The sequence below is a fragment of the Rhodococcus sp. 06-221-2 genome, from assembly GCF_002258365.1.
In the GTDB taxonomy this organism is placed as follows: Bacteria; Actinomycetota; Actinomycetes; order Mycobacteriales; family Mycobacteriaceae; genus Rhodococcoides; species Rhodococcoides fascians.
In genome coordinates, this window is the sequence record NZ_NOYJ01000008.1 from 1 (window position 1) to 56,756 (window position 56,756).

A 56,756-nucleotide genomic window follows, 5' to 3' on the forward strand; every position below is an offset into this window, starting at 1 on the left:
GTCTTCGTTCTCGTCGAAGTCGCCGTCGGGGTCGAGGATCGAGTCCAGGTGCGCCACCAGTGGCGCGAAGTCGTCGGGCCGCCTCGTCGAGGCGAGACCGACCAACTGCTGTTCGGCGCGATCGCGGGTCTGCGGATCCACAGTCGCCGGTAGGTGTCGGAAGAATTCGCGGATCATCTGCACGTGCTGGGCATCGAGCAACCCTGCCCGTACCGCTGCAGCGGTGCGCGGTAACAAGGGAGGCAGCATTTCGCCGGACAGTGCGGTGCGGTCACCCAACTCTGCGGCCAGACGTACTCGCGCACCGGCTGTTCGTGGGGTGATTCGCAGCATCCATGCCACCGAGCACGGCACCGAACCCGGATAGACGTCGAGGCCGTGTTGTGCGATCAGTTCGTTGAGCCAGGTGTGCGAGTACGCCGTCACAGACCGCGACACGGTTTCCATGCGTTGGATCACCGCACGCCGGTCGGCATTCGACCACGATACCGACGCCTGCCCCGCCAACTCCGCGACCGCCGACTCCACCGCCTCGACCAACCCCGCCAAGACAGGGTCGGACACGTCAGGGGCAGGCGGCACCGTTTCGATGCCGTCCACCCCTGATCCGCCGTCCCCCGAAAGCATGAACAGAATCTACCGCGACCCACCGACAAGTATTCGAACGTACGTTCCCGCATCATTGGGCTGTCGCTGCGGCCCAGCTGGAGTCGGAGCACGGCACTATGCGGCCAATTACATATGGACCAAAAGTGTGACGTTGTCGGTTTTGTGCAACCACGAGTCGCGAAGATGCTGGTGGCGGCGTTCAATATCCCCCAAGGCGGACGTAACGACCACAGCAGCGTTGCTCGCATCGGTGACGAAAGCCACTGCTCGACGGTATCTCCGAACGCGACTGTCGAGCCGGTGTCCAATGTTGTGTGTTGACCCAGTGGGGATGATCGACATGAACGACTCGTGTGGCTCCGCGCTTTCGTGCAGTTCACCCAAGGACATGATCACCCGTCTCCAGTTCGGCACCGCCGACCTGTGGCCAGAGGGCGCGGCGCTTCCTGCCCGCTGGCGCTACATGGCCGATCTGGTCGACTCCGATCGCGGCATTCTCGCTGAGCTCCACGGTTCGGTGTCGACTCCGGTGGCGGATGCTCTCGCTGCGGCTGCGGAACTGTGCAGACAATCGGCCGATGAGCCTGTGACCACCGGAGACTGGGCGCTACTCGGACGAGCACTGGCGTGGCTCGGCCCCGGCGGTTCCGATATCGATCGCGCGTTGCTTGCTGTGGGAGAAGAATTGACACTGATCGGTCTCGACGGTGCGGAACAGGACTTCTCGGTCGCGACCTGGCTCTGCATGGACGTCCTCGTCCGATTCGCTCATGCGGGCGAAGCGATCGACTACTGGGTGCACCGCGTAAATGCGCCAGAGTTGAACAAAGTTGCGTCGCATGATGATTCGAGATCTTGCGCGAGTGGGAGCGCTGGACTGGCGCTGGCCGTCTGAACGGTAGGCGTCGGTCCGACCGCGCTTCTCGCGTCTACTATCGGCGGGTTTTCCTACCCCGGTTGGCAACCGGGGCGATGCTCTCGTAGTATCGGAAACTGTAGGACCATCCAGAGCGACCGAGAGACCTGGCTCTATGACGTCGCAGCAACCCCCCGCTCGTCGGGTGAGGGTGCTACCGCCGGGACCGATGGAGGATTGCACGTGAACACCCGAGTTGCCGCAGGCTTCGTCAACGGTTGCCGCCGTCTCCATGTCGATCTGTGCCGCCTCAACGGTTCGACCTGTCGCAGCTGACATTTCGTCACAACTCGTACTTCACACCTCACCTCATCATCTGCGCGCACTCCTTCCTGGGCACACCCAGCTCGGATGCGGGATCGTGCGCGCGATCGACCAGATATCGGAGACGCCTACGTGTCCACTCGTCCTGCATTCCTGGTGGCCGGCCTGATCGCCACTGCGGCCACAGTCCTCGCCGGATGCGCCGGTGGTGCCGCCACCACGGCCGCCGACGCCGGTCCGGCCCAGCCCGGCGGAACTCTGCGTTACGGCTTGTCCGGGGCCCCGACCTGCTCGGATCCCGCCCAGTCCGGCACCAACCAGACCATCTACGTCACCCGTCAGGTCGTCGATTCACTCACCGATCAGAACCCCGAAACCGGTGAGATCGAACCGTGGCTGGCCGAGCGGTGGGACGTGGGTGCCGATGCGAAATCCTTCACATTCACGCTGAAGGACGGCGTCACCTTCAGTGACGGCACGGTGCTCGACGCGGCGGCGGTGAAGGCGAATTTCGACGCGATCATCGGCCTCGGCGCAGCGAAGGCACCGTTGGCGGCGAGCTATCTGACCGGTTATCAGAGCGCCACGGTGGTCGACCCCTCGACGGTGCGCATCGACTTCGCAGCACCGAATGCGCAGTTCCTGCAGGCGAGTTCGACACCTCAGCTCGGAGTTCAATCCATCGCGACCTCGGCGCAGTCGGCCGAGTCGCGGTGCTTGGGTACCAATATCGGATCGGGACCGTTCACCTACGCGGATTACCAGCAGGACCGGTCAGTCATTCTGGCCAAGCGAAGCGGATACAACTGGGGTTCAGCGGTATTCGGTCACACCGGCGAGGCCTATCTCGATCGCATCGAATTCACCATCGTGCCCGAGTCGGGCGTTCGCACAGGAAGCTTGTCCTCCGATCAGCTCGACGCCGTCAGCGACGCGTTGCCGCAGGACGCTCCGCAGATCGAAGCGACCGGCGGCCGAATTCTGACCACCTCGAACCCGGGAGTCCCGTTCGGCATTCAGCCCAACGTAACTCGCGGTGCGCTACAAGACCCCGCCGTCCGGACGGCCCTGGTACCGGCGATCAACCGTCAGGAACTCGTCGATACCGTGCTCGGGCCCGACTTCCGCACGGCGACAAGCACGTTGGCCAGCGCCACCCCAGGTTACGTCGAACTCGCCGATGTCACCTACGATCCCGAGAAGTCGAAATCGCTGCTCGACGACGCCGGCTGGGTTCCCGGTGCCGACGGAATCCGTGAAAAGGACGGGCAGAGGCTGAGTTTCGAGGTCATGTACTCCGCAGTGTTCGCTGGCAACCAGGCGATCCTGGAGTTGACGCAGCAGCAGCTACGTGCGGTGGGCGTCGACCTGCAGCTCGAGTTGGTCTCGACGTCCGAGGCGACAGCACGTCAGGGCACCAAGGACTACGACTCCACGTACTACAACAGCACCCGCGCCGACGGCGACATTCTGCGCACCACGTTCGCCGCCGACGGACGTAACCTGAACGCGCGCAACCCAATTCCCGATCTGGATGCTTCGCTGACCGATCAGCTCTCGACCACCGATGCAACGGCGCGCAACGACATCCTCGCCACCGCTCAGCAGCAGGTGCTCGACAACGGACTGTGGATCCCCACCATCGAGCTGTCGCAGGCCGTCGGCGCGGCGTCGAAAGTGCAGGACCTGAAGTTCGAGGCCTCCGCTCGACTGCAGTTCTTCGATACCTGGCTGAGCGCATGATCCGGTACCTCGGGCAGCGCGTACTGCAGGCAGTGGCAGTGCTGTGGGCCGCGTTCACCATCTCGTTCGGCGTGCTGTTCCTGCTGCCCTCGGACCCGGTCAGTCTCGCTGTCGACTCTGCCGGTTCGGGCACACCGGTCGACGCGGCGGCCGTCGCAGAATTGCAGGCCCGCTACGGTTTGGACCAGCCGGTGTGGGTGCAGTACTGGCATTCGCTGTCTGGGGCTGTGCAGGGCGATTTCGGATTGTCCATCGCCACCGGACAGCCGGTGACGACGGCGATCCTCGATGCCGTGCCGAGCACGCTCGGCCTCGCAGGCACCGCACTGGTATTGGCGGTCGTGTTCGGGTCGGCACTGGCGTACGCCGCGACGTACACCCGAACGCCGTGGCTGAAAAATCTGTTGTTCGCACTCCCGCCGCTCGGGGTGGCTGTACCGACCTTCTGGGTGGGACTGCTGTTACTGCAACTGTTCTCGTTCCAGTTGAGGTGGTTCCCGGCCTTCGGTGACGCCGGAGCGGCTGCACTGGTGTTGCCTGCGGTCACATTGGCATTGCCGACCGGTGCGGTCATCGCTCAGGTGTTGGCCACCAGCATGTCGACTACCTGGAAGCAGCCGTTCGTCGATGTTGCTCGCGCCAAGGGCGTCTCGCGGCTACGGGTGCAAACGCGGCATATAGCGCGGCTGTCGTCCATCCCGGCTTTCACGATCGCGGGTGTGTTGGTGGGGACGCTGCTCGCCGGATCGGTCGTCGTCGAGACGGTCTTCTCGCGGGCCGGAGTGGGACGGCTGACCCAGACCTCGGTGTTGGCCCAGGACATTCCGGTGGTACAGGGCATCGTGGTGCTGACCTCGCTGGTGTTCGTCGTGGTGAACCTGGCCGTGGACCTGCTGTATCCGCTGATAGACCCGCGCATCGTGCGCGAGTACAAGCCTGCGCGCGAAGTCGCGGAACCGGAGAAAGCTCATGTCTGACATTCTGATTCGTGACCGCGAGGTTCGGGCAGAGGCGTTGCTCGAGGCAGAGCCGGTGCCGTCGACAGCTCGGCGTCGCCGGGTTGTGACGGACGCCCGGAAGCACGTGTGGCTTGCCTTGTCTGCGCTCGTGCTGCTGCTCGCGCTGGGATTCGCACTCTTCCCCTCCGTGTTCGCGAGCGGAGACCCGTTGGTGGGCGTGCCCGCCGACAAGCTCCAGGCCCCCAGTACCGCACATTGGTTCGGCACCGACAACATCGGCCGTGACGTCTTCACCCGCGTGGTGCACGGCTCCGGTCTGTCGTTGACCGCGACACTGCTCGCCGTCGGGATCGCACTGGTCGTCGGATCGCTCGTCGGCCTGATCTCCGGGGCAGTCGGGGGCCTCGTCGACGCCGTGCTGATGCGCATCGTCGATGTGCTGCTCTCGATTCCGACGCTGTTGCTGTCGCTGGCCCTGGTCACAGCGCTCGGCTTCGGAACCGTCAACGTCGCCATCGCCGTGGGGGTCACCCTCATCGCCAACTTCGCCCGGGTCATGCGGTCGGAGGTGTTGCGTGTGCGTCGATCGCTGTATGTCGAGGCGGCGTACGCCTCGGGTGTGCGATGGTTCGACGTCTTTCGCCGACACATCCTCCGCAACTCGTACGGTCCCGTGATTGCCCTCGCAGCAGTCGAATTCGGTATGGCGGTCCTGGCGGTCTCGGCGTTGAGCTTCCTGGGATTCGGCGCTGTTCCGCCTACACCGGAGTGGGGATCGCTGATCTCCGAGGGTCGGAACTTCCTCGCCACCGCTTGGTGGATGACCACCTTACCGGGCCTGGTGATCGTGGCAGTCGTGCTGTCCGCGCACCGTCTCGGGCACGCACTCGAGAGGCGATCCGAATGAGCCCCATCCTCGAAGTCGACAACCTCTCGGTCGGCTACGGCACGACGACGGCCGTGCGCGGAATTTCGTTCACCGTCGAACGCGGCGAGGTACTGGCCGTCGTAGGCGAATCCGGTTCGGGAAAATCCACCACGGCCCACGCGGTCATCGGCTTGCTGGCCGGCAACGGTCGGATCCGAAGTGGCTCGGTGACCTTCGACGGCCGGCGCCTGGACACCGCGTCGGACAAGACACTGAATCGCTTGCGCGGTCGGCATATCGGGCTCGTCCCGCAGGATCCGACCACCTCACTGAACCCCGTCGTACGCGTCGGAGACCAGGTGGCCGAGGTGCTGCGTGTGCACGGGTTGGCAGATCGGCGTACCGCGAAGCTCGAGGCGATCCGCATTCTCACCGACGCGGGCCTCGACAACCCCGAGGTGCGGGCACGCCAGTACCCGCAGGACCTGTCCGGTGGGCAGCGGCAGCGGGTACTGATCGGTACCGCTCTCGCGTGCCGCCCCGAACTGGTGATCGCAGACGAACCGACCAGCGCCCTTGACGTCACCGTGCAACGACGCATCCTCGACCATCTGGACGCCCGAATTGCCGAGACGGGTGCCGCAGTTCTGTTGATCACGCACGATCTGGGCGTTGCGGCCGATCGCGCCGACCGGCTGGTCGTCATGAGTGGTGGTGAGATCGTCGAAACCGGTCCGACTGCAGAGGTGTTGGCGAACCCCACCCATCCCTACACACAGAAGCTGCTCGCGGCCGCGCCGTCTCTGAACTCGACGCTCCGTGCGGCCAGGACGGGTGCGGGCGATCCAATTCTGTCCGTCTCGTCGGTGTCGAAGCGTTTCGCCATCGGACGAGGCGTTCACCTGGATGCGGTGCGAGACGCCACGATCACGGTCGAGCGGGGTCGAACCGTCTCTGTCGTCGGCGAATCCGGTTCGGGGAAGTCCACCCTGGCGCGTATCGCGATCGGCCTGGAAACACCCTCCGCGGGCACGGTCACGTTCGACGGAATCGAGCTGACCGGCCTTCGTGGCACGGCGAGGCGGGAGCTGCGGCGTCGAGTCCAGATCGTCTATCAGAACCCGTACGCATCACTGAACCCGAAGTTGCGCGTCGGCGAGATCGTGCGAGAACCGCTGGACGCGTTCAAGATCGGGACGTCGCGAGACCGCTCGGCGCGTGCCGCGGAACTGCTCGACCAAGTGGCTCTGAGCAGTGACCACCTGGCGCGTCGCCCGGCCGAGTTGTCGGGTGGTCAGCGTCAACGCGTCGCAATCGCTCGGGCACTGGCGTTGGCACCGGAGGTGGTGGTGCTCGACGAGCCCGTGTCGGCCTTGGACGTGTCGGTGCAGGCACAAATTCTTTCGCTGCTCGGCGATCTGCAATCCGAGTTCGGTCTGAGCTATCTGTTCATCTCGCACGACCTGGCCGTGGTTCGCCAGATCAGCGACACCGTGGCTGTGATGCAGTCGGGCGTGATCGTCGAATATGGCAGCACCGCTTCGATATTCGACAACCCCCAGCAGGAATACACCCGCGAGTTGCTCGCGGCCATCCCAGGAACAGCGACACAGAGAGTGGGTACCGGTGTCTGACAAGCTTTTCGTCACGGCAATCGAACCGAGGGGAACCGGCGCACATCCACAGGCGTGGCGGCGACAGGATTCTCGCGCCGAGGAAGTGTTCACCGCGGCATTCTGGATCGAACAACTCCGCGCGGCAGACCAGGCCGGGATCGATCTGGTCTTCCTCGCAGACTCCTTCGCTTCCCGGACCCTCGAGGCGGTTGCCGTGGCAGCCCGGGCTGCTGCGCTCACCGAACGCATCGGTTTGATCCCGACGGTCACCGTCACCCACACCGAGCCGTTCCACATCTCGAAGCAGATCGCGAGTCTGGACTTCGCCTCACACGGTCGCGCAGGTTGGCAGGTCGAGGTGTCCGGCGGCGCGGAGCAGGCAGCACTGTTCGGGCGTAAGGGCGAGCAGGACGAAGAGAGCCTGTGGCAGGAGGCCGACGAGGCCATCGAGGTCGTCACTCGGCTGTGGGACAGCTGGGAGGACGACGTCGAGATTCGAGACGCTGCGACGGGTCGGTTCGTCGACCGAGACAAGTTGCACTACATCGACTTTCTGGGTGAGCACTTCTCGGTGAAAGGGCCGTCCATCACGCCGAGGTCACCTCAAGGACAGCCACTGGTAGCAGTGCGCGCCCACTCCGCCGAATCGACCGCGGTAGCGGCCGCCAGAGCGGACATCGTGCGGATTGCTGCAGACTCGATCGAGGGCGCAGCTGGCCTCGCGGCGCGTGTTCGACGGGCCGTCGTGGCCGAGGGACGCGACCCGGTGGACGTGTTCGTGCTACTCGACGTCGAGACCTTGGTGTCGGAGACCGCGGCCGAAGAATTGGCGCAGCTCGACAACTGGGCAGGTCGGGTACGTACGCCGCAATCGCTGCAGTACGTGGGCGACGTCGCCGGGCTCAACTTGCTTCTCGGAGCGGCCGAATCCGCGGGACTGGACGGGGTCACTCTCGTGCCGCTCGCGCTTCCGTCGGGAGTGAAGACACTCCCGGCCACGGACAGCAGAACCGGAGCGACGGTGCGTGAGCGCCTCGGCCTGGCTCGTCCGACAAATCGTTTTGCAGCACCCGAAAGGAACAGTCGGTGACGATCTCGAAGCGGACCAAGAAGCAGATCCACCTCGGCGCGCATTTCCCTGGCGTCAACAACACCACCGTCTGGACCGACCCGGCGTCGAAGAGCCAGATCGAATTCGATTCGTTCGTCCACCTGGCCGAGTCCGCAGAGCGTGGGCTGTTCGACTTCTTCTTCCTCGCCGAAGGTCTGCGATTACGCGAGCATCGCAACAAGATTCACGATCTCGACGTCGTCGGCCGCCCGGACACGCTCACGGTGTTGAACGCGTTGGCATCGGTGACGACGAAGCTCGGACTCGCCGGGACGATCAACACCACGTTCAACGAGCCCTTCGAGCTCGCCAAGCAGTTCTCTTCGCTGGACCACCTGTCCGACGGGCGCGCGGCGTGGAACATGGTGACCTCGTCCGACGCGTTCACCGGAGAGAACTTCCGACGCGGTGGCTACCTCGACCGGGCCGACCGCTACGTGCGAGCGAACGAGATCATCGACGTCGCCCGAGAGTTCTGGGATTCGTGGCAGTCCGATGCGTTCGTCGTCGATCGGGATCGAGGTGTCTTCGGCCGAGAATCCGAGATCCGCACGGTCTCGCATTCGGGTCGTCAATTCGATGTGACGGGCCGCTTCACGTTGCCGCGCAGTCCGCAGGGACACCCGGTGTTGTTGCAGGCCGGCGATTCCGACGAAGGTCGTGAGTTCGGTGCGGCCAAGGCGGATGCGATCTTCACCATCCACGGGACGCTGGAGGACGGGCAGAAGTTCTACACCGACGTCAAGGGAAGGTTGGCCAAATACGGCCGCGAGCACGCCGACCTGAAGGTGCTACCCGCCGCCACGTTCGTCCTCGGGGACTCGGCCCAGGATGCAGCCGAGAAGGCCGACCACATACGGCACCAACAGGTCAGCGGCAAGACGGCAATCTCGTTTCTGGAGCAGGTGTGGGGACGAGACCTGTCCGACTACGACCCGGACGGACCGTTGCCCGACGTCGAGCCGAGTGGTGACGTGAGCATCACCCGTGGTCGCGCTCGCCACGGTGACCCGAGAACCCTTGCGCAGCAGTACCGTGAGCGTGCCGAGGCCGAGAACCTGAGCATCCGGGAGCTCATCATCGCGGTGACGACCCGGCAGCAGTTCGTCGGAACGCCGGCACAGGTAGCAGAGGACATCGACAGCTACGTCCAGAACGATGCGTGCGACGGGTTCATCCTCGTCCCGCACATCACACCGGCCGGGCTCGACGAGTTCGTCGACAAAGTCGTCCCACAACTGCAGGATCGCGGTAGTTTCCGTACCGAGTACACCGGGAACACGCTGCGTGATCACCTCGGTCTGCGTCACCCGTACCAACAGCGTGAAGGAGTGCGAGCATCGTGAGTGAATTCGAGCAGGACTGGAAGCAGTGGCACGCGGACCGGGAAGCGTCCTACGGCGATCCATTGGGGTGGTTGTCGCTGACCGGATTGTATTGGCTCACCGACGAGTTCGAGATCGTTGCCGATCTGCCCGGCCGATGGCGGGCCGACTCGGACTCGGTGACCGTCGAGGGAGTGGACGGGGTGACGACTCTGAATCCGGTGGAGGGTGCGCCCGGGATCCTCGTCGACGACGGTGAACGCCGTATCGAGGTCATCCGCCGCACCGGCGCGGTGGCGCTACGGGTCCACGATCCTAAAGCCTCGACCCTGCAGTCCTACAACGGAATACCGGCCTTCGAGCCCAGTGAGGAGTTCGTGGCCCGTGCCACGTTCACGCCCTACGACGCCCCGGTCACCGTGACGACAGGTGCCGTGGTCGAGGGTCTCGAACACCACCACACTGCGGTGGGCACCCTCGATTTCGAGCTGGCCGGTACAGCCCAGCAGTTGGTTGCGTTCGGCGGCAACGACACTGGTCTGAAGGTTCTGTTCACCGATGCCACGAGCGGGGTCACCACGTACCCGGCAGCGCGGATCCTTGCTGTGGCGGAACCCCAGGATGGCTCCGTGACACTCGATTTCAACCGAGCAGCGAACCTGCCGTGCGCGTTCACCGACTACGCGACGTGCCCGGTCGCGCCGGCGGAGAACCGGCTGACGGTGGCTGTCGAAGCAGGGGAGAAGACGCCCGGATGACGCGCGTGCCGCTGTCCGTTCTCGACCTGGCACCGATCAGCGCTGGGTCGAGCACTGCTCAGGCGCTCCGGAATTCGCTCGATCTGGCACGACAGGCCGAAGAGTGGGGCTACGAGCGCTACTGGGTTGCCGAGCATCACTTCGTCGCTGCGGCCAGTTCTGCGCCTGCCGTACTGGTGGGTTTGATTGCGGCTGCCACCAACCGCATTCGTGTCGGATCGGCTGCGGTCCAGCTCGGTTTCACGACAGCTGCTGCCGTTGTGGAGTCCTTCGGAACGGTGGACGCGCTGTATCCGGGTCGTATCGATCTTGGTGTGGGTCGATCCGGGCAGCGCAGAGCAGCAGCCCTGACCGGTGCACAGCAGGCTGCGCCCGAGCACGCGGTGTCATCGGAACCCGGTGGACTGTTCCCAGTGGCGCCCGCTGCGGCGACCCCGCGAACGACCCCGCTGCTGGCTGCGTCTCTGGCTGCGCTGCAGCAGCCGCACGCTGAGGTCCCGGAATTCGTCGATCAACTCGACGACCTTGTTGCGCTGCTTGCCGGTAGCTACGAGCGCGACGGGGTGCCGTTGACGGCACGCCCGGGTGTCGGGGCCGATGTGGCGCTGTGGCTGTTCGGCAGCAGCGCTGGGCCGACTGCCCGTGAGGCCGGTGCCCGCGGTCTGCCGTTCGCGGCGAGTTATCACTTCAGCCCGGGGACGACTCTCGAGGCGATCGACGAGTATCGCCGTGCTTTCGTGCCGTCGGCCGGGTTGTCCTCGCCGTACGTGGCGGTGTCGGCCGATGTGGTTGTTGCAGAAACGGATTCGCAGGCCCGTGAGCTGGCAGCGTCTTTCCCGCAATGGGTGCACAGCATTCGCAGCGGTCGAGGTGCGATCGAGTACCCGGATCCGAAGAACGTGGCACCGCTGACCGGCGAGCAATACGAGCTCGTCGCTGATCGAGTGGACACTCAGATCGTCGGATCTGCGGCGACGGTCGCGGTGAAGCTCGACGCCCTGCAGGAAGCGACCGATGCGGACGAACTCGTGCTCACCTCGGTCACATACGACCATGAGGACCGGCTGCGCTCGTACGAATTGCTCGGTAGGGAATGGGGACTGCCGCGCCTGCGGATCTGAGCGGAACATTTGCGTCGTGGTGACCGTTGTACCGCGCATGACACGAGTTGCAGTTGCAGCGTCCTACGGTGGACCGGACGTCATCGAGATCGTCGAACGAGAGCTGCCTGAACCGTCCGAGGGCCAGGTTCTGGTCGAGGTCAAGGCGATCGGCGTCAACCCCTTCGACTACAAGAGCTACAGCGGCGCCTTCGGTACCGACGGGTCGAAGCTTCCGATTGCGTTGGGCAGCGAGGCGTCGGGCATCGTGGTGGCGGTCGGAGGAACCGTCGAGGGCCCGGTCGGTCCTGTCGCCGTCGGCGACGCGGTGGTTGTCTCCGGCCAGAACGGTACGTACGCCGAGAGGATTCTGGTTCCTGCGCGGTTCGTGTTCCAGAAGCCGGAAGCGTTGGACTGGAACGTTGCTGCGGGAGTACTCGCCGTGGCTGGAACGGCCTACGACGCACTCGAATCCGTCGATGTCACGAGCGGAGACACTGTTCTCGTGCATGGAGCGGCAGGCGGCGTCGGGTCCGTGGTGGCTCAGCTCGCTCTGGAGCGCGGGGCCACCGTCATCGGGACTGCGCGCCAACAGAACCACGACGCGCTCCGGTCCTACGGTGTCGAGCCCGTCGAATACGGCGACGGACTGATCGACCGGGTACGAGCAGCCGCACCGAATGGGGTGGATGCGGCAATCGACACGGTGGGCACCGAGGAGGCCGTCGACGTCTCTCTCGAATTACTACCGGACAGAGCGAGATTGGTCAGCACGGCCGCCTTCGGGCGAGCTTCGGCAGACGGGTTCCTCACCGTCGGTGGGCCGGTGAGTATGGAGCGTCGACGCCTCGCATCCCCGGTGCTGTTGGAGCAGGCGGGTGCAGGCGTATTCGAGGTCACGGTTGCCAAGACGTTTCCCCTCGCCGATGCGGCGAGAGCACACGCCGAGCTGCAGTCGACGCACCCGCGCGGCAAGTTCATCCTGATTCCTTGACGAGTACCGGGGGCTCAGAACGCTTCACGAGCTCGTACTCGGACCGATGAACTCCTCGGTCACTCTCTGCGCGATGCCGTCGGGATAGGGGCCGGGGAGGATGAGAACGACATGATCGAATCCGGCGGCCACCGCGTCGCCGATGTCGTTTCTCAACCTCTCGGGTTCTTCGAACGACACCCCGAGAGCGATCGATCGGGTGATCGCCCCTGGATCGCGCCCGATCTCGGCGCAGTACCGGTCGAGTAGTCTGCCTCTGTCCAGTGCGTCGGCCAGGTCCCCACCGGGAATGTTCCATACGTCGGCGTGTTCGGCGACGAGGCGCAGCACTCCTGCCGCCCGGCCGCCGATCACGATCGGCGGGCCCGGTCGCTGAATCGGTTTCGGATTCTGGAACGCCCCGACGAGGTCGACGTGGTTGCGGTGAAAGTCGAAGGGCTCACTCTCGGTCCAGAGCCTACGAATCACCGTGAGCGATTCACTCAGTCGCGCAACAGCATTCGCAGCGTCGCTGTAGGGCAGCCCGCTCCCGTCGTACTCCCGTCTCGCCATCGGCACGCTCGGCCGTGATCCGGCACCGATGCCGAAGTCCAGCCGCCCGTCCGAGACCGTGTCGACCGTGACGGCGATCTTCGCGAGAATCGCGGGTGGACGGATCCGATTGCTGGTGACCATGATTCCCAATCGCAACCGCTCGGTGCGAGCGGCCAATGCGGACAGCATGGTCCAGCCTTCGAAGATCGGGCCGTCGAGGTCACCGCCGATGGGCATGAGGTGATCGAACAGCCACGCGTGCTCGATTTCCGGAATGCCGTCTGCCTCGCGCCACACCCGGAGCAGGTCGGCGTAGGAGACGTTCTGGGGAGGGGTCATGATCCCGTAGCTGACCATGTCAGCGTCTCCGCAGGGAGGCGTCGAGCAGTGCCGGCGGGGTGTCGAACTTGTCGTCCGGCGCGAGATCGACTCCCGGAGCCACGATCTCGTCGATCCTGTCGAGGACATCGGCCGGGAGGACGGTGTCGGCGGCAGCGAGCTGCGAGTGTAGGTGCTCGACGGTACGCGGCCCGACTATCGCGCTGGTGACTCCCGGATGAGCCGTCACGAAACCGAGTGCGAGTTGGATCAGTGTCAGTCCGGCTTCGTCGGCAACGCCGACCAGTTTCTCGACGGCGTCGAGTTTGGCCCGTCCCGTGGGAGTGTCCGTGCCGAATCGCTCGGGCATCATCGCCGCGCGGTTGGTGGTGGCCTCTCGCCCGGCCCGGATGGCTCCGGAGAGGAAGCCGCCCGCCAGGGGACTCCACGCGAGAACGCCCATTCCGTACTCCTGCGCGACCGGGAGGACGTGGGATTCGATGCCGCGCTGCAGGATCGAGTACGGCGGCTGCTCGGTGACGAACCGCCCGAGACGGTGCTCCCGTGCGGTCCACTGCGCCTGCACGATTCGGTAAGCCGGATAGGTGGAGGAGCCGAAGTATCGAATCTTCCCGGCACGCTGCAGATCTGTCAGCGCCGAGAGGGTTTCCTCGTCGCTCGTTGTGGGGTCCCAGCGGTGTATCTGGTAGAGGTCGACGTGATCGGTACCGAGTCGGCGCAGACTGTTCTCCAGTTCGGTGACGATCCAGCGGCGGGAGCTGCCCTGATGATTGCGTTCGTCGCCCATGGGGTTGAACACTTTGGTGGCCAGCACGATGTTCTCGCGCCGACCTTCGATCGCCTTGCCGACCATTTCCTCGGATTGTCCCTGGCTGTACATGTCCGCGGTGTCGATGAGGTTGATACCGCCCTCGAGTGCGGCGTCGACGATCGCGGTTGCCTCGTCTTGCGTGGTGCGTCCGATGGCACCGAAGTTCATCGCGCCGAGCGAGAGAGTGCTGACCTGGACGCCGGTGCGTCCCAGTGTGCGGTACTGCATGGGGATCTCCTTGTGGCCTCTGGAGGGGTTACTCTGCGAGTAAGCGGAACAACGTTCCGTAAACAAACATACGGAACGTTGTTCCGTTTGTCGATGGCTGGAGGAACAGTGACCGAGGCCGAAGCCGAGCAGCCCAGAAAGCGGGCGGATGCGAGGCGCAACGAAGCGACCCTGCTCGACGCAGCGGCGGCTGCGTTCGTCGAGTCGGGAGTAGAAGTCCCGGTGCGCGATATCGCCAGGCGGGCCGGCGTCGGCGTGGGAACCATCTACCGGCACTTCCCGACGCGGGGCGACCTCGTCGTCGCCGTCTTCCGACATCAGGTGGAGGCCTGCGCCGTCGCCGGTCAGGAGCTTCTCGCCGGCCGCGAATCACCGCACGCGGCGTTGGTGCTCTGGATCGATCGGTTCGTCGACTTCCTGGTCACCAAACACGGTCTGGCCGAGGCCATGCAGTCGGACAGCGCCGGATTCGAGACCTTGCACAGCTACTTCCTGAACCGGCTGGTTCCGGTGTGCGAGTCATTGCTCGACGCCGCTGCGGACTCGGGGGAGATCGCCCCGGGGCAGACCGCATTGGAGTTGATGCGGGCGGTCGGCAACCTGTGCATCGGTCCCACGGACAGCCGCTACGATCCCCGCAAGATGGCGCGGGTGCTGATCGCCGGACTGCGCATCGCGCCGTGATCCGGTCCGTTGTTCGGCCGACCGACGGTTCAGCGGCTGTGCCGCAGTAGTTCTGCCGCGAGCTGGTCGTTGTGTCGGAAGAAGCCGGCGTTGGTCCTCGGCCGCGGAAAGGCGCTCGACCACGTGTGTCCGGCGACCCACGGACCCACCGCGTAGCGGTTCTCGGCAACCTCTCCCGACGCGGTGATCAATCGAGAGCGCCCGTCGACTGCTACTTTCGCTGCGCTGTGCTCGGTGGCGCGGATGTCGGTGATGTCGCCGCGCGCATGGAGGGTGCGGAGCAATTCGTCACCGGCGGCGGCGATCGATGCGACGGGTAAGCGCGCGTCGATCAGAGTGTCGGCGTGCACCACCACATCGTGTGCAGAGCTACGGGCGACGAACGACCCGTTCTCCGGGGAGAAGGTGACATCGGGGCCGAGGAAGTGAACGATGTTCGCCCGGCTGAGGGCCAGGAGTTGTTCGAGCCGTTCCGGTGGCGGACCGCTCGCGACGAAACTGAAGAACGAGTGCAGCCACCCTTCCACATCGCCTGCGACCGACTGCGCCGGAATGCGCCCGCGTCGCAACAACTCTCCGATGGTCATGTACACCGAGAGCAGCGCCGAGAAGACGGCGGCATCCGAGCTGTAGTAGGGATCTGCTCGACGACGAAGGTCCGTCTCGATGTAGGTCTGCAGCTCGGTACGTACCTCGTCGAGTCCATCGAAACGCCGTCCGGCAAAGGGTTTGTCGAGCCGTGCCAGATCGATGCGGTCCTCGTCCTTCGGAACGAATTGCTCCACGAAGGCGGTGAGTTCCTGCGATCCCCAGGTGATCTCGCTCAATCCGATCTCGAACTCCGGCCAGGAGCCGACTGTTCGCTCGGGGTGGGCCGTGAACAACTCGTAGTAATGAGCCCAGGCCAGTTCTTTGGATGCGAGCGGCCAGATTTCGTCGCGGAAGTGCAGGGGGCCGTGGCCGGGGAAGGCGTCGGCGGTGAAGAACTTCGGGAGTGGCGGGCGCGCCGCGGCGATGTCGTAGGAGATCTTCGCGTGGTACGGAACTCCGCGCCGCGAACCTGCATAGAGAATCGGTTCGCGGCCGGAGGCGGTGTACTCGAGCACGCCGTCCGCGTTGCGGGCGAACGATCCACCGCGAGTTTCCGCGAGCAACACCATCCAGTCGATGAATGCCAATCCGAGCCCGGCAATCAGCAACGGTTCTCCCGCAGGCGCTCGGCTGGGATCGAGATCTGCGGTGTATCCGGGGCCGATGTACGTCAGCCCATGGGTTCGGGAGAACTCATCGAGCTGTGATTCACGATGCGATGCAAGCGCATCCGGATGTCCCTGGGCCAAGAGCACGGCATCGGTGCGGATGGTCGACCCGTCGTCGAGTAGCAGTACCTGGTCGGCGGTCAGGTCCGTCACCCGTGCTCGATGAACGTGAACGTGCGTGTCGGTGTCGGCAACGGCGTGCTCGAACACCCAGCTGAGGTAGCGACTCTGTAAAGTCCGCGACGCGAAGGAATGCGGACCGAAATCGCGCAGTTCGTCCCGCAATTCGAGGTCCTGGCGCAGGGTGTCGGCATGTTCCAGAACCCACTGCGCCAGCGTCGGACCGGGGCGGATCGGACCGTCGACGACGGTGGTGTCGTCGGTGAACATGGTGACGTCGGCGGCCACCGAATTCATCCACAGCAGCGGTGGTTGACTGCTACGCCAGATGCGACCGGCCCCCGGAGGGAACGGATCGACGACGTGGATGTGCAGCTCCGCATCGGACCGGCGCGCCAGCAGTCGTTCGAGTACACCTGTGCCGCGCGGACCCGCACCCACAATGGCGATAGTGAACGATTTCACCGGCGGCCCTCCATCTGACACTGTCCCACTACGAGAAGTATGCACACGCCGAAAGTCGTTGCTGCAGGGGCAAAAAATCACGATGAGCGAATGTCTTGCGTCCTGGCGGTCGGCTACCCTTGCTTCATGAACTCGTCCGCGGACCACTTGGTCGAGCAGTACCTCGATGCACTTCGACGGGCCGACGTCGATGCGGTCCTGACTCTGTTCGCACCCGGTGCGGTTGTGCACTCGCCGCTGTACGGACCGACGCCCGCATCCGACTTCTATCGCGCGCTTTTCGCGGACACCTCGGGTGCGACGCTGACCTCGAAGGGCGTCGCCGAAGGTCGTACGTCCGAGGGCGCTCGACTCGTCACGTTCTGGTTCCATTTCGACTGGAGACTGCCCTCGGGTGTGGCGGCCCCGTTCGACGTGGTCGACGTCGCCGAACTCGACGAGAACGGACGCATTTCTGCACTGTCCATCGTCTACGACACCGTGGATGTGCGGCCGGTCTTCGAGCGCGAAACCGGGTCCTCGTGGAGGTCGACGTAGGTCGCACGACCTGATCGGTGGCAGCACAGGCATGGGGTCCGGGCCCGCGAAGTGGTGACCTCGTGCTGACACTGCGCGTCTACGTACCGGCGTCTACGTCGTTCGAATCAGCGTGATCGCAACGGGTGTGCTCTACAGCGGATGAACCTAGGGTCCACGTATGACCTGGCTGAAAGCACTGGCGGCGGCGTTGATCGATCGACTCGGAGCTCAGCCTGCCTGCACCGCCGCGGCGCTGGACTTCGGAACTCGTGGTTGAGCCGTCCGGTGAAGATCGTCGGTACAGAGGACGCAGGAACACGACGAGTGCGAAGGGCTGAACCGAGGATGACCGAGACGTTGTACTTCGCCGTCGAACTCGACGGGTTCGACGAGACACCTGCGCTCCTGAAGGAGAACGCGGCCGCCGCCGAACGCGCCGGCTTCACCCTCGTCACCTTCGGTGATTCGCTGGTCTCCTCACGCGAGCGCCTCGATGCAGGTACTCGTGCGGCATTCGTCGCCTCCACCACGTCCACCCTCGGCCTGGCTCCCACGGTCCACACTCTGACGACCGAACCGTTCTTTCTCGCAACACAACTCGCGAGTGTGGACCACGCCTCGCACGGCCGCGGGGCCTGGGTGGTCGGTGTCGACAACAGCGCGGACACTCACGCGGCTGTCGGATCCGAGGTCCGCTCCGAGACCACCGCCGAAGTGCGGGACGTCATCGACGTGGCGGGGCGGCTGTGGGATTCGTGGGAAGACGACGCCGTCGTTCGAGACGCGGAGTCCGGCCGGTATCTCGATCCCGCTCGCGTGCATCACGTGCGCTTCGAGGGCGAATTCTTCGACGTCGTAGGGCCACTGATCACTCCTCGTCCGCCGCAGGGGCAGGTCGTCGTCATCGGCGACGCCGACCTGGGAGTCACCGATCTGCTCGATGTCGCACTCGTACGCGGGGACGGGATCAGCGAGCAGGCCGACACCGCTCGCCGCGACGGAGCCGCGCTGGTGTTCGCCGATATCGACCACCTGTCGAAGGCCGAGGCCCTCGCCGGTGTCGTCGACGGCGTCCGGCTGCACCTCGGTGGTGCGGCGTTGAAAGAGCTTGCGGTACCGGCACATCTGATTCGTCGACCGACGCCGGGACTGTCGCTGCGGGAGAACCTGGGGTTGCCGCGTCCGGTCAGCCGCTACGCCGCGGCTGCGCACGAGTAGAGAAGAGCTGTCATGGGCATCATCGACCATCACCCGGACACCGGCGCACCGTTCGACCCGAACGCGCAGATTCACCTGGGCGTGTTCTATCCAGGGATCGGCGCGCAGACGGTCTGGGAGGATTCGCACGCCCCCGATCAAGTGGCCACCGACACGTTCGTCGAGGTCGCCGTCACACTCGAACGCGGTTTGTTCGACGCGTTCTTTCTCGGGGACGGTCAACGTATCCGAGAAAACCGTGGCGACATTCTCTCCACCGACATCGCCGGCAGGCCCGACGCCATCACGCAACTGGCGGCTCTGGCGTCGGTGACCGAGCGCATCGGACTTGTCGCGACCCAGAACACCACGTACAGCATCCCGGTGGAGTTGGCTCGTCGTTTGGCCAGCCTGGACGCACTGTCGGACGGGCGCGCCGGATGGAACATCGTCACCACCGACAACGCCTGGACGGGTGAAAACTTGAGGCGCGGAGGGTGGTTGGAGCACGAACGCCGTTACGAGCGCGCCACCCAGGTGGTCGAACTGGCGAAGCAGTATTGGGCAGGTTCTCCTGTGGAGTTCCACACCGATCTGCTCGAAGCGGTTGCGGCACCCAACGTTCGGTCCAGTGTGCAAGGTGGGCCGGTGCTGTTCCAGGCCGGCGATTCGCCGGGAGGACGGGACCTCGCAGCCCGGCACGCCGACGTCGTCTTCTCGGCCAACAACGCCTACGACGCAGCGGTGGCCTACGCCAAAGATCTACGTGGCCGGACGGTCGCCTACGGCCGACCCGCCGATGCCGTGAAGATCTTGCCCGGGGTGACCGTCGTACTCGGTGATACCGAAGCCGAGGCCGAAGAGAAGGTGCGGTGGCTTCGATCCAACGCGCACAACGGTGTTCGAGCCATCGCCTTTCTCGAGCACTACTGGGGCAAGGACCTCTCGGCGTACGACCCGGAGGGCCCACTACCCGACATCGATCCGGTGGACGCCGAGCTGGATCCGTCACGCGGCACGCTGTCCATCGACGCTCGGACCGGCAAACTGACTCAGATCGCGCAATGGCGAGCCCTCTCGGAAGAGAAAGGGCTGTCCATCCGAGAGTTGGTGCTCGAAGTGTCGCCGGCGTCGCGCTTCCACTCGGGAACCCCTGCGGCAGTGGCAGACCACTGGGCAGACCTCGTGCGTCACCGTGTGGTCGACGGCTTCAACATCAACCCGTACCACTTGCGCGACGCCATCGGCGATCTGGTCGACAAATTGGTCCCGGCATTGCAGGAGCGAGGGGTGTTCCGTACCGAATACACCTCGACGACGTTGCGGGGACACCTGGGCCTCGACGGTGACGATGCTTCGGAGCGTGCACGGGCGTCGTAGCGGGCTGGGCACATCCCCATCTAACGATCAGGTCTCGGGTCGGGTCCGATGGGAACGTGAACGCTCTACCATGGGCCTATGACTGCTGACCCGACCACGCCTGCACCGTCGACCAGCTCGGCGAATTGGAAGCGGCGCGGCATCCTGCTTGGTGCCGGCGTCGTTCTTCTGTTGATCGCCTACTTCGTTCTGGCGGCGTTCCTGCCACGGTGGTGGAGCCTGCGCGTCGAGAGCCTGGCTGATCGCACGTTCACCAAAGGAATTCTGTGGGGCCTGCTGTTCGGAATCGTCTGCACGTTCGCGCCACTGATGTTCTTCTGGAGTGCGTGGTCGGTCCGAAAGGGTAGGGCGGGAAAGCAGTTGGCGATCGGATCGGTAATTCTCGCAGTCGTCACCGCCATCCCGAACCTGCTGACTCTGACCATCGTTCTGGGTACCAGCAATGCCGCCCACGCCGGCGAACGCACCCTCGATACCAGCGCACCCGGCTTCCGCGGCGCGACGGCACTGGGCGCGATCATCGCGGTGGTTCTGGTCGCGTTGCTCGTGTTCGTGGTGGTACGTCGGAACCGTCGACGTCGAACAGCAGCACTGACGCGGTAGTCGTGTAACTGATCTCAGGCGCTGCGCAGCACCGACGGCTCGGTGATGACGCGGATTCCGGGCTCGGGGTCGAATCGGTAGCCGGTGCCGCGGACCGTCGTGATCAGTCGGCCGTACTGCCCGAGTTTGGTTCGCACCCTGGAGAGATGGACGTCGACACTGCGGCCGCCGTTCGAGTCACTCAGCTCGGATCTGTTCACCACGACACGAGGATGCTGGGCGAGATAGGCGAAGATCTCGAACTCGGTGTGGCTGAACCGAACGCTCTTGCCGGCGAGAACCACATCGCGCGCGGGTAGGTCGATGACAAGGGGAGCGTTGAGTTCGTTCACCCGGACGTCGAAACGCGTCAGGATCTTGGCATGTGGTGCATAGCTTTTGGCGGCGACGCGGAGAGCATCGGCGAGGGCGTGCAACTGCGGTCGAGTCAATCCCTGCAAGGATGACGTCCCGGAATCGGAGATACGAAGAACGACGGTCGCTTCGGTGCTCATGGCTGTGGCTCCTGTGACAAGTGTCGACTGTGACAAGTGCTGTCGACGGTGGGGAGGTCGGATGGTCAGCGTGGGCAGCGACAGTTCGTGTTCACGCTGTCACAGTGCACGACGACGACTGATCGCACCAGCAATAAACTCACCGTGATTGCAGCGGTTGACGGCGGCCCGTAGCGCGTGGTCCGATCGAGCGTGACCGATGTAGCGCAGTCCCGAACAGACCTCGTCACCCGCGCCGTCGACTGGAACCATCCCGACGCCGAATCGCTCCGTGCCGCAATGGCATCGGAGGTGGGTCCCCGATACGCGGACCGAGCGGCCTTGATGGCGAAGACGCAGGCCAATGCCGTGGACGAAGGCGACGTGCATCGCACGTTCGTCGTCTATCGGTGCGATGCGCAGAACGTCGAGCAGGCCGTCGGACATGCCGCTCTGCGGTGGAACGGCCCCGACCTCGAACTGAAGCGAATGTTCGTTCATCCTGATCACCGTGGGTCGGGAGTCTCCACCGCGCTGCTGCAGGCGGCCGAGAATGCGGCCCGCGACCAGGGATTGCGACGCTTGATTTTGCAGACCGGTGATCGTCAGCCCGACGCGGTGCGGCTGTACGAGAAGAGCGGCTACACCCGCATCCCGGTGTTTCCGCCGTACGAACTGCTGCCGTTCTCCAACACCTTCGAGAAGCGTTTGTGACTCCTACCGACGCACAATCACGAACGTAGGGTCATGATTTCGGCCCCGCTGTCGGTGATGACGACGGTGTGTTCGCTGTGCGCGGTGCGGCAACCGGTGGTGCTGCGCAACGTCCACCCGTCGGGGTCGGTGACCAGCTCGTCGGTATCCGCCATCACCCAGGGCTCGAGCGCCAACATCAGGCCGGGGCGAAGGCCGTAGCCGCGGCCGGGCCTGCCGGTATTGGATACGTGCGGATCCTGATGCATCGTCGACCCGATTCCATGACCACCGAACTGAACGTTGATGGGATAACCGGCTTCGCGAAGAACCGTCCCGATGGAGTGGGAGATATCGCCGATCTTGTTGCCCGGACGTGCCGCGGCGATACCCGCGGCCAACGCTCGTTCGGTGGCATCGATCATCGCCAGGCTCTCTGCCGGCTTGTTCTCGCCGACGACGAAACTGATGGCCGAGTCCGATGCCACGCCGCCGAGGATCACGGCAAGATCGAGCGTCAGCAGATCGCCGTCGGCCAGGTTGTAGTCGTGCGGTAAACCGTGCAGCACAGCGTCGTTGACCGACGTGCAGATGTAGTGGCCGAACGGTCCGCGCCCGAAGGACGGCGCGTAATCGACGTAGCACGACGTCGCCCCCGCCCCGAGGATGATGTCCTTGGTCCATTCGTCGATCTCGAGCAGGTTGGTGCCGACGGTCGCGCGTTCGCGGACGGTCTCGAGAATTTCGGCGACGAGTGCACCGGTTTCACGGGCAAGGGGAATCTTGCTCGGGGGCAGGATTTCGATCACGGAATGCCTTTCGGTTCGATGCGAATAACTATACCGGTATAAGTATTGGTGACGGAGTGGGTCGTGAGCAACTGACCGAGCCCGACATGGGACGCTGACCGACGTGTCTGTTCACCCTCTCGACGATCCCATTCGTACCTCCCTCGGTGGTCCGCTGTCGCGGTTTGCGATCACGCGCGGCCGAGTGATTCGCGCTGATCCCCAGGTCTCGCCCTTTCTGGCGCATCCCGACGTTCTGCAGCCACGGGATTGGGACGACATCGCAGTGCTGTTCGGGCCGCGGAGCATCGTGGGATTGCGGGGGCCGGTGCTGGATGTGCCCGAGGGGTGGTCCGTGGTCGACAGCTTCGGGATCGTTCAACTCGTGGGCACCGAACTCGAGACTCGGCCGTTGGCCGAGGCGGTAGAACTGACAGCCGACGACGTGCCCGAGATGCTCGATCTCGTGCGACGCACCGAGCCGGGCCCGTTCCTTCCTCGCACCCGCGAACTCGGCACGTATCTCGGTATCCGACGAGGCGGCGCTCTGATCGCGATGGCAGGGGAGCGCATGCGTCCGCCGGGGTGGACCGAGATCAGCGCAGTGTGTACCGACCCGGCTCATCGCGGACAGGGCTTGGCCACCGAGCTGGTCCGCGCGGTCGGTCACGGCATCAGGGCCCGAGGCGACGAGCCTTTCCTGCATGCCGCCGCGACGAACATCCGCGCTATCGAGCTGTACCTCTCCATCGGATTCTCTCTGCGCCAGACCTCGCAGCTGACGCTGGTGAGAACGCCGGAACGAGCGGCCGACGTCTGAGGTCAGAATGGCGGCTCCTCGTCTTCTTCGTTGGTCGGTTCTGGCTCGGGGGTCGGGTTGTCGGGGTAGGCGATGACGCCTGATCGTCTGGGTTTGGTGGGGATGTACGGCCGGAGGTCGTTGCCGATGATGGGTACGGCTGTTCCGTTGGCTGGCAGGGTGATTCGGGTGGTCTTCGAGGTGGAGGTCCACAGGATGGCGCCGCCGGGGAGCATGACGGCGGTCCAGTAGCCTGCGGTTTTGACGCTGTGGTGGTATTCGCAGAGGCATTGGAGGTTGTTGACGGTGGTCCAGCCGCCGCCGAGGGGATTGGCGTGGTCGAACGGGTTGACGTGGTCGAGTTGGCAGCGTGTGGCGGGTCGGTGGCAGCCGGGGAAGCGGCAGTGGCGATCGCGTAGTCGTACGGCGGCGGTGGTGAGGGCGTCGGGTCTGTAGATCAGGGCTCGGTCGGTGAGTGGGTCGCGCGGGGGGAGGTCGATGTCACCGGCCTCGAATGCGGCTTTCAGCAGAGGAAGCCGGGTGTGCAGCGCCACGCCGACGGACACGTACGCTTCGGCGACGGTGGCGGAGCAGCTCAACGCGAGTGCCATTTCGGTGCGTCCGTACCGGCTGTACTGCCGATGCTTCGCATCCTGCGCGATGCAGGTGAGGTGGAAGTCGTAGCAGGCAGCGATCTTTCGGGCCGCATGCCGATTCTCTTCCCGCGCGGCACTGGTGCAGCCATTTTTCACCCCCCGGTGACCCCCAGTTCAGAACGTGCGTTCGAACCGAAGAAAGAGTATCTCGACCCACCGACAGGTTTCGAGATCACGGTTGCGAGAGCGTCCCGAGCAGGCCTACCGTTAACTATGCGAACAACACCCACGGTCCACTACGACGACGGTCTCGTGCGCGTGGACGACAGCGGGGTCACGTTGCGGCACTACTACTTTCCGTTCGCGATCGAGAAGTTCGTCCCCTACGGCGACATTCGCGCCGTCGACACCGCCGTGCTGGGCAACTGGAACGGACGTTGGCGACTGTGGGGCGCGTCGACAACCGACCAGTGGCTCCCGCTGGACGTCATGCGTCCGAAGAAGGACACTGCAGTGGTGCTCACCATCCGCCGCATCTCGCCGGTCTTCACCCCCGACGATCCTGAACTCGTTGCCCGACTCATCCGCGAACGCATCACCGCTCCAGCGTGACGCGCCCCGACGAGCGGTTCACCCTCGCCAGTGAACGCACCTTTCTTGCCTGGCTCAGAACATCGCTCGGGTTGCTCGCCGGCGGGATCGCAATCGTTCACCTGGTTCCCGGATTCAGCACCGGCTGGGTTCGCACTGCACTAGGTCTGATTCTCATCGGCCTCGCGGCCGCCGCACCCGTCATCGGACTACGGCGATGGATGCGTGTACGTGCCGCCCTCGAGAGCGGAGCGCCCATGCCCGAGTCCCGGGACCTGTGGATCTTCGCGGTCGGCATTGGCGCAGTAGCAGTATTGGCTGCGGTGGTCACTGTTCTGGGGATCCAGTAGCACACCGCCAATCGCCACAGGTGCACAATCGAAGTACTAGACGACCAACGACAGGAGTTCGGCGTGGCGCAGGGTCTCAAGCTCGGGTACAAGGCATCGGCGGAGCAGTTCGGGCCGCGGGAGCTCGTCGAACTCGGTGTTCTCGCCGAGCAACACGGTATGGACTCCGCGACTGTCAGTGACCACTTTCAACCGTGGCGTCACGAGGGCGGTCACGCCCCGTTCTCGCTGGCCTGGATGACGGCCGTCGGCGAGCGCACGAAGACGATCCAGCTCGGTACCTCGGTGCTCACGCCGACGTTCCGTTACAACCCGTCGGTCATCGCGCAGGCGTTCGCCACGATGGGCTGCCTCTACCCCGGACGCATCATGCTCGGAGTGGGAACCGGTGAGGCGCTCAACGAGATCGCCACCGGGTTCACCGGCGAGTGGCCGGAGTTCAAGGAGCGTTTCGCACGACTGCGTGAGTCGGTTCGCTTGATGCGCGAGCTGTGGCTCGGCGATCGCGTCGACTTCGAGGGCGAGTACTACACGACCAAGGGCGCGTCGATCTACGACGTCCCCGAGGGCGGCATCCCCGTCTACATCGCGGCCGGCGGACCCGTCGTCGCGCGGTATGCAGGACGCGCGGGTGACGGCTTCATCTGTACGTCGGGCAAGGGCATGGAGCTCTACACCGAAAAGCTCCTCCCGGCCGTCGAAGAGGGTGCAGGCAAGGCAGAGCGTGACGCCGGCGAGATCGACAAGATGATCGAGATCAAGATCAGCTACGACACCGATCCCGAACTGGCACTGGAGAATTGTCGCTTCTGGGCTCCGCTGTCTCTGACGCCGGAGCAGAAGCATTCCATCGACGACCCGATGGAGATGGAGAAGGCTGCCGACGAGCTGCCGATCGAGCAGGTCGCCAAGCGTTGGATCGTGGCGTCGGACCCGGACGAGGCCGTCGAGAAGGTCAAGCAGTACACCGACGCGGGCCTGAACCACCTCGTGTTCCACGCGCCCGGACACGACCAGAAGCGCTTCCTCGAGCTGTTCGAGAAGGATCTGGCACCGCGCCTGCGCAAGCTCGGCTAGTTACGTCGAAGTGCGGGGATCGGCCGAGAGTGCGAACAATCGCATGTCTCGGTCGGTCCTGGTTTCGTACTCGCCGTAAACCTCGACCATCGCGTCGAACTGTCGGTAGATACGCGCCTTCTCGTCGCCGGTGATTCGGGTGGCCGTCACCGGTATTTTCCTGCCGCCGATGGCCACCACGGCCTTCGGATCGGCGAGCAGGTTGGACGTCCATGCCGGGTGATGTTGCTGACCGAAATTGGAGCCGACGACATAGATCTTGTCGGCCTCCCGGTAGTACAGCAGCGGGCTCGTCCTCGGCTTACCGGATTTGCGTCCGGTGGTGGTCAACAACACCACCGGAGCAGCGATCGGTCCGAGGACGGTGAATCGGCCGTTCGACTTGGTCAACAACCAGCGGTCGACGCCTGCGAGGTTCCTGATCACCCACGAACCGGGCTTGGTCGACGCGAACTTGACGGCGGGCTTGCGGATGAACGATGTCTCGCTGCCCCAGCGAACATCCGGAAACGGTGATTCGGCCATGGCTCATGGGACAACCCGACTGTGCTCGGTGTCAACACCCCAACCATTAAGCTGGCGGGCATGGCTGAGTCCACCGGCGCCGAGACGGCTGACATGTATCCCTCGAGTATTTATGTCGCGTCACCGGAAGGCGACTCCGGCAAGTCCACGATTGCGTTGGGTGTGCTGCAGATGCTCGCCGCGACGACGGCCCGGGTCGGTGTGTTTCGGCCTATCGCTCGTTCGACGGAGGAGCCGGATTACATTCTCGAATTGCTCGTCGAGCACACGACCGCCGATCTGAGTTACGAGCAGTCTCTCGGGGTCACTTACGAGCAGGTGCATTCCGATCAGGATGCGGCGCTGAGCGAGATCGTCAGTCGGTATCACGAGGTGGCTGCGCAGTGCGACGCCGTGGTGATCGTGGGTAGCGATTACACCGACGTCGGCAGCCCGAGTGAACTCGGCTTCAATGCGCGCATCGCGGTCAATCTCGGTGCCCCCGTGCTCCTCGCGCTGCGTGGCTCCGACCGAACCCCCGACGAGATCGCTCAGTTGGCGGCGCTGTGCCAGGCCGAACTGCGGCAGCATCACGCCCATCTCGCCGCGATCGTGGCGAACCGCTGCGATCCGGATCAGTTGGACGCCGTCACCGACGCGTTGGCGTCGGTGGATGTTCCGGCGTGGAGCCTGCCCGAGATCCCGTTGCTCGTCGCTCCGACAATGGCGGAGTTGCTCGACGCGGTGGACGGCACGCTCTACAGCGGCGACTCGTCGTTGCTGCAGCGAGAAGCGATGCGGGTGATGGTCGGCGGTATGACGGCCGAGCACATTCTGGAGCGGCTCACCGAGGGTGTCGTCGTCATCGCGCCGGCAGACCGGTCCGACGTACTGCTCGCACTCGTCAATGCTCATGAGGCGGAGGGTTTTCCGTCCCTCGCCGGCATCATCATGAACGGCGGCATCGAACCGCACCCGGCAATCGCACGACTGGTCGCCGGTCTCGGTCCGAGACTGCCGATTCTGACCACCGAGCTCGGAACCTTCGACACCGCATCGGCTGCGGCGCAGACCCGCGGCCGTGTTGCCGTCGGATCTCAGCGCAAGGTCGACACCGCGCTGGGCCTGATGGAGCAGCGGGTGGACGCCAAAACCCTTCTGGGACGGCTCGATATCGCCATCCCGACCATCACGACGCCGCAGATGTTCGAATACCAGCTCATTCATCGAGCGCGTGCCGATCGCAAGCACATCGTGCTCCCCGAGGGCGGCGACGACCGGATCCTGCGGGCCGCCGGAAGGCTGCTGCAACGCCAGGTCGCGGACCTCACGATCCTTGGCGAAGAAGGCCCGATTCGACGTCGTGCATCGGAACTGGGAGTGGATCTGGACTCGGCAACTATCCTCGACCCCAAGAACTGCGACTACGCCGAGGAATTCGCGCAGGAGTACACGGAACTGCGCAAGCACAAGGGGATGACGATCGAGCGTGCCCGCGAGATCATGGCCGACATCTCCTACTTCGGAACCATGATGGTGCACAAGGGCATTGCCGATGGCATGGTGTCGGGAGCGGCGCACACGACCGCGCACACCATCAAGCCGTCGTTCGAGATCATCAAGACCACCGAGGGCGTGTCGACGGTCTCGTCGATCTTCCTGATGTGTCTGTCCGATCGCGTACTGGCCTACGGCGACTGCGCCGTCGTGCCGGACCCGACGGCCGAGCAATTGGCCGACATCGCCATCTCCTCGGCGCAGACCTCGGCCCAGTTCGGTATCGAACCGCGAGTGGCGATGCTGTCGTACTCCACCGGCGAATCCGGCTCGGGAGCCGACGTCGACAAGGTGCGGCAAGCGACGGCGATCGTGCGCGAACGTAACCCGGAACTGTTGGTGGAGGGCCCCATTCAGTACGACGCGGCCATCGAACCGTCGGTCGCGAAATCGAAGCTGCCGGATTCCGACGTGGCAGGCCGCGCAACGGTGTTCATCTTCCCCGACCTCAACACCGGCAACAACACCTACAAGGCCGTTCAGCGCAGCGCCGGTGCCGTCGCTGTCGGGCCGGTACTGCAGGGCCTGCGCAAGCCCGTCAACGACCTCTCGCGTGGGGCACTGGTCGAGGACATCGTCAACACCGTCGCCATCACCGCCATTCAGGCGCAGGGTATCTCCCAGCAGGAGGCACAGGCGTGAGCATCCTCGTCGTCAACTCGGGTTCGTCCTCGGTCAAATTTCAACTGGTCGATCCCGATTCGGGCGAATCGCTCGCCAGTGGTCTCGTCGAGCGCATCGGTGAATCCGACGGGCGCGTCGAACTCGACTACCGCGGCGAGAGCGTCGAGCGAACACAGCACATCGAGGACCACGGGGACGGGTTGGCTCTGGCATTCGAGATGCTGTCCGACGCCGGCATCGAACTGGGGTCCGACGTCACCGCCGTCGGGCATCGCGTCGTGCACGGCGGCACGGTGTTCTATCGCCCCACGATCATCGACGACGCTGTCGTTCAGCAGATCTCGGACCTGAGCAGTCTTGCGCCGCTGCACAATCCGCCCAACGTCCTCGGTATCGAGGTGGCGCGCAAGCAACTGCCGAACGTGCCGCATGTAGCCGTGTTCGACACGGCGTTCTTCCATTCTCTGCCCGACGCTGCTGCGACGTACGCGATCGACGCCGCCGTCGCAGCCGAACACGACATCAGGCGCTACGGCTTTCACGGCACCTCGCACCGCTACGTGTCCGAGCAGGTTGCGCAGTTCCTGGAACGCGATCTCGGGGATCTCAAGCAGATCGTGCTGCATCTGGGCAACGGTGCGTCGGCATCGGCGGTCGACGGGGGCCGGGCGGTCGATACGTCGATGGGTCTGACCCCACTCGAGGGACTGGTGATGGGCACCCGCAGTGGGGATATCGACCCCGGCGTGATCATGCATCTGCGTCGTAGCGCTGGGATGAGTGTCGACGACATCGACACTCTCCTCAACCGCCGGTCGGGTCTGATCGGACTGTCCGGGGTCAACGACTTCCGGGAACTGCAGCAACGCATCGACGACGGCGACGCGTCGGCCCGGTTGGCCTACGACGTGTACATCCATCGGCTGCGAAAGTACATCGGCGCGTACATGATCGGGCTCGGGCGGCTCGACGTCATCACGTTCACCGCGGGAGTCGGCGAGAACGCTGCTGCCGTGCGCGCCGACGCGCTGGCGAACCTGGAACACTTCGGCATCCGGATCGACTCCGAACGTAATGCCGTGCGCAGCAAGCAGGCTCGCGTGATCTCCGCCGACTCCTCAGCCGTCACGGTGCTGGTGGTGCCGACGAACGAGGAGCTGGCGATCGCCCGGGCGACGGACGATCTGGTTCGTGACGGCGACTAGAACAGTGAACGGGGCCGGATAGCGTTCGCCAGGTCCACCAGTGAGAAGCGATGCGCGCGATCGGTGGCGTTGCGGGCCAACGCCCGCAGCCCCTTCTCGGTGCCACGCCGCAATCCGTCCTCGGTGAACGGGACGCTGAGAATCGGCTCCCGTTCGGCCGTGGCGGCGTGGCCGGAGACGATCCAGTCCAAGGCCATCGCGAGCACCAGCGTCCGCATCTGCAGTGCTCGGCTCTCCGCCTTGGGGAGCAGCGCCACTCGCCGTGCGGCAGAGCGGAAATCGGCCTCGGACAGCTCGGCGCGCGAGCGATCCATCAGCAAGGTCAGCACACTGGTCATCCGTGCCATCGAGTAGTGCCGCGAGCTGATCGGCACCTGGTCCAGTGCAGCGATGGCACCGGTCTGATCACCGCGGCGCTGCAGCTGCCGGGCCAGACCGAACGCCGAGCTGACGATGCCCCTGTTGGTCCGCCACACGGCGCGGTACAGGCCCTCGGCTCTGGCCCGCCATTTCTCGGCGTCCTCGTCATTGCCGAGCGCGACGTGCCCCAACAATTCCGACGTGGCACCGAGCGCCAGTTTGGGCGCGAGCTCGCCGGGCATCGCTCCGAGCACGTTGTCGAAACTCGTGAACGCAGAATCGTATTCGTGGTGCAGCAAGGCGATCAATCCGGCGTACCACTGCACCCGCCACGGATCGGCGGCATGATCCTCGGATTGCACCTTCGACAGGATGTCGGTGGCCTCCACGACGTGGCCCAGATCGAGGTGCGCCTTGACCTCCGCGAGGGTGATCTCCAGGCTCGCTCCCGCGGGCGCGGAACCGGTGGCACCTGACGTACCGGCCGACACTCGCTCGATGCCGTTCCGCTTGGCGTGCTGCAGTGAGTCCAGAGTCTGCTGAGCTTCGACGTGCACGGCGGCAGCCAGCAGGGGAGCGCTCGGATCGTTGGGATCTACCAGGGGAACCGGCAGTGCGGCAACCACTTCGGCTGCCGTCATGCGCTCGTGGCGTACTTTGCCGTCGACGTAGGTATCGGTACGACCCACCGACTGCTCCGTACCGAACGTCGTCCGCGGCGGGCTGAAGACTGCGGACAGGCCGGGTCGCTCGACGCCCGTCCGGATCGCCAGGATCTCGCGCAGCACGCCGGTCGCCTGCCCCGCGAACTCGTCCGCGGACCGGAACCGCCGCGTCGGGTCTGCGTTGGTGGCTCGAAGCAGCAGGCGATGCAGTGACGGGAACTGCTGCAGCACGTCCGATTCTGCGACGGAGGGCAGGCCGTCGAGGTACTTGCCGTTCTTCGACGGCATGTCCAGCGTCAGCACGGCGAGGGTACGGCCGACGGTGTAGATGTCCGACGCCACCGTCGGCCCGGTCTTCACGATCTCCGGTGCCTGGTACCCCACCGTGCCGTACAGGTAGCCGTAATCCTCGATGCCCGCGACCGCGCCGAGGTCGATCAACTTGATCTGGTCCTCGGAGACCATGATGTTCTCGGGCTTGAGATCGTTGTAGACCAGCCCGATCGAATGCAGATAACCCAGTGCCGGAAGCACTTCGAGTACGTAGGCGAGCGCCTGCTCGACCGGCATGCGGGCGTCGTCGCCGCACGCGGTCAGGATGTCGCGCAGCGAACGACCACCCACGTACTCCATGACGATGAAGCCGACGGAAGTGCCGTCGCCGCGGGGTTGTTCGACGAAGTTGTAGATCTTGACGACGCCGGGATGCGCTACCTCGGCGAGGAATTGACGCTCCGCGACCGCGACCGCATGGGCTTCTTCGTCGCCGAAATGCAGTAGGCCTTTGAGTACTACCCAGCGGTCGCTGACGTTTCGGTCGATGGCGAGGTAGATCCACCCCAGACCGCCGTGCGCGATGCAGCCCTGAACGTCGTACTGGCCCACCACTCGATCACCCGGCTCGAGCAGCGGAGTGAAATCGAAGGTGGTGCCGCAGTGCGGGCACACGCCCACCGAGATGTCGGGCTCGCCCGGTTCGCTGCGCCCCACCTTGGCGTTGCACTTCCAGCAGAACCGTTTGTGCTGCGGCACCGTAGGATCCGACATCACCGCGGTCGCCGGATCGATCGGCTCCACCCGCGGAACCTCCACGAGGCCGCCGCCGAGACGACGCCGAATACCGGTGCTGCGGGAACGACCGGACCGAGATCGACCGGTTCTGGCCCGAGTGGACGCGCTCTGCGACATGCCGGATTTGGCGGCTGTGGATTTGGCAACCGCGGATTTCGAGTTGTCCTCACCTACCGGCGAATTCGGCCCCGGAGTCGGTGCGGTCCGGTCGTCGATCGGCGACCGGGACACCGCCTGCGTGCGTTCGACGCCGTCGGTCGACGTCGCTTCCGGTCGCGCTACCGCCTGTGTGCGTTCGACGCCGTCCGTCGATGTGAGCTGATCCCGTGACACCGCCTGCGTGCGTTGCGCGGGAGCGGTGGGTTGCTGTTCGTCCTCGTCCATGACGTGCGCCTCTAATCGCTGTACGACGCGGTGGGTGGACCGGGGGAGGGGCCGAGCACCGTCAGCCATTTGTTGTAGATGCGGTTCCAGGTGCCGTCGGACCTGATGCGTGCCAACGTTCCGTTGACGAAGCGCACGAGATCCTCGTTCTTCTTGTTGATGCCCACGCCGTACGGTTCCGGGCTCAGACTGTCGCCGACGATCTCGAGGTACGGGTCCTGTGCGGCAAGTCCGGCCAGGATGGCGTCGTCGGTGCTGATGGCGTCGACCTGTCGTTGTTGCAGTACCACCAGGCAATCCGACCACATCGGCACCGTCACCACGGTCGCGGCCGGCTGCACCCGCTGCAGGCGACGCAGCGACGTGGTGCCCTCCACCGCGCACACCCGCTTGCCCGCCAGATCCCCGACCCCACGGATACCCGAGCCCTGCACCACCAGAACTCGGTGCTGCGCTTGGAAGTACACGGTGGAGAACTGGACGTCCTTACGCCGGGCGCACGTGATCGTCATGGTTTTCACCACGATGTCCACCGTCGAGTCCTGCAGAGCTTCGAGGCGCTGTGCGGACGTCAGAATTCGGAAGTCCAACCGGTTCGGGTCTCCGAACAGGTCGCGTGAGATCTCCCGAGCGATGTCGACGTCGAACCCGACCAGCTGCCCGGTCATGGGGTCGCGAAAGCTGAAAAGGTTACTGCCCGTGTCGAGGCCGACGACGAGGCGACCCTTGGCTCGGAGTGCATCGATGGTCGGCTGCGGAGGCAGTGGCGCGTCGGTGCCGGTCGGTAGCGGCCGCAGACTGGCCGTGGGGCGGGCGCACTCGTCGTCCGCCGGTGTTTCGGTGGGCCGAGCCGCGACGGTTGCTCCGTCGGGCAGAGGCGGTTCGGTGAACATCGTATCGCTCTGTGCCGCAATTCTTTCCGGCGGCGAGCATCCGACGAGCAGGGCGGTCGCGACGAGGCCGGCGGCGAGTAGGCGTCTCACAGGTATTCACGCAGCCTCGGGAACAGGCCGACTCCGAACGCCACCGACGCCACGACCGTCAGCACGTACGCACCGTTCGACAAGCCCGACAGGACCCAGACCGATCGGTCGATGCTGGAGCGCAGTTCGCTTCTTGCACTGTCGATCCCGTCGACCAGCACACTGTCGAGAGCATTGAACGCGGCCGCCGAATCCGAATTCCCCGATCCGGTCGCGATCGACACCGCACCGTTGAAGTCGCCCACCTCGAGCGCCGAATCGATGCGCGCATGCGAGGCCGACCAGTTGTTCAGGGCCTCGGTCACCTCGGGGTCGCCCTCGAACATGTCCGCGAGCCGAGAGACGTTGCCGGCGAACGACTGTCCGTAATCCTGGCTGCCACCGCGGCGGGCCAGGTCGAGTGTCTCGTCCGCCCTGGCCTGCTGGGCCAGAATGAACCCCGTCGTGTAGGACTTCAGCGGTGCCACCCCGCGGTCGATCGCGCGGTCGGTGGCGATCGACGAGATCAACCCCACCACCAACATCCACCCGAGCAAGCCGGCCAGCGCGGCCGTGGCACCGAGAAAACCGACATTCAGTGTCCGACGCGTCGTCCGGGACAGATACCACTGAGCGAGACCGGTCATCAGCAACAGGAACACCACCGACCCGATCGCGAAGTACGGGGGACTGGTGAACCTCTCCTGATCGGCCGAGACGCGGGAGGCCTGCTCGGTGTACAACTTCTCGGCCAGCGGCAACAGGCTGGACTGCATCATCGTCGACGCCTCGCCGAGATAAGCCGCACCCACCGGGTTCCCGCTGCGATTGTTCGCTCGCGCCGTCTCGACCAGCCCGCTGTACACCGGCAACCCGGTAGCGATCTGCGTCAGCACTGCGCTGGTGGCCTCGTCCTTGTCGGTGACCCCGGCGGACGCGGCGATCAATTCCGACGACGCCTCACCCAATGCCTGCGAGTACCGGTCACGTACTTCGGGTTGCTCGAGCCCACCGGCGATGAATGCCGACGCGGCCGCCGCGTCGGCCACCGACAGGGCACCGTAGAGATTCTGAGCCGAGTTGGCGAACGGCTCGGTGCGCACCAGCAGTGTCCCGAGAGTGTCGACTCGATCGGTCACCGCCGTGGACGCGAGATTTCCGACCGTCAGCGCCAAGACGACCAGCGCGGTACCCATCGCGACCAACCGCGCAGGCGTCGAACGCATCGTGTATCGAACCGGTGGCTTGCCTGCAGCGGCACCGACGTGGGGTGCCGTTGTCGGGGGGACGGCAGCAGAGGGAGTAATGCCGGCCGCGATCACGCATCGAGCATATAAGCAGGCGGACCGCACTGCAGCCACTACAGCACAGTCACTACGGCGAGGCGGTTCACCTAGGGTGGGGAGCATGCGCGGTGACGGGGACGGTTGGGTGATCGGTGAGAACGGTTCTCGGCACTGGGGCAAGCACGGTGCCGCCGGTCTGCTGCTCCGTGCGCCCTCCGATGCGGGCGAACCGATGGTGTTGCTGCAGCACCGCGCGTTGTGGAGTCACCAGGGCGGAACGTGGGCCCTGCCGGGCGGGGCTCGCGATTCGCACGAGAGCACCGAGCACGCGGCGGTCCGCGAGGCGCACGAGGAAGCCGGTATCTCGGCCGAACAGTTGAGCGTGCGCAGCGAGCGTGTCACCGCCGCAGTCCCGAGCGGTTGGTCGTACACCACGGTCATCGCCGACACCGATCACCCGCTGGCCACCGTCCCGAACGGCGAGAGCACGGAACTGCGGTGGGTGCCGGAGTCCATCGTCGGCGAGCTGCCACTGCACCCGGGTTTCGCGTCGAGCTGGCCGTCGCTGCGTACCGAGCCGCTGCGCGTGCTGCTCGACACCGCCAACGTCCTCGGCTCCCGGCCCGACGGCTGGTGGAAGGACCGCGCCGGCTCGACCGGCGCACTGTTGACGTCGCTGGCCGCGACACTGCCGCGCACGGTGGAACTACCCAGCGGCCAGTACGGCTGGCTCACCCGCATCGAGGCCGTGCTCGAGGGGCAAGCGCGCGACGCCGTTGTCGACGATCCGCGCATCCCGGTGATCCTCGCGGACGGCAGTGGCGACGACACCCTCACAGATCAGGCCCACCGATCGACAGACCTGACCGCGTTGGTCACCGCCGACCGCGGACTCCAGAATCGACTGCCCGGCGCGGTGCACGTGCTCTCGCCGTCCGCCGTGCTCGCCTGGCTGTGACATCTGTTTCGTGACATCAGCCCAGTGACATCAGCCCAGTGACGTCAGTTTTGTAGCGCCTGTACCAGCGCGCGCGCAGCTGCCTGCGGATCACGTGCCTCGGTGATCGCCCGAACGACCACGATGCGCTCGGCTCCCGCCGCTCGAACCTGATCCACATTGGTCGCGTCGACGCCGCCGATGGCGAACCACGGCCGCTCCGGCAACGCATCCGCGGTAGCCCGCAGAGTTTCCAGGCCGGCGGCCGAGCGGTTGGGCTTGGTGGGCGTCGGCCACACCGGACCGACGGCGAAGTAGTCGACGCCGTCCTCGATGGCGGCGAGCGAGGACTGCGCGCGGTTCTGCGTCGAGCGTCCGATCACCACGTCCGGGCCCAGAATCTGGCGCGCGTAGTGCACCGGCAGGTCGCCCTGGCCCAGATGCAGGACGTCGGCACCGGACGCCAGCGCCAGATCCGCGCGGTCGTTGACGGCCAGCAAGGCACCGTGACGTTTGGTGGCCGCGAGCAGAATCGCCAGCGCAGCGAGCTCGTCCTTGGCCTCGAGCGGCCCGAACTGGCGCTCACCGGCGGAGTTCTTGTCGCGCAGCTGGATGATGTCGACGCCACCGGACAACGCGGCCTCGGCGAACTGCGCGAGATCGCCCTTGTCGCGTCGGGCATCGGTACACAGGTAGAGGCGAGCGGACGCAAGACGCTCGCGAGGAGTCTGGTTGCGGACGGTCTGAGTTGGGTGCACGAAACGAACTGTATTCTCATGGCAGCCGCGACCGACGACGGAGTGGCCGACATATCGCGGGAGTCCCGGGGATCGTGGGGCTGAGAGTGGGTTCGCCGCCCTTACCGTCAATACCTGAACCCGATCATGCGGGCGCAGGGAGTGAGGACGTGAATCGCGTGCATATCGTCGTTATCGGCGGAGGCGTCATCGGGCTGTCGACGGCGCTACGACTGGCGGAGGACGGCCATCGGGTGGTGGTGCACGATCCTGCGCTGGGTCGAGGCGCGTCGTGGGTCGCCGGGGGCATGCTGGCCCCGCTGTCCGAGGGGTGGCCCGGTGAACACGAACTCCTACGGCTCGGTGCCGCGTCGCTCGAGCGGTGGCCGGACTTCGCCGGACGCCTCCCCGGCCCGGGGGTGTTCTCGGCCACCGGATCGATGACCGTCGCCCTCGACTCCGCCGACGCCACCGACCTGCGCACGATCGCCGAATGGGTGGGCGAGCAGGGACACGAGCTCGAGATTCTCGGCCGCGCGCAGGTGCGTGAACTCGAACCTGCATTGGCGCAGAACATTCGGCTCGGGTTGTTGGCACCGACCGAGCTGTCCGTCGACAATCGGGCCCTGGTTACCGCGCTCCAACAGGGATGTCTCGACGCCGGAGTGGAGTTCGTGGCAACCTCGGTCGACGCAATTCCCGACGCCGATCAGGTGGTCCTGGCCGCCGGTTCGCGCTGCGCCGCACTGTGGCCGACGCTGCCGGTCAGGCCGGTGAAAGGCGAGATCCTGCGGCTGCGTCGCCGACCCAGCGCCGCACCGCCACCGCACCGCACCATCCGCGGAACCGTGCACGGCCGACCCGTGTACCTGGTGCCACGCGGTGACGGATTGGTCGTCGGCGCAACACAATACGAATCCGGTGAGGACACCCAGGTCACCGTGGCGGGGGTACGAGACCTGATCGCCGACGCCGAACGGCTCATGCCGAGCATCGGCGAGTACGAACTGTACGAAACCGCTGCAGGATTACGACCGATGAGCCCCGACGGACTGCCGTTGATCGGCAGACTCGCCGACGACGTGATCGTCGCTACCGGGCACGGCCGCAACGGCATTCTGCTCGCGCCGATCACCGCCGACGCCGTCGCCGCTCTGGTATCGGGCGATACGCTGCCCGAGGCCAAAGCCGCCACACCCGAACGCTTCTCACAGATCGAAAGGACACCATGACCCAGGTTGCCATCGGGATCACCGTCAACGGCGAGGATCACCTGCTCACCGAGGACATGACCATGCGTCGGCTGCTCGAATTCCTGGGCCTGCCCGAGAAGGGCATTGCCGTCGCCGTCGACGGTGCCGTGCTGCCCAAGAGTCGATGGGACACCACCGACGTCCAAAAGGGTTGGACCATCGACGTTCTCACGGCGGTTCAGGGTGGCTAGCGCACTCACCATCGCCGATCGCACCTTCACGTCCCGGCTCATCACCGGCACCGGGGGAGCGGCCAACCTCGCCGTCCTCGAGGAAGCCCTCGTCGCGTCGGGAACCGAACTGACCACCGTCGCGATGCGCCGCGTCGACGCCGCGGGTGGAACGGGAGTGCTCGATCTGCTGCGGCGGTTGAACATCGCCCCGCTGCCGAACACCGCGGGTTGTCGAGGATCGGCCGAGGCCGTGCTCACCGCGCAGCTGGGCCGCGAGGCGCTCGGGACCGACTGGGTGAAACTCGAAGTGATCGCCGACGAGCGAACCCTGCTGCCCGACGCCATCGAATTGGTCAAGGCTGCAGAGCAACTCGTCGACGACGGCTTCCAGGTGCTGCCGTACACCACCGACGACCCGGTGCTGGCCAAGCGTCTCGAAGACATCGGCTGCGTTGCCGTCATGCCGCTCGGCTCACCCATCGGCACCGGCCTCGGCATCGCCAACCCACACAACATCGAGATGATCGTCGAGGCCGCAGGGGTGCCCGTGATCCTCGACGCGGGCATCGGCACCGCCAGCGACGCAACCCTCGCGATGGAACTCGGCTGCGACGCAGTGCTGCTCGCCACCGCGGTGACCCGCGCGAAGGACCCGGCGCTGATGGCGTCGGCGATGAGACATGCGGTGGCGGCGGGTTACCAGGCCCGACATGCGGGACGCATCCCGAAACGATTCTGGGCGCAGGCCAGCTCACCGATGTAGCGGCTGCGTCGGCGGCGCAGCACTTTCTGTGGTGCTGCGTATTTCGCAAACGCGAGCGCGTTTGCGAAACGCTCGCAGAATAGTGGCGAAAACAAGGGCGAATCCCCGCGCATCTGGCAAACGCGCGCGCATTTGCGGCCGCGCTAAGGCGACCGCGTGACCCAGCCAGGCCTCGGCTGTCTCAGGGTCTGTGTCATCCAAAAGGATGATGCAAGTCGCGACTGTGGGGCGATGTGGAGATGCCGTCGATCGGGGACAGTTGTCCCATGATCGAAGTGACAGGACTGACCAAGCAGTACGGAGCGGTGACGGCGGTCGACAACCTCACCTTCACCATCAAACCCGGCATCGTGACCGGCTTTCTCGGACCGAACGGTGCGGGCAAGTCGACCACGATGCGGATGATTCTCGGGCTCGACCGCCCCACCTCGGGGACGGCGACCATCGAGGGCAAGAGCTACAGCCACCTGAAGCAGCCACTGCGTACCGTCGGCGCTCTGCTCGACGCCAAGTGGGTGCACCCCAACCGGTCTGCGCGTGCGCATCTGGAATGGATGGCCGCGTCCAACGGCATCCCCAAGTCCCGCGTCGACGAGGTGCTGCGGCTGGTGGGCTTGTCCGAGGTCGCGAAGAAGAATGCGGGCGGATTCTCGCTCGGCATGTCGCAGCGGCTCGGTCTCGCCGGCGCTCTTCTCGGCGATCCCAAGGTGTTGTTGTTCGACGAGCCGGTCAACGGACTCGATCCCGAGGGCATCGTCTGGATCCGAAAGTTCATGCAGCGCTTGGCAGCCGAGGGCCGCACGGTCCTGGTGTCGAGCCACCTGCTCTCGGAGATGGCGCAGACGGCCGAACACCTCATCGTCATCGGACGCGGCAAGTTGATCTCCGATTCCTCGGTGCAGGAATTCATCGACCACGCCTCCGAGGCGTCGGTGCGCGTGCGCAGCCCACAGCTCGACGGCCTGCGTCAGGTGCTGACCACCGCCGGCCTCACGGTGCGTGAGCCGGACAAGTCCGACGAACTGCAGCCCTCGCTCGTCGTGCTGAACTCCACCACCGACGCGATCGGCGACCTCGCCGGCCGGGCCGGAATCACATTGCACGAGTTGGCCTCTCAGCGCGGCTCGCTCGAGGAAGCATTCATGAAACTCACCGGAGACACAGTGCAATATCACGGCTCGGGAGCCGAAGACCAGAACACTCAGCAAGCAATGGGCGGTGCACTCTGATGGGCGTCTTGGCAGCAGAAAGAATCAAGTTCACCTCGACCAAGTCGCCGTGGTGGTGCAGCGCGATCGTGGTTGTCTTCGGCCTCGGGTTCGGAGCCATCCTGGGTTGGGCCGCAAAGACCGCAGTCGGCCCGGATGCGCCGGAAGGTCTGCCACCGACCACCGCATACGACGTCGTCGGCAGCGGGGTCGGCGGACTCGGCATCATGGTGCTGATGATCCTCGGTGCACTCACCGTCACCAGCGAATACCGCTTCGGCCTGATCCGAACCACGTTCCAGGCGATCACCAACCGGGCCTCGGTGCTCGGTGCGAAGGCACTGATCGTCGGCGTGTACGGGGCAGTGCTGTCGTTGGTTCTCGCCTTCGGCGCGTTGTTCCTGGCCAAATCCATCGCCGGTGAGGAAGCCGGCGCATTGCTGAGCTTCGACGTCGACGGCACCTGGCGCGTCGTCTACGGCACCGCAGTTCTGGCGTTCGTGCAGATCGTTCTGGCCGTTGCCGTGGGTGCGCTGATTCGCCAGTCCGCCGGTGCCATCGCCGTGTTGTTGTTGTGGCCGTTGCTCATCGAGAACCTCGTCGGGATCATCCCGAAGGTCGGCGAGAAGATTCAGCCGTTCCTGCCGTTCAAGAACGCCGACCATTTCCTCGGCGGATCCGCGGGAACGGACTTCCACTGGGGACCCGTCGGCAGCCTGATCTACTTCGTCGTCTTCACCGCGGTGATCTTCGGAGTGGCAGTGTTCGTCGTCAATCGCCGGGACGCCTGACTCCTGCCTGGGTAGGGTGTCCGCTATGCGGATTTCCTTGCTTGCAGGTAGCGCCGTCACTGTCCTGATTCTGGCCGGTTGCTCGTCCTCCTCCGGTACGGGGGACGAGCAACCGGCCAGAGTTTTCGCGACACCCGACGGGGCCGGACTGTCGGAAGCGGTCACCGAGGATGCCCTCGTCGGGCACCTGCAGGAATTAGAGGACATCGCCGCCGCGCACGACGGTAACCGCGCGGCCGGGACTGCCGGATACGACGCGAGTGTCGATTACGTTGTCTCCCAACTGGAATCGGCCGGATTCGACGTCACCACTCCCGAATTCGATTTCGACACCTTCGAGGCGCAGACGCAAACCCTCTCGCTCGCGGGCACCGAGATTCCGGTGTTCGCGCTCAGCTACTCGCCCACCACGTCCGCCGAGGGGATCACCGCACGCGTCGTCGGCGCTCCCGCCGGGGCAGACGGGTGCGAGACAACCGATTACGCCGGTCTCGACCTGACGGGAGCGGTGGCAGTCGTGCCGCGAGGGGTGTGCCCGTTCGGTGCGAAGCAGACCGTCGCCGCCGAATTGGGTGCGGCAGCAGCGATCATCGTCAACAACGAACCCGGACCACTGGATTCGGGAACGCTCGGTGATTCCGAGACCGCGAAGATTCCGACCGGCGGTGTCAGCCAGGAGGACGGGGCAGCGGTCCTCGCGGCCCCCGAGGTCACGTTGACGCTCGTCACGACGACCGAGTCGACCACGAGCCGCAACATCATCGCGCAGACCACCACCGGCTCGACCGAGAACGTGGTGGTCGCGGGCGCCCACCTCGACAGCGTCCCCGAGGGCCCGGGCATCAACGACAACGGCACCGGCACCTCCGCCGTGCTCGAGACTGCTCTGCAGATGGGCAGTGCACCCGAGGTGACCAACGCGGTCCGGTTCGCATTCTGGGGTGCCGAGGAGAACGGGCTCGTCGGTTCGACCAAGTACGTCGAGGGCCTGTCCGACGAGGACAAGCGAAACATCGCGCTGTACTTGAACTTCGACATGATCGGCTCGCACAACCCCGGCTACCTCGCCTACGACGGCGACGACTCCGACCAGGTCGGTGAGCCCGCGGGACCGGCCGGATCCGACGCCATCGAGCGCACGTTCGTCGAGCATTTGGCGGCCGACGGTATCGCCGTCGACGGTACGGATTTCGACGGTCGATCCGACTACGGGCCGTTCATCGAGGTCGGCATCCCCGCAGGCGGCGTCTTCAGCGGCGCGGACGAGAACAAGACCGCCGAGCAGGCCGCGAAGTGGGGTGGCACGGCCGATCAGACATTCGACGAGAATTACCACACCGATCAGGACACCCTGGCGAACGTCGACCGCGCGGCGCTGGCGAAGAACGGTGCAGCCGTGGCATACGGCATCGGTGTCTACGCGCAGTCGGTGGAAGGCCCCAACGGAGTACCGGTCGGGGCTGCGCGCGAGGCCGCACGCGCCGAAGGGTAAGGGAAGTATGTGTAACCGTGAGTTACGCTCGATGCTGTGAACGCAGTCGTATCCTCGGTGGTGGAGTGGGTCCGCACCACCAACCGAGCGCCCACCGTCGTCGGGGCGGTTCGGCGTGTGCGTCGCGCATTACCCGGTGACCCCACGTTCGGTGATCCGCTGTCGATCGACGGTCCGGGACGCGCACTGGCCGTCGCGCGCGTGGCGGATAGGTTCCTGGCAGCGAACGGACTCGACGACGAACCGGGTGCCTCCCGCGAACTCGGCCTCGGTGCCCTCCAGGTGTGGCAGGCCATCCTCGAGCGAGCCGGCCGGGGCCGCGGCGACGAGGACGTCACGATCGTCTTCACCGATCTCGTCGGATTCTCGTCGTGGTCACTGCGCGCCGGCGATACCGCCACATTGACGTTGCTCCGCAAAGTCTCCAAAGCCGTCGAACCCGAGGTCGTGTTCCGCGGTGGCCACGTCGTGAAAAGACTGGGCGACGGCATCATGGCCGTGTTCGCCGATGCGGGCAAAGCCGTCGACGCCGTGTTCGCGGCGCGCGAGGCCCTCACCAGTGTGAACGTCGACGGCTACACCCCGACGATGCGCGTCGGGATCCACACCGGAAGCCCGCGTCAGGTCGGTTCCGACTGGCTCGGTGTCGACGTCACCGTCGCAGCGCGGGTCATGCAGACCGGCGGAAACGGCAACATCATGATCTCGGCCGCCGCACTCGACGCCGTGTCACCGGAGGTGCTCGACGCGTTGCACGTGGTCGCCAAGCCTTATCGGCGCAGCTTCTTCGCTCCGAAGATCAAGGGCGCACCCGACGACCTACGCATCCTCCGACTCGTGCAGTCGCCACAGCGGTGACACCGGGCCGTGGCCCGCACCGAGGTCGTAGGACGCGGCCAGGCAACGGGTGACCCATCCCTTGCCGAACGCTACCGCGTCGGGCATCGAGTATCCGTGGGCCAGCGCCGACGCGATCGAGGCCGCGAGGGTGTCGCCGCCGCCGTGATCGTTGCCGGTGTCGATGCGTTCGCTGGTGAATTCGAGGAAGGTGTCGCCGTCGAACAGTAGATCGGTGCTGTGGGTCGAGGTGCGGAGGTGACCGCCCTTGACCAGGGCCCATTGCGCGCCCAATCCGTGCAGCGCCTCGGCGGCGCGACGCGCGCCGGCGTCGTCGACGACATCGATGCCGGTGATCAACCGAACCTCGTCGAGGTTGGGAGTCACCAGCGAGGCGATGGGAAACAGCGTGTGCCGGATGGCGTCGAGCGCCTCGGCGTGCAGTAGGGGGTCACCGTGCATGGACGCGCACACCGGGTCGACGACGAGCGGAACCGGTTGGTCGCGGCCGATACCCACCTCGGTGCACACGGCCGTGACCGCCTCGATGATCGCGGTGGACGCCAGCATCCCGGTCTTCGCTGCGCCGACGCCGATGTCCGATACCACCGAGCGAACCTGAGCCGCGACGATCTCCGGCGGGATCTCGTGGAAGCCCGTCACGCCGACGGTGTTCTGGACCGTCACCGCCGCGACGGCAACACATGCGTGCACGCCCAACATGGCCATCGTGCGACTGTCCGCCTGAATTCCGGCACCGCCGCCGGAGTCGGTTCCGGCGATCGTCAGCGCGCGGACGGGAGTCTCGCCGTTGGGCGTGAGCGGTAGGAACTTCACGAGAGACGACAGTACCGGCGGGCCGCGATCGGCAGGGTCTCGGCAGGCGAGACGCCGGAGGTGAATGTTGGTGAAAACATGGTGACACTTTGAATGTTGTTGTATCACAACGCCGCACGGGGACACTTATGAGCTGTACCAGCATCCGGTTCGGGATCGATGGACAAACCTACGCATCCGAAGGTTTGTTGGTAGAAAAGGTGACAGACCCACCTCGCGCATGTTTAATAGTGGTGCACGTCACATACCGTCTCGGTTCCGAAGTTCCTCCACCACTCCACACCCAGCAAAGGAGGCGTCCATGCTTGCGAGTTCTCCCAGTGCTGATGTCTCGATCAACAAAGACCAGAATCGCTTCGAGCTTCGACTGAACGGCGACCTCGTCGGCATCGTCGGATTCTTCGAAGTCGAAGGAAACGGAGCCCGTGCGACACGCACGCATGTCGTCTCCTTCATGCACACCGTCGTCACCGAGGACTTCGGTCATCAAGGCTTGGCCGGCATTCTGGTTCGCCGCGCCCTCGACAGCGCGCGGTCCTACGGCTGGAAGGTCAAGCCGGTCTGCACCTACGTCCAGCGCTTCGCGGCAGCCAACCCCGAGTACAACGACATGCTCGTCGCTCTCTGAGTACTCGCACTGCCCGGCCGGTCACACCAGGGCTGGTTACGTAAAGGACTCGACTCGGCGTCGATCGGTGCACTTTCCCCGCGACACTCGAGCAACTCTGGTCTCATAAGTGATATGAGTCACATCATTCACCGCCGCTCCGACGCGGCGATTCCGGTCGAGCGCCCCTCGGTCCGCATCGAGGACAACGCCGATCACAACAGATTCGATCTGTTCGTCGACGACGATCTCGTCGGCATCCTCGGCTATCGGTTCGGCGACGGCGACGACGCAGCCGGCGACGAATCGGTCGTCGCGCTGATGCACACGGTCGTCAAAGAGGAATACGGCGACCGCGGCTGGGCAGGGGTGCTCGTTCGCGCATCGCTGAACACCGCGCGCGACCGCGACTGGCGCATCGTGCCGATCTGCACCTACGTCCGTCGCTACCTGGCGCAGCACCCGGAGTTCTTGGACCTGGTCGTCGAATAGCAGAGACGACCGCGGCTCAGTCGATCTCCACGATCACCGGCGCATGATCGCTGGCTCCCTTGCCCTTGCGCTCCTCGCGATCGATCGATGCGCCGGTCACGCGAGCCGTCAGGGCAGGTGAGGTCAACGCCATGTCGATGCGCAGACCTTGTTTCTTCGGAAATCGCAGCTGGGTGTAGTCCCAGTACGTGAACGTCCTGGGCTCAGGAGTGAACTGCCGCGTCACCTCGGTGAAACCGGCCTCGGAGAATGCCGCGAACGCATCACGCTCCGGCTGCGAGGTGTGAGTCTTGCCCTCGAACAGGGCGGGATCCCACACGTCGTCGTCGGTGGGAGCGATGTTCCAGTCGCCGACGAGCGCGATCTGCGCCTGCGGGTCCGCCGCCACCCACGCCTGCGCGTCGGCCTTCAGTGCCGCGAGCCACTCGAGCTTGTAGGTGTAGTGCGGATCGGCAAGCTCGCGGCCGTTCGGCACGTACAGGCTCCAGATACGCACCCCGTTGCAGGTCGCTCCGATGGCGCGGGCTTCGTCTGCGGCCTCGACCTCGGGATCCTTGCTGAACCCGGGCTGGTCCTCGAAGCCGACCTGCACGTCGTCCAAGCCGACGCGCGACGCGATCGCCACGCCGTTCCACTGGCTGAGCCCGACGTGGGCAACCTCGTAGCCGATCTCGGTGAATCGCTCGTACGGAAACTGTGCGTCCTTGCACTTGGTTTCCTGCATCGCCAGCACGTCGACGTCGGATCGCTGCAACCAATCGACGATTCGATCCTGCCGAGAGCGGACGGAGTTCACATTCCAGGTAGCAAAGCGCACGGGAAGGAACCCTATAGAACGCGTCCGACAGGCTCGCGGCCGATCGCGTCGTCCGGGCGCGCGTAGCGATAGCGGTGATGCTCGCCGAATCCCAGATCGCGGTAGAGCGCCTGGGCATCGGTGTTGTCGACGGCTACCTGAAGGTATGCGTGCGTGGCGCCGCTCTCGCGTCCCCACCGCACCAGCTCGCCGCACATCAGCGTGCCGAGACCGTTGCGGCGATGCTCGGGGGACACCCAGAGCGAGGTCAAGCCCACCCACGACCGACCGTCCGGGGCCGCGGTGACGGCCGCTCGGCCCACTGCGATCGATCCGACTCCTGCGTTCCCGATCGCGCCGAAACCGAGGGTTCCGTTGCGCACCGCCGAGACCACCTCGGCAGCGCCCGTCGTCGCCTGTCGGCCTTGGTAGCGCAGAGAACTCAACCAGTCGGCGGTCGGCTCGGGAGTGACGGTGACAGGCGAGTCGCCCTCGCGTAGAACAAGATTCGAGATATCCGCCGCCATGACGACGGTCTCGTTGAACGTCGACCAACCGGCCGGTGCGGTCGCGAGACGGTCGGGGAGGGCGAGGATCGGCGTCAGTCCTCGTGCGTCGTATCGGGCGGAGATCGCGGCCACCGTCTCGGAATCTGCTGCTGCGCCGGGCTCGACAGGCACCGCCGAATTGGCGCGCCCGGTGAAGCCGTGCCCGAAACGCAGCTGCCAGCCGGTGATCCACTCCCGTTCGACCCCCGGCCACCCGTCGGCCGCGGCCACCTCGAGAGCCCGAATCTCCGAGGTGCGAACAGGTTTGGGGCCCAACGGCTTCAAGGCCACTATGCGATCGGCCGCCACCTGCACCAGAGCGCCGTCCTTGGCGCGGACCGACACCGCGACCGCGTCGGCCGACACCAATTCCCCGATGACGTCCGTCATCGGGTGGGTGTGGCCGGGTGGCAGTCGGTACCGCAGCATCACCCGCGTCCCCGGCGGAACGGTCACGGCAGCGATCAGTCCTCGTCCTCGTCGTCGTGGCCGAAGGGGTCGTCGACGGTGCCCGGCACCCAGCTGAGGCCGGGGACGCCCCACCCGGAGCGCTTGATCGCCTTCTTCGCCGCTCGCGCGTGGCGACCGATGAGCACATCGGTGTAGAGGAAGCCGTCGAGGTGACCCACCTCGTGCTGCAACATCCGGGCGAAGAACCCGCGGCCCTCGATGTCCACCGGATCGCCGTTGGCGTCGGTACCGGTCACTCGCGCCCAGTCGGCCCGACCGGTGGGGTACTGCTCACCGGGGACCGAGAGGCACCCCTCGTCGTCATCGTCGGGGTCGGGCATCGTCTCGGGAATTTCGGACGTCTCGAGCACCGGGTTGACGACCTCTCCGCGGCGGCGGAAAACCTTGCCGTCCGCGCCCAGGTCGGGGCAGTCGTAGATGAACAGACGCTTACCGACGCCCACCTGGTTCGCCGCCAGTCCGACGCCGTTGGCAGCCGCCAACGTCTCGTACATGTCGGCGATCAGCTCGGCGAGCTCGGCCGGCGACTCGGTGACGGGATCGGTCGCAGTGTGGAGCACCGGATCGCCGACGATCCGGATGGGAAGAATTGCCATGGTCGACAAGGATAGTGGGTGACGCCCGGCCCACCCACCGGCCCGTCGGGAGCGGAGCCGGTGGACGAGTGTCGCACCGACGGTTCGGTCGTCGACGAACACGCCACGCGCGAGTACCTCGCGGGAGCCGGGTCCGGGCGGTCGAACGTGGTTGAATGATCCCCGAAGTACAACTGTGTAATTCGCTCGAAGTTCGGTCGGTACTCGTACGGGTGCCGGCAGCACTGGGGGAAGCAGATTTCCTCGGGGTCGGTTGTCGCACGGGCCCAGGGGAGTCGAGAAGTCGAGGAGTGGGATGGACGGCGCAGCAGCGCGTGACTCGAACCAGTCTCAGCAACCGGGATCGGACGGCTCTCACGATCCGAACGAAGTCGGTGCGGACGGCTTGAGCCGACGAGAGCACGACATCCTGTCCTTCGAGCGCCAGTGGTGGAAGTACGCCGGGGCCAAGGAAGAGGCGATCAAGGAACTCTTCTCCATGTCGGCAACCCGCTACTACCAGATCCTCAACGCGTTGGTGGATCGTCCCGAAGCCCTTGCCGCAGACCCGATGCTGGTCAAGCGACTGCGCCGTTTGCGTGCGAGCAGGCAGAAGGCCCGCGCCGCACGTCGGCTCGGTTTCGACGTCTGATCCCCCGCGCCGGGTTTCGACTCTGCCGAGAGATGTTGCTCCCTGGGGAAGGTGCAAGCTCCGTTGAAAAGGTCTCGATCGACGGTCGGCTAGGGTCGAGTACGTGAGCAGCCCCAACCCGGAACAGACCGGGCCACCCCTCCGTGCCCTGGCCATGGTGCTGATCTCGCTCGCGATCCTGTTCGCAGCGGTCGGTGCACTGTCTCTGACCGGCTCCGATTCCGAGGATGCCGCCGCAGAGGCGCCCGCTGCCGCGACGACGACGGCTGCCGCTCCGGTGGCGCAAGCTCCCGGTACCCAAGCTCCCGCCGCGCAGGCTCCTGCCGCGTCGTCGACCACGTCCTCCGCAGCAACCACTTCCCGCGCCGCCGCCGATGTCGAGGTGCGCGTGCTCAACAACTCCAACGTCTCCGGGCTCGCCGCCGGCACTGCGAGCACACTCACCGCCGAGGGCTGGACGGTCGCCGAGACCGGCAACTTCAGCGAAGCCCAGTTCGCCCAGACCGCGGTGTACTACGGCACCGACACCGGTGAGCAGCAGGCAGCGCAGACGATCGCCACCCAACTCGGCATTCCGGCCGAGCCCAAACCAAGTTCACTCGAATCCACCGCGGGTGTCGTCGTCATCGTGACGCAGTAACTCGCCGGCATGACAACCTGTCCGGTTCGGCCGAATCGGTCGGCACGTTATGATTTTGCAAGCCCTTCACCCTGCCCGAAAGAGGAGCACTCTTCGATGGACCTGTTCAAGCGACGCACTGCTGCGACCCGCTCTTTGCGTTACGTGGCCCCGGTCCTCGCGATCGCCGCTCTCGGGCTCTCTGCCTGCAGCAACGGCGAGGTCGCGTCCGACACACCCGGCACGGTGCCGCCGGTGTGGACCGGTGAAGCAGACCCGTCCGCGGCCGCAGTCGCCGGTGACGGTCGGGCAGAGAGTGGCTCGGAAGGCAGCTCCGAGAACATGATCGAGGGCGTGCTCCGCAACGCGTCCGGTGCCGAGGTGGGCACCGTGTCGTTCGCGTCGGAGGGCGAGAAGCTCACCGTCACGGCCGAGGTCGAGAACATGACGCCGGGCTTCCACGGCTTCCACGTCCACACCGTCGGGGCCTGCGAGCCGAACTCGGTGGCACCTACCGGCGGTGAGCCGGGCAACTTCCTCTCTGCGGGTGGTCACCTGCAGGTCGACGGACGCACCGAACACCCCTCCAGCGGCGACCTGTCGTCGATCCAGGTGGGCGAGGACGGCACGGGCCGCCTGGTCACCACCACCGATGCGATCACGCTGGACGACCTGCGCGCCGGTGGTGCCGGAACGTCGGTCATCGTGCACGAGGGTGCCGACAACTTCGCCAACATCCCGCCGCGGTACACGTTGCCCGACGGTGCTGCGGTACCCGACATGGCGACCCTGATGACCGGTGATGCCGGTGCTCGGGCGGCGTGCGCGGTACTGAAGTAGTTTGAACGCTCCCCGGATCGACTTCGCGAGTTCTCCGCGACCCACGCTCGGCGTGGAGTGGGAAATCGCGCTCGTCGACAAGAGCACGCGGGATCTGGTCAACTCCGCCGAGGCAGTCATGGACGGCGTTCGTGACCTCGCCGGCGACACCCCTCGGGTGACGAAGGAACTGCTGCGCAACACCGTCGAACTCGTCACTGGAGTGTGCGAGAACGTCGGGGAGGCCATGGAGGATCTCAGTGGATCGCTCTCGCTCGTTCGTCGGGCGGCCGATCCGTTGGGGATCGATCTGTTCTCGGCCGGGACGCACCCGTTCGCCGAATGGTCGACGCAGCAGCTGACCAGCTCCCCGAGCTACGACGAACTCATCGCGCGTACCCAGTGGTGGGGTCGGCAGATGCTCATCTGGGGCGTGCACGTCCACGTCGGCGTGTCCTCTCCCGACAAGGTCTTTCCCATCCTCAACTCGTTGCTGTTGCAGTACCCACACCTGTTGGCACTGTCGGCGTCGTCGCCGATCTGGGCGGGCAACGACACCGGATACGCAAGTAACCGAGCACTGATGTTTCAGCAGTTGCCGACGGCCGGTCTGCCGTTTCAGTTCGACGACTGGTCGCAGTTCGAGGGCTTCGTTCGTGATCAGCTCAAGACCGGCGTCATCGAGCAGCTCGGGGGCATGCACTGGGACATCCGCCCGGCTCCGAAGTGGGGAACCATCGAGGTTCGGGTGTGCGACGGCGCATCGACCAAGCGTGAACTCGCGGCCCTCGTCGCGTTGACGCACTGCCTGATCGTGCATCTCGACGAACGACTCGAAGCGGGCGAGACCCTGCCGACGATCCCGCCGTGGCACGTCCAGGAGAACAAGTGGCGAGCTGCCCGGTACGGACTCGACGCCGAGATCATTCTCGACGCCGACAGCAACGAGCGGCTGGTCACCGATGATCTGCACGACCTACTGGAGAAGTTGACTCCGACGGCGGTCCGGTTGAATTGCGTCGACGAGCTTGCCGCGGTGGCCGACATTCCCCGCCTCGGCGCCTCGTATCAACGCCAGCGTGCCGTGGCCGCGAAATCCGGCGGCGATCTACGTGCCGTCGTGGAGTCGTTGGTCACCGATCTCCAATCGTGACCCTCTGTATTTAATTTTGTGTTCACTCAGCGTTTACGATCAACGGCGTGCTGCAGGGGGACGTCGAGAGCGTCGAGGTCGATGCGACACGTGAGGACTCTGTTCGTCCTCTGATCGTCGGTGCCGTCCTCGTCGCTGCGTTCCTGGTGACTTTGCAGGTCGTCGCGTGGAAATGGAACTTCCCCGGCCCGCTGCCGAGCATGTGGAACGACATGTTCGGAACACCGAAGTCGATGTCGCTGCCGTGGGCGGCGCTCGTCCTGGCCACGGTAGGTCTGAACAACTCCACCCGCCTGCGCGTACTGGCCGTCGCTGCTGCACTCGACGCCGTTGTACTGGGCGGCCGGTATCTGTTCGATGTGCCACCGACCGTCGGGAACGGGCCGTCTCTGGTGCTGGTCGCACTCGCGTTCCATGTCGTCCGGCGGCATGACGCTCGGGCGATGCGCGGCGTCGCCCTCGGCGCACTGTTGTTGCTCGCGACCAAGGCCGGCGATGCCTGGTTGCACATCACGACCTTGGTCCGGCCCTACGTTCTCGACGAATACGCATACGCCGCCGATCATGCGCTGGGAAATCCGTCCTGGGTGCTCGGCAGCATCCTGGACCGACTCGGCCCGGTCGCCGAGGGGACGCTGCACTGGATCTACATTCAGCTCCCCGTCGCGGCGATCATCGTTGCGCTGTACCAACTGCGTGGGGTAGCCGCGGGGTCAGCGTGGCCGAGACACTTCTTGTTCCGTACGTTCCTGCTCATCGGACTCGTCGGACCGGTGTTCTACCTGCTGTTCCCGGTGGTGGGACCGATGTTCGCGTTCGAGTCGTGGCCGACGCAGTCGGTTTCGCTCTCGGGCACCCTCGGCGAGATCCCGTTCGACTCGCAGACGCCGCGCAACTGCATGCCGAGCCTGCACACCGCGTGGGCTCTAAGTATCTTCATCCATTCCCGACGCGGCCCCTGGTGGCTGCGCACCGGCGGCACACTGTGGCTGTTGGGAACACTGGCTGCGACGCTCGGATTCGGTTACCACTACGGCGTCGACCTGGTGGCGGGCGCGGTCCTGTGCCTCACCATCGAATCTTTGCTGCGCGACCCTGAACGGGGATGGGACCGCGACCGGATCACGGTGGTGACCTACGGTTGCGTCGCGATGGCCGCACTACTGCTGAGCTACCGCTACCTCGCCGAGGAATTCGCCGCGACCCCACTGGTGTTCGGTCCACTCGTGCTCGGAATCCTGATCGGTATGGCGTTCGGATTCCATACCGCGTTCTTCGCAGATCGCTCGCGCTTCACTGATCGGGTTCGTTCGGTTCCATCTCGTTGACGATGAGCAGGCCGTCGCGCCCGCGCTGTTCCCGGTAGGCGACGCGTCCCACGGTGTGCGCAATCACCGGAGCAGTGACGAGAGTGAAGATGCCGACCAGCACCAGCATCCAGATGTCGACATTGCCGCGCAGGCTGATGATCGCGCCGACCAGCACCATGATCAACCCGACCACCTGCGGCTTGGTGGCCGCGTGCATGCGCGAGAGGGTATCGGGGAAGCGAACGATGCCCACGGCGGCCGTGAAGGCCAGCAGAGCCCCCAACAGGATGAAGGTCGAGGCAATGACCTGGGCAATCGTGCTCATTCGTCCCTCACTCTGAACCGTGCGATGCTGACCGACCCGACGAAGCTGACCAGGGACAGCGCAACGATGGCAGGCACCAGTGTGGTGTCGCGGCTGTAGACCGCCCACACGCCGAGCCCACACATCGACACGGCAAGGATGGTGTCCATCGCGACCAAGCGGTCCAACGTGCTCGGGCCGTCGAGCAACCGGAATGCGGTGAGGATCGCGGCGGCGATCAGCAGCGCGCCTGCGATCGCCAGTACTACGGTCACGACCAGTCCCCCTTCCTCTTGTCGTCGGTCATCTTGTCGTCGCGCGGGGTATCGAGATCGCCCGATTCGGGATCGTCGCCCAGAACCCCGTGGTACTGCTCGTACTCCTGGTAGTGCAGGGGGCTCGGCTTCCAGTCGGAGTCGCGCTCGAATCCCGCGATGAACAGTTTCTCGAGGTTCCGAACGTACGTGTAGAACCCGTCGACTGCCTTCTGCGTGCCCATGTCCAGCACATGCACGTACAGCAGGCGTCGGGTGCGATCGATCTCGAGGACCATCGTTCCCGGAACGAGATTCATCGCGTCGACGAAGAGGGTGAGCACCAGATCGGACTTGATGGCGATGCGGCAGCGCAGCACACCGGTGACCGGCGGTGCCTTCGGGCGGATCGCCAACCACGCCACACTGACACTGGATTCGGCTGCGTAATAGAGAAATACGACTGCGAGCTTGACGAGCGAGAACACGTGGATGCGTCCCTCGACCGGCACCCGCGGCAACGGCAACAGCACCATGATGAGCAGGCCGACCGCGAGTCCGCCGAGGATGTTGGCCGCAGAGACGTTGCCCCACAACAGAACCCAGATAGCCGTCAACCATCCCAGTGTCCAGATTCGCAGCAGGAAGGAACGGTTCATCTTCATCGGGTGCCCTCCTCGTCTGCGCGTGCCTGTTCGTAGGCCTGATCGCCGACGAACTCGGCTCCCCGCACCGCGTCGATGTACACCGAGCGATCCCGCAGATCCGCCGCCGCCCGATCGCTGATGTCGATGATGCGCCCGGCGAACACCGTCATCGCCAAACCGACGACGACGAGGCCGATCGTCGGGATCAACATGAAGGCGGGCATCCGGCCCACATCCTCGCGGTCACCGAACTGGATGTCCGAGGAATCGTCGAGCAGAGCAGAGGGGCTGTTGTCCGCGAGGTCGCCTTCCGGTGCGTCGGCGCGGGCTCGCCAGAACGCCTTGGTCCAGACGCGAGCAACCACGTAGAGCGTCAGCAGGCTGGTGACGGTGCCGCCGGCCACGAGCAACCAGGCCAGTACGCTGCCCTGGTCGCTGCCGGCCTGCAGCAGGGCGACCTTGCCGATGAACCCCGAGAACGGTGGAATACCACCGAGATTGAGGGCCGGCACCAGGAAGACGATGGCCAGCACCGGGCTGGCCGCGGCCAATCCGCCGAGCCGTCGCAGTGACGACGAACCGGCCTGACGTTCGATCAGGCCGACGACGAGGAACAGGGTCGTCTGCACCAGAATGTGGTGGGCCACATAGTAGATCGAGCCGGACAGTCCCGATTGAGTCGACAGCGCGACGCCGAAGATCATGTAACCGATGTGGCTGACAAGAGTGAACGAGAGCAGTCGTTTGATGTCGCTCTGTGCGATGGAGCCGAGGATGCCGACGAGCATCGTCAGCAGGCCGCAGACCATCAGCACATTGTCGAGCGAGCCGTCCGGGAACAGCAGCGTGTGCGCGCGAATGATCGCGTAGACACCGACTTTCGTCAGCAAGCCGGCGAACACCGCGGTGACCGGAGCCGGGGCCGTGGGGTACGAGTCGGGCAGCCACGTGGACAGCGGGAACACCGCGGCCTTGATGCCGAACGCAACGAGCAGCACCGCGAAGATGGCCGTACGAGTGCCGGACGGGATGTCGTCCATCCGCACTGCGATGTGGGCCAAGTTCAGTGTTCCGGTGGCACCGTAGACCAGTGCGATGCCTATCAGGAAGATCAGCGAGGAGACCATCGAGACCATCACGTAGGACACGCCGGCGCGGACCCGGTCGGCACTTGCACCGAGCGTCAGCAACACGAACGAGGCGGCGAGCAGTACCTCGAAGCCGACGAACAGATTGAACAGGTCCCCGGCGAGAAACGCGTTGCAGACGCCTGCGGTCAAGGCCAGATAGGTGGGCAGGAAGATCGAGACCGGCTGATTCTCACTGCCGTCGCGGATACCCTGGCCGATCGAGTACACCATGACCGCGAGCAACACGATCGACGAGACGACGAGCATCATCGCCGACAGCCGGTCCACCACCAGCGAAATGCCCAGTGGTGAATCCCAGCCGCCGACCTGCAGCGCGCTGGTCCCATCGCGATCGGCGAGGTAGAGCATCATCGACGAAATCGCGACCACCGCGGTCAGCGCGGCGAGAGTGATGAAACGCTGCGCGCGGGGGCGACGTCCCAGCACCAGCGTCAATGCCGCGGCGAGCATCGGGATGAGCACGGGCAGCGGCGTCAGGGCATCGATCACGCCCGGGGAGATCGTCACTTGTCGTCTCCCTTCGTGTCGTCGGTGCTGGGGTGCTCCGGTCGGCTGTCGTCTTTCTCGGCCGTGTCGAGTCCGTCGAGACCGCGGAGCTGGGGGTTGTCGTCGTCGTTGTCGAAGTCGCCGTCGTGCAGATCCTCGTAGCACTCCAGGTCTTCGAGGTTCCTGATCTGCTCGAGCGGAATCGGATTGCCCTTCGAGTCGAAAGCGTCGCCGCCGAAGCTCGGCTCACCGGTGACCGGGTCGTCGGAACGGTCGCGGTCCGGTGCTTCGGCCATCGAACGGCGCTGGGAGACCTTGGTGTCCTCGGGGTCGTTCTCGAGGTCGTCCTTGGTGTTGAGCGTGAACGATCGATACGCCAGCGCGAGCACGAAGGCGGCGATACCCATGGTGATGACGATCGCCGTCAGGATCATGGCCTGAGCCAGCGGATCGGCCATGTTCTGGTGCAGCGAGTTGTCTCGACCGACGATAGGCGGGGTACCTGCCGGGCCACCGACGGTGAGCAGCAACAGATTGACTCCGTTGCCGAACAGCAGCAGACCGAGCAGCATCTTGGTGATGCTGCGTTCGAGCAGCAGGTACACACCCGATGCGACGAGAACGCCGACGATGACGAGCATTCCGACATCTGCGGTCATCGGGCACTCACTCGGCCTTGGCTCTGCATTTCCACCTGTGCGTCGAGACGCGCGCCGAGACTGCGGAGCACGTCGAGTACCAACCCGACCACGATGAGATAGACACCGAGGTCGAAGAACAATGCGGTGACCAGCTTGATGTCACCGAGAATCGGCAGTGTCACTTCCAACGTCGCCGACGACAGTGCCGGAGCGCCGAGGAACATCGACGCCACCGCCGTGCCGGCCGCGAAGATCAACCCGAGACCCAGGATCTTGCCTGCGTCGATCGGGACCGCTTCGCCGAGCTCGTACCGGCCACCGGCGAGATACCGCAGCACCAGCGCGAGGCCCGCCGTCAGACCACCGGCGAAACCGCCGCCGGGGGCATTGTGTCCGGAGAAGAAGAAGTAGATCGACAGCACCATGATCGTCGGGAAGATCAACCGCGTCGTGACTTCGAGAATCAACGAACGATGCCGCGGATCGATCAGATCGCCGCCGAGCAGCCACGTCGTCTCCGCCGCGTCGTTCGTGTCCGACGACGATGCGGGGGCGTCGGACACCCGCGGAGCGCTGCCGAACCGCCGGTTGCGGAACACAAGGCTGGCCACGCCCGTCGCGGCGACGAGGAGTACGCAGATTTCGCCCAGTGTGTCCCAGGCGCGGATGTCGACGAGGATCACGTTGACGATGTTCTTGCCGTCGCCGAGCTCGTACGCGGCCTCGGGGAACTGCAGTGAGACCGGCGCGGCACTGCGGGCGTTCATCGCGAACGCGCCGAGCACGCTGACGGTCGCTCCGACGGCGACGGCGAGTGCGGCGCGGGGGCCACGCGAACCTGCCGAGCCCCGGTCGTCGACCTCGGCGGGCAGTTTGCGCAGTACCAGGACGAACACCACGAGGGTCAGCGTCTCGACGAGGAACTGAGTCAGGGCGAGGTCGGGAGCGCCATGGATGGCGAAGATGACGCCGCAGCCGTACCCGGTGAGTCCGACCAAAATGACACTGGCCAGACGGTTGCGCATCACTGTCGCGCCGAGGCCACCCGCGATCATGATCACTCCGATGACCAGCTGCAGCGGGGTGTTCCACAGCGTGTAATCCAGGCCGGGTTCTTGGCCGACGATCAACACGATGATCGGCAGCAGCACCAGCGTCAGCAGGATCGTGCCCTGAGTGAGGGGGAGCGAACCACGCTGCGTGGTGCCGGTCAAGCGAATGGACAGGGTGTCCATGGACTTGAGCACGTTGTCGTAGATGCGGTCTGCGTTACCGAGCGGCGGATGCTCGAATTTGAGTCGGTTGACCACCCGGTGTGCGATGAACAGCCCGACGCCGCCGGTGACGACGACGACGGTCAGCGCCAGCGGCAGGTTGAACCCGTGCCACAACGCCAGGTGGTAAGGCTCCTGCCCGTACGACGGCAGGGTTCGGGCGTAGGGGCTCACGATGTGGTCGACGACCGAGGACGTGAATCCGGCGATCAGACCCAGAACGGCGAGGAACGCGGGCGCGGCGAGGAACAATGCGGAGGGTGCATGCATGGCCCTGACGGACGGGCTCGGACGCTTGAGCTGTTTGCGGGCGAACGCGCCCCAGACGAACCGAATGCTGTAGGTGACCGTCAGAATCGAGCCGATCACCAGGCCCGCGACGACGACAGCCGCGACCGTGGGGTCGAGCGTCGGCGTGCTGATCACGGCCGACAGGGCTGTTTCCTTGCCGACGAAGCCGATCATCGGTGGTAGTCCGGCCATGCTCGCCGCCGCGAGCGCTGCAATGGCGGCGAGCCACGGGGCCTTCTTGCCCAGGTGGG

Annotated in this window: 59 protein-coding genes and 1 riboswitch (1 of these 60 running past the window's edge); of the genes, 37 read left to right on the plus strand and 22 right to left on the minus strand. The window is 65.3% G+C overall.

Features of this window, described 5'->3' with window-relative positions; all coding sequences use genetic code 11:
• Positions 1–627 (minus strand): DUF222 domain-containing protein (locus tag CH281_RS04345; RefSeq protein ID WP_143544757.1); only part of this gene is annotated, 627 nt, incomplete at its 3' end.
• Positions 628–997: 370 nt separating this feature from the next.
• Here CH281_RS04345 and CH281_RS04350 point away from each other — a divergent pair.
• From CH281_RS04350 to CH281_RS04395, 10 genes are all read left to right on the plus strand, one after another.
• Positions 998–1,504, plus strand: coding sequence for a hypothetical protein (locus CH281_RS04350; RefSeq protein WP_143544758.1), 507 nt, complete (start codon positions 998–1,000; stop codon positions 1,502–1,504).
• A 103-nt stretch (positions 1,505–1,607) separates the two neighbouring features.
• Positions 1,608–1,701, plus strand: a riboswitch (SAM riboswitch).
• 220 nt (positions 1,702–1,921) lie between these two features.
• Positions 1,922–3,532, plus strand: a complete 1,611-nt coding sequence (locus CH281_RS04355; RefSeq protein WP_370878627.1) for an ABC transporter substrate-binding protein — start codon at positions 1,922–1,924, stop codon at positions 3,530–3,532.
• Positions 3,529–4,509 (plus strand): ABC transporter permease, encoded by a 981-nt coding sequence (locus CH281_RS04360; protein ID WP_094693134.1) that lies wholly within the window; start codon positions 3,529–3,531, stop codon positions 4,507–4,509. The genes CH281_RS04355 and CH281_RS04360 overlap by 4 nt, the downstream gene beginning before the upstream one ends.
• Positions 4,502–5,398, plus strand: a complete 897-nt coding sequence (locus CH281_RS04365; RefSeq protein WP_094693136.1) for an ABC transporter permease — start codon at positions 4,502–4,504, stop codon at positions 5,396–5,398. The genes CH281_RS04360 and CH281_RS04365 overlap by 8 nt, the downstream gene beginning before the upstream one ends.
• Positions 5,395–6,993: a dipeptide ABC transporter ATP-binding protein gene (locus CH281_RS04370; RefSeq protein WP_094693138.1), complete on the plus strand. Its 1,599-nt coding sequence runs from the start codon at positions 5,395–5,397 to the stop codon at positions 6,991–6,993. The genes CH281_RS04365 and CH281_RS04370 overlap by 4 nt, the downstream gene beginning before the upstream one ends.
• Positions 6,986–8,065, plus strand: coding sequence for an LLM class flavin-dependent oxidoreductase (locus CH281_RS04375; protein WP_094693140.1), 1,080 nt, complete (start codon positions 6,986–6,988; stop codon positions 8,063–8,065). The genes CH281_RS04370 and CH281_RS04375 overlap by 8 nt, the downstream gene beginning before the upstream one ends.
• A gap of 2 nt (positions 8,066–8,067) precedes the next feature.
• A complete protein-coding gene (locus CH281_RS04380) occupies positions 8,068–9,432 on the plus strand; it encodes an NtaA/DmoA family FMN-dependent monooxygenase (protein WP_027494262.1) in 1,365 nt (454 codons plus the stop codon).
• The gene (locus tag CH281_RS04385) at positions 9,429–10,169 is read left to right on the plus strand and encodes a DUF1684 domain-containing protein (protein ID WP_256983359.1); all 741 of its coding nucleotides are present in this window, start codon (positions 9,429–9,431) and stop codon (positions 10,167–10,169) included. Before CH281_RS04380 ends, CH281_RS04385 begins: the two co-directional genes overlap by 4 nt.
• The gene (locus CH281_RS04390) at positions 10,166–11,290 is read left to right on the plus strand and encodes an LLM class flavin-dependent oxidoreductase (protein WP_027494260.1); all 1,125 of its coding nucleotides are present in this window, start codon (positions 10,166–10,168) and stop codon (positions 11,288–11,290) included. The genes CH281_RS04385 and CH281_RS04390 overlap by 4 nt, the downstream gene beginning before the upstream one ends.
• A gap of 37 nt (positions 11,291–11,327) precedes the next feature.
• Positions 11,328–12,263 carry an NADP-dependent oxidoreductase gene (locus CH281_RS04395; protein WP_027494259.1) on the plus strand — a complete coding sequence of 312 codons (936 nt, stop codon included), beginning with the start codon at positions 11,328–11,330 and terminating at the stop codon, positions 12,261–12,263.
• Positions 12,264–12,287: 24 nt separating this feature from the next.
• Here the strand turns inward: CH281_RS04395 and CH281_RS04400 are convergent, their stop codons facing one another.
• The gene (locus CH281_RS04400; protein WP_027494258.1) at positions 12,288–13,154 is read right to left on the minus strand and encodes an LLM class flavin-dependent oxidoreductase; all 867 of its coding nucleotides are present in this window, start codon (positions 13,152–13,154) and stop codon (positions 12,288–12,290) included.
• Position 13,155: 1 nt separating this feature from the next.
• The gene (locus CH281_RS04405) at positions 13,156–14,175 is read right to left on the minus strand and encodes an aldo/keto reductase (RefSeq protein WP_027494257.1); all 1,020 of its coding nucleotides are present in this window, start codon (positions 14,173–14,175) and stop codon (positions 13,156–13,158) included.
• A gap of 93 nt (positions 14,176–14,268) precedes the next feature.
• On the opposite strand from CH281_RS04405, the gene CH281_RS04410 reads away from it, so the two are divergent.
• Complete coding sequence (locus CH281_RS04410) at positions 14,269–14,859, plus strand: TetR/AcrR family transcriptional regulator (RefSeq protein WP_032366694.1); 591 nt, start codon at positions 14,269–14,271, stop codon at positions 14,857–14,859.
• A gap of 29 nt (positions 14,860–14,888) precedes the next feature.
• Here the strand turns inward: CH281_RS04410 and CH281_RS04415 are convergent, their stop codons facing one another.
• On the minus strand, positions 14,889–16,703 hold the full coding sequence (locus tag CH281_RS04415) for an FAD/NAD(P)-binding protein (RefSeq protein WP_094693142.1): 1,815 nt from the start codon (positions 16,701–16,703) through the stop codon (positions 14,889–14,891).
• A gap of 126 nt (positions 16,704–16,829) precedes the next feature.
• On the opposite strand from CH281_RS04415, the gene CH281_RS04420 reads away from it, so the two are divergent.
• The 4 genes from CH281_RS04420 to CH281_RS04435 all read left to right on the plus strand — a co-directional run bounded on the left by CH281_RS04420 (position 16,830) and on the right by CH281_RS04435 (position 20,402).
• The gene (locus CH281_RS04420) at positions 16,830–17,240 is read left to right on the plus strand and encodes a nuclear transport factor 2 family protein (RefSeq protein WP_027494254.1); all 411 of its coding nucleotides are present in this window, start codon (positions 16,830–16,832) and stop codon (positions 17,238–17,240) included.
• 327 nt (positions 17,241–17,567) lie between these two features.
• Positions 17,568–18,440 carry an LLM class flavin-dependent oxidoreductase gene (locus CH281_RS04425; protein WP_027494253.1) on the plus strand — a complete coding sequence of 291 codons (873 nt, stop codon included), beginning with the start codon at positions 17,568–17,570 and terminating at the stop codon, positions 18,438–18,440.
• 12 nt (positions 18,441–18,452) lie between these two features.
• Positions 18,453–19,799 carry an LLM class flavin-dependent oxidoreductase gene (locus CH281_RS04430; protein WP_027494252.1) on the plus strand — a complete coding sequence of 449 codons (1,347 nt, stop codon included), beginning with the start codon at positions 18,453–18,455 and terminating at the stop codon, positions 19,797–19,799.
• 78 nt (positions 19,800–19,877) lie between these two features.
• Positions 19,878–20,402, plus strand: coding sequence for a hypothetical protein (locus CH281_RS04435; RefSeq protein ID WP_027494251.1), 525 nt, complete (start codon positions 19,878–19,880; stop codon positions 20,400–20,402).
• A gap of 14 nt (positions 20,403–20,416) precedes the next feature.
• Here CH281_RS04435 and CH281_RS04440 read toward each other — a convergent pair whose 3' ends face one another.
• The gene (locus CH281_RS04440) at positions 20,417–20,896 is read right to left on the minus strand and encodes a winged helix-turn-helix domain-containing protein (protein WP_032366689.1); all 480 of its coding nucleotides are present in this window, start codon (positions 20,894–20,896) and stop codon (positions 20,417–20,419) included.
• A 279-nt stretch (positions 20,897–21,175) separates the two neighbouring features.
• Here CH281_RS04440 and CH281_RS04445 point away from each other — a divergent pair, with 279 nt between their 5' ends.
• A complete protein-coding gene (locus CH281_RS04445; protein ID WP_081701671.1) occupies positions 21,176–21,589 on the plus strand; it encodes a GNAT family N-acetyltransferase in 414 nt (137 codons plus the stop codon).
• 17 nt (positions 21,590–21,606) lie between these two features.
• Here the strand turns inward: CH281_RS04445 and map are convergent, their stop codons facing one another.
• Positions 21,607–22,377, minus strand: coding sequence for a type I methionyl aminopeptidase (map, locus tag CH281_RS04450; protein WP_032391264.1), 771 nt, complete (start codon positions 22,375–22,377; stop codon positions 21,607–21,609).
• Between the two features lie 103 nt (positions 22,378–22,480).
• Between map and CH281_RS04455 the strand changes: the two genes are divergently transcribed.
• On the plus strand, positions 22,481–23,176 hold the full coding sequence (locus tag CH281_RS04455) for a GNAT family N-acetyltransferase (RefSeq protein WP_094643879.1): 696 nt from the start codon (positions 22,481–22,483) through the stop codon (positions 23,174–23,176).
• A gap of 2 nt (positions 23,177–23,178) precedes the next feature.
• Here the strand turns inward: CH281_RS04455 and CH281_RS04460 are convergent, their stop codons facing one another.
• On the minus strand, positions 23,179–23,907 hold the full coding sequence (locus tag CH281_RS04460; protein ID WP_094693144.1) for an HNH endonuclease signature motif containing protein: 729 nt from the start codon (positions 23,905–23,907) through the stop codon (positions 23,179–23,181).
• A 117-nt stretch (positions 23,908–24,024) separates the two neighbouring features.
• Between CH281_RS04460 and CH281_RS04465 the strand changes: the two genes are divergently transcribed.
• The 3 genes from CH281_RS04465 (at position 24,025) to fgd (ending at position 25,769) form a co-directional block, all read left to right on the plus strand.
• Entirely contained in the window at positions 24,025–24,363 is a 339-nt protein-coding gene (locus CH281_RS04465) for a hypothetical protein (protein ID WP_094693146.1), read from the plus strand.
• Positions 24,360–24,692 carry a YidH family protein gene (locus CH281_RS04470; RefSeq protein ID WP_027498497.1) on the plus strand — a complete coding sequence of 111 codons (333 nt, stop codon included), beginning with the start codon at positions 24,360–24,362 and terminating at the stop codon, positions 24,690–24,692. Before CH281_RS04465 ends, CH281_RS04470 begins: the two co-directional genes overlap by 4 nt.
• Positions 24,693–24,755: 63 nt before the next feature.
• Positions 24,756–25,769: a glucose-6-phosphate dehydrogenase (coenzyme-F420) gene (gene fgd, locus CH281_RS04475; protein WP_032369842.1), complete on the plus strand. Its 1,014-nt coding sequence runs from the start codon at positions 24,756–24,758 to the stop codon at positions 25,767–25,769.
• Here the strand turns inward: fgd and CH281_RS04480 are convergent, their stop codons facing one another.
• Positions 25,770–26,294, minus strand: a complete 525-nt coding sequence (locus tag CH281_RS04480) for a nitroreductase/quinone reductase family protein (protein WP_094693148.1) — start codon at positions 26,292–26,294, stop codon at positions 25,770–25,772.
• Positions 26,295–26,354: 60 nt separating this feature from the next.
• Here CH281_RS04480 and pta point away from each other — a divergent pair, with 60 nt between their 5' ends.
• Both pta and CH281_RS04490 read left to right on the plus strand, forming a co-directional pair.
• Complete coding sequence (gene pta / locus CH281_RS04485; RefSeq protein ID WP_179274113.1) at positions 26,355–28,472, plus strand: phosphate acetyltransferase; 2,118 nt, start codon at positions 26,355–26,357, stop codon at positions 28,470–28,472.
• Positions 28,469–29,659, plus strand: coding sequence for an acetate kinase (locus CH281_RS04490; RefSeq protein WP_094693150.1), 1,191 nt, complete (start codon positions 28,469–28,471; stop codon positions 29,657–29,659). Before pta ends, CH281_RS04490 begins: the two co-directional genes overlap by 4 nt.
• On the opposite strand, the gene CH281_RS04495 is transcribed toward CH281_RS04490, so the two are convergent.
• The 3 genes from CH281_RS04495 to CH281_RS04505 are packed head-to-tail and all read right to left on the minus strand — an operon-like array spanning position 29,656 to position 34,423.
• Positions 29,656–32,139, minus strand: coding sequence for a serine/threonine-protein kinase (locus CH281_RS04495; RefSeq protein WP_094693152.1), 2,484 nt, complete (start codon positions 32,137–32,139; stop codon positions 29,656–29,658). The two genes, CH281_RS04490 and CH281_RS04495, sit on opposite strands and share 4 nt — an antisense overlap.
• A gap of 11 nt (positions 32,140–32,150) precedes the next feature.
• Positions 32,151–33,122 (minus strand): glutamate ABC transporter substrate-binding protein, encoded by a 972-nt coding sequence (locus tag CH281_RS04500; RefSeq protein ID WP_032365120.1) that lies wholly within the window; start codon positions 33,120–33,122, stop codon positions 32,151–32,153.
• Positions 33,119–34,423 (minus strand): hypothetical protein, encoded by a 1,305-nt coding sequence (locus CH281_RS04505; protein ID WP_094693154.1) that lies wholly within the window; start codon positions 34,421–34,423, stop codon positions 33,119–33,121. Before CH281_RS04505 ends, CH281_RS04500 begins: the two co-directional genes overlap by 4 nt.
• 85 nt (positions 34,424–34,508) lie before the next feature.
• On the opposite strand from CH281_RS04505, the gene CH281_RS04510 reads away from it, so the two are divergent.
• Complete coding sequence (locus tag CH281_RS04510) at positions 34,509–35,345, plus strand: NUDIX hydrolase (RefSeq protein ID WP_032365122.1); 837 nt, start codon at positions 34,509–34,511, stop codon at positions 35,343–35,345.
• A 44-nt stretch (positions 35,346–35,389) separates the two neighbouring features.
• On the opposite strand, the gene thiE is transcribed toward CH281_RS04510, so the two are convergent.
• The gene (thiE, locus tag CH281_RS04515) at positions 35,390–36,082 is read right to left on the minus strand and encodes a thiamine phosphate synthase (protein ID WP_027498488.1); all 693 of its coding nucleotides are present in this window, start codon (positions 36,080–36,082) and stop codon (positions 35,390–35,392) included.
• Positions 36,083–36,240: 158 nt separating this feature from the next.
• On the opposite strand from thiE, the gene thiO reads away from it, so the two are divergent.
• The 7 genes from thiO (at position 36,241) to CH281_RS04550 (ending at position 42,599) form a co-directional block, all read left to right on the plus strand.
• Entirely contained in the window at positions 36,241–37,293 is a 1,053-nt protein-coding gene (gene thiO, locus CH281_RS04520; RefSeq protein WP_094693170.1) for a glycine oxidase ThiO, read from the plus strand.
• Positions 37,290–37,505 (plus strand): sulfur carrier protein ThiS, encoded by a 216-nt coding sequence (gene thiS / locus CH281_RS04525; RefSeq protein ID WP_027498486.1) that lies wholly within the window; start codon positions 37,290–37,292, stop codon positions 37,503–37,505. Before thiO ends, thiS begins: the two co-directional genes overlap by 4 nt.
• On the plus strand, positions 37,498–38,250 hold the full coding sequence (locus CH281_RS04530) for a thiazole synthase (RefSeq protein ID WP_094693156.1): 753 nt from the start codon (positions 37,498–37,500) through the stop codon (positions 38,248–38,250). The genes thiS and CH281_RS04530 overlap by 8 nt, the downstream gene beginning before the upstream one ends.
• A 266-nt stretch (positions 38,251–38,516) precedes the next feature.
• Positions 38,517–39,479 carry an ABC transporter ATP-binding protein gene (locus CH281_RS04535; RefSeq protein WP_027498484.1) on the plus strand — a complete coding sequence of 321 codons (963 nt, stop codon included), beginning with the start codon at positions 38,517–38,519 and terminating at the stop codon, positions 39,477–39,479.
• Entirely contained in the window at positions 39,479–40,249 is a 771-nt protein-coding gene (locus CH281_RS04540) for an ABC transporter permease (RefSeq protein WP_032369837.1), read from the plus strand. Before CH281_RS04535 ends, CH281_RS04540 begins: the two co-directional genes overlap by 1 nt.
• Positions 40,250–40,274: 25 nt before the next feature.
• On the plus strand, positions 40,275–41,741 hold the full coding sequence (locus CH281_RS04545; protein WP_094693158.1) for a M28 family peptidase: 1,467 nt from the start codon (positions 40,275–40,277) through the stop codon (positions 41,739–41,741).
• Positions 41,742–41,777: 36 nt separating this feature from the next.
• Entirely contained in the window at positions 41,778–42,599 is an 822-nt protein-coding gene (locus CH281_RS04550; protein ID WP_027498481.1) for an adenylate/guanylate cyclase domain-containing protein, read from the plus strand.
• Here CH281_RS04550 and thiD read toward each other — a convergent pair.
• On the minus strand, positions 42,561–43,415 hold the full coding sequence (gene thiD / locus CH281_RS04555; RefSeq protein WP_094693160.1) for a bifunctional hydroxymethylpyrimidine kinase/phosphomethylpyrimidine kinase: 855 nt from the start codon (positions 43,413–43,415) through the stop codon (positions 42,561–42,563). The genes CH281_RS04550 and thiD overlap by 39 nt on opposite strands.
• A 301-nt stretch (positions 43,416–43,716) precedes the next feature.
• Between thiD and CH281_RS04560 the strand changes: the two genes are divergently transcribed.
• Together CH281_RS04560 and CH281_RS04565 are read left to right on the plus strand one after the other, a co-directional pair.
• Positions 43,717–44,043, plus strand: a complete 327-nt coding sequence (locus tag CH281_RS04560) for a GNAT family N-acetyltransferase (protein ID WP_027498479.1) — start codon at positions 43,717–43,719, stop codon at positions 44,041–44,043.
• Positions 44,044–44,157: 114 nt separating this feature from the next.
• Positions 44,158–44,514, plus strand: a complete 357-nt coding sequence (locus CH281_RS04565) for a GNAT family N-acetyltransferase (RefSeq protein ID WP_045840626.1) — start codon at positions 44,158–44,160, stop codon at positions 44,512–44,514.
• A gap of 16 nt (positions 44,515–44,530) precedes the next feature.
• On the opposite strand, the gene CH281_RS04570 is transcribed toward CH281_RS04565, so the two are convergent.
• Genes CH281_RS04570 through CH281_RS04580 form a run of 3 tightly spaced genes read right to left on the minus strand, consistent with a single transcriptional unit; the run spans position 44,531 to position 46,925 of the window.
• Complete coding sequence (locus CH281_RS04570; RefSeq protein WP_052053269.1) at positions 44,531–45,331, minus strand: exodeoxyribonuclease III; 801 nt, start codon at positions 45,329–45,331, stop codon at positions 44,531–44,533.
• A gap of 11 nt (positions 45,332–45,342) precedes the next feature.
• Positions 45,343–46,314, minus strand: coding sequence for an N-acetylglutamate synthase, CG3035 family (locus tag CH281_RS04575; protein ID WP_441347007.1), 972 nt, complete (start codon positions 46,312–46,314; stop codon positions 45,343–45,345).
• A gap of 8 nt (positions 46,315–46,322) precedes the next feature.
• A complete protein-coding gene (locus CH281_RS04580) occupies positions 46,323–46,925 on the minus strand; it encodes a peptide deformylase (protein ID WP_032365129.1) in 603 nt (200 codons plus the stop codon).
• 295 nt (positions 46,926–47,220) lie between these two features.
• On the opposite strand from CH281_RS04580, the gene CH281_RS04585 reads away from it, so the two are divergent.
• From CH281_RS04585 to CH281_RS04605, 5 genes are all read left to right on the plus strand, one after another.
• Complete coding sequence (locus CH281_RS04585) at positions 47,221–47,556, plus strand: DUF3263 domain-containing protein (RefSeq protein WP_032365130.1); 336 nt, start codon at positions 47,221–47,223, stop codon at positions 47,554–47,556.
• A gap of 103 nt (positions 47,557–47,659) precedes the next feature.
• On the plus strand, positions 47,660–48,196 hold the full coding sequence (locus CH281_RS04590) for a LytR C-terminal domain-containing protein (RefSeq protein WP_230591907.1): 537 nt from the start codon (positions 47,660–47,662) through the stop codon (positions 48,194–48,196).
• A gap of 96 nt (positions 48,197–48,292) precedes the next feature.
• Positions 48,293–49,015, plus strand: a complete 723-nt coding sequence (gene sodC / locus CH281_RS04595; RefSeq protein ID WP_032365131.1) for a superoxide dismutase[Cu-Zn] — start codon at positions 48,293–48,295, stop codon at positions 49,013–49,015.
• A 1-nt stretch (position 49,016) separates the two neighbouring features.
• Positions 49,017–50,147, plus strand: coding sequence for a glutamate--cysteine ligase (locus CH281_RS04600; protein WP_230598178.1), 1,131 nt, complete (start codon positions 49,017–49,019; stop codon positions 50,145–50,147).
• A 38-nt stretch (positions 50,148–50,185) separates the two neighbouring features.
• Positions 50,186–51,475, plus strand: a complete 1,290-nt coding sequence (locus CH281_RS04605; protein WP_094693162.1) for a phosphatase PAP2 family protein — start codon at positions 50,186–50,188, stop codon at positions 51,473–51,475.
• Here CH281_RS04605 and mnhG read toward each other — a convergent pair.
• The 6 genes in view from mnhG to CH281_RS04635 are tightly spaced (at most 2 nt apart) and all read right to left on the minus strand, a layout consistent with a single transcriptional unit that may run on beyond the window.
• Positions 51,441–51,782, minus strand: a complete 342-nt coding sequence (gene mnhG, locus CH281_RS04610) for a monovalent cation/H(+) antiporter subunit G (RefSeq protein WP_032374729.1) — start codon at positions 51,780–51,782, stop codon at positions 51,441–51,443. The genes CH281_RS04605 and mnhG overlap by 35 nt on opposite strands.
• A complete protein-coding gene (locus tag CH281_RS04615) occupies positions 51,779–52,036 on the minus strand; it encodes a monovalent cation/H+ antiporter complex subunit F (RefSeq protein WP_027498468.1) in 258 nt (85 codons plus the stop codon). Before CH281_RS04615 ends, mnhG begins: the two co-directional genes overlap by 4 nt.
• Complete coding sequence (locus CH281_RS04620) at positions 52,033–52,674, minus strand: Na+/H+ antiporter subunit E (RefSeq protein ID WP_228139369.1); 642 nt, start codon at positions 52,672–52,674, stop codon at positions 52,033–52,035. The genes CH281_RS04615 and CH281_RS04620 overlap by 4 nt, the downstream gene beginning before the upstream one ends.
• 2 nt (positions 52,675–52,676) lie before the next feature.
• On the minus strand, positions 52,677–54,320 hold the full coding sequence (locus CH281_RS04625; protein ID WP_027498466.1) for a Na+/H+ antiporter subunit D: 1,644 nt from the start codon (positions 54,318–54,320) through the stop codon (positions 52,677–52,679).
• Entirely contained in the window at positions 54,317–54,958 is a 642-nt protein-coding gene (locus tag CH281_RS04630) for a Na(+)/H(+) antiporter subunit C (protein ID WP_094693164.1), read from the minus strand. Before CH281_RS04630 ends, CH281_RS04625 begins: the two co-directional genes overlap by 4 nt.
• A protein-coding gene (locus tag CH281_RS04635; RefSeq protein ID WP_032406515.1) for a Na+/H+ antiporter subunit A crosses the window boundary here: on the minus strand, positions 54,955–56,756 show its 3' portion. The gene runs 1,048 nt beyond the window's last position; only the last 1,802 of its 2,850 coding nucleotides appear in the window; the start codon falls outside the window, past its right edge; the stop codon is at positions 54,955–54,957. The genes CH281_RS04630 and CH281_RS04635 overlap by 4 nt, the downstream gene beginning before the upstream one ends.

What these genes read in the sequence shown, in the direction of transcription:
- CH281_RS04350 (WP_143544758.1), top strand. Translation starts at nt 998, where the DNA reads ATGATCACCCGTCTCCAGTTCGGCACCGCCGACCTGTGGCCAGAGGGC.
- CH281_RS04360 (WP_094693134.1), top strand. Translation starts at nt 3,529, where the DNA reads ATGATCCGGTACCTCGGGCAGCGCGTACTGCAGGCAGTGGCAGTGCTG.
- CH281_RS04365 (WP_094693136.1), top strand. Translation starts at nt 4,502, where the DNA reads ATGTCTGACATTCTGATTCGTGACCGCGAGGTTCGGGCAGAGGCGTTG.
- CH281_RS04370 (WP_094693138.1), top strand. Translation starts at nt 5,395, where the DNA reads ATGAGCCCCATCCTCGAAGTCGACAACCTCTCGGTCGGCTACGGCACG.
- CH281_RS04390 (WP_027494260.1), top strand. Translation starts at nt 10,166, where the DNA reads ATGACGCGCGTGCCGCTGTCCGTTCTCGACCTGGCACCGATCAGCGCT.
- CH281_RS04395 (WP_027494259.1), top strand. Translation starts at nt 11,328, where the DNA reads ATGACACGAGTTGCAGTTGCAGCGTCCTACGGTGGACCGGACGTCATC.
- CH281_RS04400 (WP_027494258.1), bottom strand. Translation starts at nt 13,154, where the DNA reads ATGGTCAGCTACGGGATCATGACCCCTCCCCAGAACGTCTCCTACGCC.
- CH281_RS04405 (WP_027494257.1), bottom strand. Translation starts at nt 14,175, where the DNA reads ATGCAGTACCGCACACTGGGACGCACCGGCGTCCAGGTCAGCACTCTC.
- CH281_RS04410 (WP_032366694.1), top strand. Translation starts at nt 14,269, where the DNA reads ATGGCTGGAGGAACAGTGACCGAGGCCGAAGCCGAGCAGCCCAGAAAG.
- CH281_RS04420 (WP_027494254.1), top strand. Translation starts at nt 16,830, where the DNA reads ATGAACTCGTCCGCGGACCACTTGGTCGAGCAGTACCTCGATGCACTT.
- CH281_RS04425 (WP_027494253.1), top strand. Translation starts at nt 17,568, where the DNA reads ATGACCGAGACGTTGTACTTCGCCGTCGAACTCGACGGGTTCGACGAG.
- CH281_RS04430 (WP_027494252.1), top strand. Translation starts at nt 18,453, where the DNA reads ATGGGCATCATCGACCATCACCCGGACACCGGCGCACCGTTCGACCCG.
- CH281_RS04435 (WP_027494251.1), top strand. Translation starts at nt 19,878, where the DNA reads ATGACTGCTGACCCGACCACGCCTGCACCGTCGACCAGCTCGGCGAAT.
- CH281_RS04440 (WP_032366689.1), bottom strand. Translation starts at nt 20,896, where the DNA reads ATGAGCACCGAAGCGACCGTCGTTCTTCGTATCTCCGATTCCGGGACG.
- CH281_RS04445 (WP_081701671.1), top strand. Translation starts at nt 21,176, where the DNA reads ATGGCATCGGAGGTGGGTCCCCGATACGCGGACCGAGCGGCCTTGATG.
- CH281_RS04465 (WP_094693146.1), top strand. Translation starts at nt 24,025, where the DNA reads ATGCGAACAACACCCACGGTCCACTACGACGACGGTCTCGTGCGCGTG.
- CH281_RS04480 (WP_094693148.1), bottom strand. Translation starts at nt 26,294, where the DNA reads ATGGCCGAATCACCGTTTCCGGATGTTCGCTGGGGCAGCGAGACATCG.
- pta (WP_179274113.1), top strand. Translation starts at nt 26,355, where the DNA reads ATGGCTGAGTCCACCGGCGCCGAGACGGCTGACATGTATCCCTCGAGT.
- CH281_RS04495 (WP_094693152.1), bottom strand. Translation starts at nt 32,139, where the DNA reads ATGGACGAGGACGAACAGCAACCCACCGCTCCCGCGCAACGCACGCAG.
- CH281_RS04510 (WP_032365122.1), top strand. Translation starts at nt 34,509, where the DNA reads ATGCGCGGTGACGGGGACGGTTGGGTGATCGGTGAGAACGGTTCTCGG.
- thiS (WP_027498486.1), top strand. Translation starts at nt 37,290, where the DNA reads ATGACCCAGGTTGCCATCGGGATCACCGTCAACGGCGAGGATCACCTG.
- CH281_RS04535 (WP_027498484.1), top strand. Translation starts at nt 38,517, where the DNA reads ATGATCGAAGTGACAGGACTGACCAAGCAGTACGGAGCGGTGACGGCG.
- CH281_RS04540 (WP_032369837.1), top strand. Translation starts at nt 39,479, where the DNA reads ATGGGCGTCTTGGCAGCAGAAAGAATCAAGTTCACCTCGACCAAGTCG.
- CH281_RS04545 (WP_094693158.1), top strand. Translation starts at nt 40,275, where the DNA reads ATGCGGATTTCCTTGCTTGCAGGTAGCGCCGTCACTGTCCTGATTCTG.
- CH281_RS04560 (WP_027498479.1), top strand. Translation starts at nt 43,717, where the DNA reads ATGCTTGCGAGTTCTCCCAGTGCTGATGTCTCGATCAACAAAGACCAG.
- CH281_RS04565 (WP_045840626.1), top strand. Translation starts at nt 44,158, where the DNA reads ATGAGTCACATCATTCACCGCCGCTCCGACGCGGCGATTCCGGTCGAG.
- CH281_RS04580 (WP_032365129.1), bottom strand. Translation starts at nt 46,925, where the DNA reads ATGGCAATTCTTCCCATCCGGATCGTCGGCGATCCGGTGCTCCACACT.
- CH281_RS04585 (WP_032365130.1), top strand. Translation starts at nt 47,221, where the DNA reads ATGGACGGCGCAGCAGCGCGTGACTCGAACCAGTCTCAGCAACCGGGA.
- sodC (WP_032365131.1), top strand. Translation starts at nt 48,293, where the DNA reads ATGGACCTGTTCAAGCGACGCACTGCTGCGACCCGCTCTTTGCGTTAC.
- mnhG (WP_032374729.1), bottom strand. Translation starts at nt 51,782, where the DNA reads ATGAGCACGATTGCCCAGGTCATTGCCTCGACCTTCATCCTGTTGGGG.
- CH281_RS04620 (WP_228139369.1), bottom strand. Translation starts at nt 52,674, where the DNA reads ATGAACCGTTCCTTCCTGCTGCGAATCTGGACACTGGGATGGTTGACG.
- CH281_RS04630 (WP_094693164.1), bottom strand. Translation starts at nt 54,958, where the DNA reads ATGACCGCAGATGTCGGAATGCTCGTCATCGTCGGCGTTCTCGTCGCA.